The sequence below is a fragment of the Collinsella sp. CLA-ER-H3 genome, from assembly GCF_040092425.1.
Taxonomy (GTDB): Bacteria; Actinomycetota; Coriobacteriia; order Coriobacteriales; family Coriobacteriaceae; genus Collinsella.
The window spans coordinates 1-57,671 of record NZ_JBBNLP010000009.1 but is presented as its reverse complement, the minus strand read 5'-3'; the positions used below and the strand labels follow the sequence as shown (position 1 = coordinate 57,671).

The 57,671-nt window shown below is 61.6% G+C and carries 49 protein-coding genes and 4 tRNA genes (1 of these 53 running past the window's edge); 47 read left to right on the top strand and 6 right to left on the bottom strand.

The annotated features are described in order from the left end of the window. The 6 genes from AAAX32_RS08165 to AAAX32_RS08140 all read left to right on the top strand — a co-directional run. Window positions 1–100: the 3' end of a DUF3343 domain-containing protein gene (locus AAAX32_RS08165; RefSeq protein ID WP_117773607.1), read on the top strand. The gene continues 152 nt to the left of window position 1, outside the view; 100 of the gene's 252 nt are visible here — the last part of the coding sequence; the start codon falls outside the window, past its left edge; the stop codon is at window positions 98–100. Continuing rightward, window positions 97–1,236, top strand: a complete 1,140-nt coding sequence (locus AAAX32_RS08160) for an aminotransferase class V-fold PLP-dependent enzyme (RefSeq protein WP_349100483.1) — start codon at window positions 97–99, stop codon at window positions 1,234–1,236. The genes AAAX32_RS08165 and AAAX32_RS08160 overlap by 4 nt, the downstream gene beginning before the upstream one ends. Before the next feature lie 67 nt (window positions 1,237–1,303). Continuing rightward, on the top strand, window positions 1,304–2,662 hold the full coding sequence (gene brnQ, locus AAAX32_RS08155) for a branched-chain amino acid transport system II carrier protein (protein WP_349100482.1): 1,359 nt from the start codon (window positions 1,304–1,306) through the stop codon (window positions 2,660–2,662). A 91-nt stretch (window positions 2,663–2,753) separates the two neighbouring features. After that, a tRNA-Pro gene (locus tag AAAX32_RS08150) sits at window positions 2,754–2,830 on the top strand. 6 nt (window positions 2,831–2,836) lie between these two features. Then, window positions 2,837–2,910: transfer RNA gene (locus AAAX32_RS08145), tRNA-Gly, on the top strand. Window positions 2,911–3,244: 334 nt separating this feature from the next. Continuing rightward, entirely contained in the window at window positions 3,245–4,246 is a 1,002-nt protein-coding gene (locus AAAX32_RS08140; protein ID WP_349100481.1) for a hypothetical protein, read from the top strand. A 141-nt stretch (window positions 4,247–4,387) separates the two neighbouring features. Here the strand turns inward: AAAX32_RS08140 and AAAX32_RS08135 are convergent, their stop codons facing one another. Together AAAX32_RS08135 and AAAX32_RS08130 are read right to left on the bottom strand one after the other, a co-directional pair. Continuing rightward, window positions 4,388–4,885 carry a hypothetical protein gene (locus AAAX32_RS08135; protein ID WP_349100480.1) on the bottom strand — a complete coding sequence of 166 codons (498 nt, stop codon included), beginning with the start codon at window positions 4,883–4,885 and terminating at the stop codon, window positions 4,388–4,390. After that, a complete protein-coding gene (locus AAAX32_RS08130) occupies window positions 4,878–5,201 on the bottom strand; it encodes a type II toxin-antitoxin system RelB/DinJ family antitoxin (RefSeq protein WP_158554596.1) in 324 nt (107 codons plus the stop codon). The genes AAAX32_RS08135 and AAAX32_RS08130 overlap by 8 nt, the downstream gene beginning before the upstream one ends. A gap of 427 nt (window positions 5,202–5,628) precedes the next feature. On the opposite strand from AAAX32_RS08130, the gene AAAX32_RS08125 reads away from it, so the two are divergent. The 29 genes from AAAX32_RS08125 (at window position 5,629) to AAAX32_RS07985 (ending at window position 42,038) form a co-directional block, all read left to right on the top strand. After that, window positions 5,629–6,147, top strand: coding sequence for a 4Fe-4S dicluster domain-containing protein (locus AAAX32_RS08125; RefSeq protein WP_022095206.1), 519 nt, complete (start codon window positions 5,629–5,631; stop codon window positions 6,145–6,147). Window positions 6,148–6,223: 76 nt separating this feature from the next. Continuing rightward, entirely contained in the window at window positions 6,224–8,446 is a 2,223-nt protein-coding gene (fdhF, locus tag AAAX32_RS08120; protein WP_082421866.1) for a formate dehydrogenase subunit alpha, read from the top strand. Window positions 8,447–8,524: 78 nt separating this feature from the next. Beyond that, on the top strand, window positions 8,525–9,142 hold the full coding sequence (locus tag AAAX32_RS08115) for a 4Fe-4S dicluster domain-containing protein (RefSeq protein WP_022095203.1): 618 nt from the start codon (window positions 8,525–8,527) through the stop codon (window positions 9,140–9,142). Further along, complete coding sequence (hyfB, locus tag AAAX32_RS08110) at window positions 9,135–11,153, top strand: hydrogenase 4 subunit B (RefSeq protein WP_099431573.1); 2,019 nt, start codon at window positions 9,135–9,137, stop codon at window positions 11,151–11,153. The genes AAAX32_RS08115 and hyfB overlap by 8 nt, the downstream gene beginning before the upstream one ends. Before the next feature lie 17 nt (window positions 11,154–11,170). Then, window positions 11,171–12,094 carry an NADH-quinone oxidoreductase subunit H gene (locus tag AAAX32_RS08105; RefSeq protein ID WP_006234113.1) on the top strand — a complete coding sequence of 308 codons (924 nt, stop codon included), beginning with the start codon at window positions 11,171–11,173 and terminating at the stop codon, window positions 12,092–12,094. A gap of 16 nt (window positions 12,095–12,110) precedes the next feature. Further along, complete coding sequence (locus AAAX32_RS08100; RefSeq protein WP_349100479.1) at window positions 12,111–13,568, top strand: hydrogenase 4 subunit D; 1,458 nt, start codon at window positions 12,111–12,113, stop codon at window positions 13,566–13,568. A 10-nt stretch (window positions 13,569–13,578) separates the two neighbouring features. Continuing rightward, window positions 13,579–14,232 (top strand): hydrogenase 4 membrane subunit, encoded by a 654-nt coding sequence (hyfE, locus tag AAAX32_RS08095; RefSeq protein ID WP_006234111.1) that lies wholly within the window; start codon window positions 13,579–13,581, stop codon window positions 14,230–14,232. A gap of 3 nt (window positions 14,233–14,235) precedes the next feature. Then, window positions 14,236–15,801: a hydrogenase 4 subunit F gene (locus AAAX32_RS08090; RefSeq protein WP_006234110.1), complete on the top strand. Its 1,566-nt coding sequence runs from the start codon at window positions 14,236–14,238 to the stop codon at window positions 15,799–15,801. A gap of 4 nt (window positions 15,802–15,805) precedes the next feature. Further along, on the top strand, window positions 15,806–17,578 hold the full coding sequence (locus AAAX32_RS08085) for a hydrogenase large subunit (protein WP_349100478.1): 1,773 nt from the start codon (window positions 15,806–15,808) through the stop codon (window positions 17,576–17,578). Between the two features lies 1 nt (window position 17,579). Next, window positions 17,580–18,296, top strand: coding sequence for a formate hydrogenlyase complex iron-sulfur subunit (locus tag AAAX32_RS08080; protein ID WP_349100477.1), 717 nt, complete (start codon window positions 17,580–17,582; stop codon window positions 18,294–18,296). A 2-nt stretch (window positions 18,297–18,298) separates the two neighbouring features. Beyond that, a complete protein-coding gene (locus AAAX32_RS08075) occupies window positions 18,299–19,081 on the top strand; it encodes an NADH-quinone oxidoreductase subunit B family protein (protein ID WP_006234107.1) in 783 nt (260 codons plus the stop codon). Beyond that, entirely contained in the window at window positions 19,082–19,663 is a 582-nt protein-coding gene (locus AAAX32_RS08070; RefSeq protein WP_349100476.1) for a formate hydrogenlyase maturation HycH family protein, read from the top strand. Beyond that, the gene (gene hycI, locus AAAX32_RS08065; protein ID WP_349100475.1) at window positions 19,663–20,166 is read left to right on the top strand and encodes a hydrogenase maturation peptidase HycI; all 504 of its coding nucleotides are present in this window, start codon (window positions 19,663–19,665) and stop codon (window positions 20,164–20,166) included. The genes AAAX32_RS08070 and hycI overlap by 1 nt, the downstream gene beginning before the upstream one ends. Before the next feature lie 39 nt (window positions 20,167–20,205). After that, window positions 20,206–21,045 carry a formate/nitrite transporter family protein gene (locus tag AAAX32_RS08060; RefSeq protein WP_349100474.1) on the top strand — a complete coding sequence of 280 codons (840 nt, stop codon included), beginning with the start codon at window positions 20,206–20,208 and terminating at the stop codon, window positions 21,043–21,045. A 122-nt stretch (window positions 21,046–21,167) separates the two neighbouring features. After that, window positions 21,168–23,285, top strand: coding sequence for a molybdopterin-dependent oxidoreductase (locus tag AAAX32_RS08055; protein ID WP_349100473.1), 2,118 nt, complete (start codon window positions 21,168–21,170; stop codon window positions 23,283–23,285). Between the two features lie 76 nt (window positions 23,286–23,361). Then, window positions 23,362–24,819 carry an L-seryl-tRNA(Sec) selenium transferase gene (gene selA / locus AAAX32_RS08050; protein ID WP_349100472.1) on the top strand — a complete coding sequence of 486 codons (1,458 nt, stop codon included), beginning with the start codon at window positions 23,362–23,364 and terminating at the stop codon, window positions 24,817–24,819. Further along, complete coding sequence (selB, locus tag AAAX32_RS08045; RefSeq protein WP_349100471.1) at window positions 24,816–26,783, top strand: selenocysteine-specific translation elongation factor; 1,968 nt, start codon at window positions 24,816–24,818, stop codon at window positions 26,781–26,783. Before selA ends, selB begins: the two co-directional genes overlap by 4 nt. A 36-nt stretch (window positions 26,784–26,819) precedes the next feature. Next, window positions 26,820–26,916 (top strand) — tRNA-Sec (locus tag AAAX32_RS08040). A 154-nt stretch (window positions 26,917–27,070) separates the two neighbouring features. Continuing rightward, window positions 27,071–27,703 carry a molybdenum cofactor guanylyltransferase gene (locus AAAX32_RS08035; protein ID WP_349100469.1) on the top strand — a complete coding sequence of 211 codons (633 nt, stop codon included), beginning with the start codon at window positions 27,071–27,073 and terminating at the stop codon, window positions 27,701–27,703. Window positions 27,704–27,718: 15 nt separating this feature from the next. After that, on the top strand, window positions 27,719–28,114 hold the full coding sequence (locus AAAX32_RS08030) for a DUF3343 domain-containing protein (RefSeq protein WP_349100468.1): 396 nt from the start codon (window positions 27,719–27,721) through the stop codon (window positions 28,112–28,114). Between the two features lie 257 nt (window positions 28,115–28,371). Next, on the top strand, window positions 28,372–29,727 hold the full coding sequence (gene gdhA, locus AAAX32_RS08025) for an NADP-specific glutamate dehydrogenase (protein ID WP_117790751.1): 1,356 nt from the start codon (window positions 28,372–28,374) through the stop codon (window positions 29,725–29,727). Between the two features lie 167 nt (window positions 29,728–29,894). After that, complete coding sequence (locus tag AAAX32_RS08020; protein WP_204987180.1) at window positions 29,895–30,797, top strand: FAD binding domain-containing protein; 903 nt, start codon at window positions 29,895–29,897, stop codon at window positions 30,795–30,797. Then, on the top strand, window positions 30,797–33,628 hold the full coding sequence (locus AAAX32_RS08015) for a molybdopterin cofactor-binding domain-containing protein (protein ID WP_349100467.1): 2,832 nt from the start codon (window positions 30,797–30,799) through the stop codon (window positions 33,626–33,628). Before AAAX32_RS08020 ends, AAAX32_RS08015 begins: the two co-directional genes overlap by 1 nt. Window positions 33,629–33,768: 140 nt before the next feature. Next, a tRNA-Leu gene (locus tag AAAX32_RS08010) sits at window positions 33,769–33,852 on the top strand. Window positions 33,853–33,940: 88 nt separating this feature from the next. Then, the gene (gene tig / locus AAAX32_RS08005) at window positions 33,941–35,242 is read left to right on the top strand and encodes a trigger factor (RefSeq protein WP_349100466.1); all 1,302 of its coding nucleotides are present in this window, start codon (window positions 33,941–33,943) and stop codon (window positions 35,240–35,242) included. A gap of 162 nt (window positions 35,243–35,404) precedes the next feature. Further along, window positions 35,405–36,025 (top strand): ATP-dependent Clp protease proteolytic subunit, encoded by a 621-nt coding sequence (locus AAAX32_RS08000; RefSeq protein WP_022095182.1) that lies wholly within the window; start codon window positions 35,405–35,407, stop codon window positions 36,023–36,025. Between the two features lies 1 nt (window position 36,026). Continuing rightward, entirely contained in the window at window positions 36,027–37,436 is a 1,410-nt protein-coding gene (gene clpX, locus AAAX32_RS07995) for an ATP-dependent Clp protease ATP-binding subunit ClpX (protein ID WP_349100465.1), read from the top strand. Window positions 37,437–37,723: 287 nt separating this feature from the next. Further along, window positions 37,724–40,420: a valine--tRNA ligase gene (locus AAAX32_RS07990; protein WP_349100464.1), complete on the top strand. Its 2,697-nt coding sequence runs from the start codon at window positions 37,724–37,726 to the stop codon at window positions 40,418–40,420. 274 nt (window positions 40,421–40,694) lie between these two features. Beyond that, window positions 40,695–42,038, top strand: a complete 1,344-nt coding sequence (locus AAAX32_RS07985; RefSeq protein WP_349100463.1) for a Mur ligase family protein — start codon at window positions 40,695–40,697, stop codon at window positions 42,036–42,038. 350 nt (window positions 42,039–42,388) lie between these two features. On the opposite strand, the gene AAAX32_RS07980 is transcribed toward AAAX32_RS07985, so the two are convergent. From AAAX32_RS07980 to AAAX32_RS07965, 4 genes are all read right to left on the bottom strand, one after another. Then, window positions 42,389–43,477 carry an aminopeptidase P family protein gene (locus AAAX32_RS07980; protein WP_349100462.1) on the bottom strand — a complete coding sequence of 363 codons (1,089 nt, stop codon included), beginning with the start codon at window positions 43,475–43,477 and terminating at the stop codon, window positions 42,389–42,391. Window positions 43,478–43,621: 144 nt separating this feature from the next. Beyond that, window positions 43,622–44,032: a DUF1667 domain-containing protein gene (locus AAAX32_RS07975; protein WP_349100461.1), complete on the bottom strand. Its 411-nt coding sequence runs from the start codon at window positions 44,030–44,032 to the stop codon at window positions 43,622–43,624. A gap of 3 nt (window positions 44,033–44,035) precedes the next feature. After that, complete coding sequence (locus AAAX32_RS07970) at window positions 44,036–45,382, bottom strand: FAD-dependent oxidoreductase (RefSeq protein WP_349100460.1); 1,347 nt, start codon at window positions 45,380–45,382, stop codon at window positions 44,036–44,038. A 1-nt stretch (window position 45,383) separates the two neighbouring features. Next, window positions 45,384–46,838 (bottom strand): NAD(P)/FAD-dependent oxidoreductase, encoded by a 1,455-nt coding sequence (locus AAAX32_RS07965; protein WP_349100459.1) that lies wholly within the window; start codon window positions 46,836–46,838, stop codon window positions 45,384–45,386. A 646-nt stretch (window positions 46,839–47,484) separates the two neighbouring features. Between AAAX32_RS07965 and AAAX32_RS07960 the strand changes: the two genes are divergently transcribed. The 12 genes from AAAX32_RS07960 to AAAX32_RS07905 all read left to right on the top strand — a co-directional run. Beyond that, window positions 47,485–47,916 (top strand): zinc ribbon domain-containing protein, encoded by a 432-nt coding sequence (locus AAAX32_RS07960; RefSeq protein ID WP_055251579.1) that lies wholly within the window; start codon window positions 47,485–47,487, stop codon window positions 47,914–47,916. Window positions 47,917–48,140: 224 nt separating this feature from the next. Then, complete coding sequence (gene thrS, locus AAAX32_RS07955) at window positions 48,141–49,904, top strand: threonine--tRNA ligase (protein WP_349100458.1); 1,764 nt, start codon at window positions 48,141–48,143, stop codon at window positions 49,902–49,904. Between the two features lie 326 nt (window positions 49,905–50,230). After that, window positions 50,231–50,821 (top strand): hypothetical protein, encoded by a 591-nt coding sequence (locus AAAX32_RS07950; RefSeq protein WP_349100457.1) that lies wholly within the window; start codon window positions 50,231–50,233, stop codon window positions 50,819–50,821. A gap of 84 nt (window positions 50,822–50,905) precedes the next feature. Continuing rightward, window positions 50,906–51,607 carry a sugar transferase gene (locus AAAX32_RS07945; RefSeq protein ID WP_349100456.1) on the top strand — a complete coding sequence of 234 codons (702 nt, stop codon included), beginning with the start codon at window positions 50,906–50,908 and terminating at the stop codon, window positions 51,605–51,607. Continuing rightward, the gene (locus AAAX32_RS07940) at window positions 51,608–52,624 is read left to right on the top strand and encodes a hypothetical protein (protein ID WP_349100455.1); all 1,017 of its coding nucleotides are present in this window, start codon (window positions 51,608–51,610) and stop codon (window positions 52,622–52,624) included. Further along, window positions 52,621–53,457, top strand: coding sequence for an NAD(P)-dependent oxidoreductase (locus AAAX32_RS07935; protein ID WP_196032002.1), 837 nt, complete (start codon window positions 52,621–52,623; stop codon window positions 53,455–53,457). The genes AAAX32_RS07940 and AAAX32_RS07935 overlap by 4 nt, the downstream gene beginning before the upstream one ends. Then, a complete protein-coding gene (locus tag AAAX32_RS07930; RefSeq protein WP_349100454.1) occupies window positions 53,450–54,028 on the top strand; it encodes a DapH/DapD/GlmU-related protein in 579 nt (192 codons plus the stop codon). The genes AAAX32_RS07935 and AAAX32_RS07930 overlap by 8 nt, the downstream gene beginning before the upstream one ends. Before the next feature lie 2 nt (window positions 54,029–54,030). Beyond that, on the top strand, window positions 54,031–54,744 hold the full coding sequence (locus tag AAAX32_RS07925) for a glycosyltransferase (protein ID WP_196032009.1): 714 nt from the start codon (window positions 54,031–54,033) through the stop codon (window positions 54,742–54,744). Further along, window positions 54,741–55,544 carry a glycosyltransferase gene (locus tag AAAX32_RS07920; RefSeq protein WP_196032012.1) on the top strand — a complete coding sequence of 268 codons (804 nt, stop codon included), beginning with the start codon at window positions 54,741–54,743 and terminating at the stop codon, window positions 55,542–55,544. Before AAAX32_RS07925 ends, AAAX32_RS07920 begins: the two co-directional genes overlap by 4 nt. Before the next feature lie 3 nt (window positions 55,545–55,547). Continuing rightward, window positions 55,548–56,447 (top strand): glucose-1-phosphate thymidylyltransferase RfbA, encoded by a 900-nt coding sequence (rfbA, locus tag AAAX32_RS07915; RefSeq protein ID WP_349100453.1) that lies wholly within the window; start codon window positions 55,548–55,550, stop codon window positions 56,445–56,447. Window positions 56,448–56,459: 12 nt separating this feature from the next. Beyond that, window positions 56,460–57,479, top strand: a complete 1,020-nt coding sequence (gene rfbB / locus AAAX32_RS07910) for a dTDP-glucose 4,6-dehydratase (protein ID WP_349100452.1) — start codon at window positions 56,460–56,462, stop codon at window positions 57,477–57,479. A 12-nt stretch (window positions 57,480–57,491) separates the two neighbouring features. Continuing rightward, window positions 57,492–57,671: dTDP-4-dehydrorhamnose 3,5-epimerase family protein (locus tag AAAX32_RS07905; protein ID WP_349100451.1), on the top strand; the 180-nt coding region annotated here is incomplete at its 3' end.

Below are 57,671 nucleotides of genomic sequence, written 5' to 3'. Positions count from 1 at the left end.
GTTGCCTGCCGATGAGGAACTGCTGCGCAGCGAGCTTACCGCGGCGGGCGTTCCTACCGAGGGCTATACCGTGATTGATATGTGGGAGGTCGTGCGATGATCTATCTGGATAACGCGGCGACGACCATGCACAAGCCGCAGACGGTCATTGATGCCGTGACGCAGGCGATGTGCTCGCTCGGCAATGCCGGGCGCGGCGCCACGTCGGGTGCCCTCGATGCCGCTCGTACGATTCACGCTTGCCGTGCCAAGCTCGCGCGCCTTTTGGGTTGCCCGAGGGCGAACCATGTGTGCTTTACGCCCAACTCAACCGCGGCGCTCAACACCGTCATCAATGGCGTGGTTCGCCCCGGCGACCGTGTGGTCACAACAGTGCTCGAGCACAACTCCGTGCTGCGTCCGCTCAACCGCTTGGCGGTAGAGCGGGGTGTGACCGTTGAGCATGCGGGCTGCGACGCGAACGGCGCGCTCGACTACGACGAGCTCGAGCGGTTGGTCACGCCGGGCACGCGTGCTGTGGTGGTGACGCACGCCTCCAATGTGACCGGCAACGCGGTCGACATTGCGCGCGTGGCGGCCATGGCCCATGCGGCCGGTGCGCTGGTGATCGTTGACGCCTCTCAGTCTGCCGGCACGGCGCATATTGATATGCACGCCATGGGGCTCGATGTTGCGTGCTTTACCGGCCACAAAGGGCTCATGGGACCTCAAGGCACCGGCGGCCTGGCCGTGGCGGATGGCGTTGACGTGGCTCCGTGGGCCATGGGCGGCACCGGCGTGCACAGCTTTGATGCGCTGCAGCCGCTTGAGTGGCCCACGCGCCTTGAGGCGGGCACGCTCAACGGTCATGGCATAGCGGGCCTTTCCGCAGGCCTTGATTTTATTGAGGCTCAGGGTGGAGTTGAAGCGATTGCGACTCACGAACGCGCCCTGGCCGATCGCTTTCTCGCCGGTGTTCGTGAGATTCCAGAAATCAAGCTCTACGGCGCCTTTGACCAGCCGTCGCGCTCGGCGATCGTGTCGCTCAACGTAGGCGATATCGATTCGGCTGAGATCTCGGACGCGCTCACGCAAGGGTGGGGGATTGCGACGCGCCCCGGTGCCCATTGCGCTCCGCTCATGCACCGCGCGCTGGGGACCGAGCGCCAGGGCGTCGTCCGCTTCTCGTTTGGGTATTTCAACACGGACGAGGAAGTCGACACTGCGATTGACGCTTTGCGCGATTTAGCCTGCTAGAGCGTATATACTTGCGGGACGGGTCTTTTGCCCGTCCCGTTTTTGTTTCGACCCGAAAGGTGTGCCTATGGCCTCATCCGCCCCGCGCGGTCTGCGCTCCGACCATGTCGTTACCGTCGGCATTGCGCTGTTCTCGATGCTCTTTGGCGCCGGTAACCTCATCATTCCGCCGTTGCTGGCACTTCAGGCCGGCACGGCCACGCCACTTGCCATGATCGGCTTTTTGATTGCCGCCATCGGCCTGCCCGTCATAGGCTTTATCGCTGTGGCGCTTGCTGGAACGGCGCGCGAGCTTGCCGGCCGCGTGCATCCCAAGTTCGGTGAGTTCTTTGTTGCGGCGGTGTATCTGGCTATCGGCCCGTGCCTGGCCATTCCGCGTACGAGCTCCACGGCCTTCGAGATGCTGGTGCCCTTGCTGCCTCAGGGCGTCTCGCTTGGCACGGCTCGCCTGGTGTTTGCCGTCGGTTTCTTTGTCGTCGCGTTTGCACTCACGCTGCGCCCGGGCGTTATCACACGCGTGCTCGGTCGTATTACGGGCCCCGCGCTCATCGCGCTCATCGTGCTGGTCGTGGGCGCTGCCGTGATCTCGCCGCTGGGTCCCGCTGCCGTGCCGCAGGCTCCTTACAATGCCGGTGCTGCCGTGCAGGGCTTTTTGACCGGCTACCAGACCATGGACTTGCTCGCGTCGCTCGCCTTTGGCATTATCATCGCCGAGACCATCCATGAGCTGGGCGTTACCGACGATAAGCGCGTGGCCTTTGAGATCTCGCGCTCCGGTGTGATCGCCGGCGTGCTCATGGCCATCATCTACTGTGGCCTGGCGCTTGCCGGCATGCAGCTCGGCACGGTTATGCCCGATGCCACCAATGGCGCCGCCATCCTTGCCCGCTCTGCCTCCATGCACTTTGGCCTTGTCGGCACGGTCGTGGTCTTTGCGATCTTTTTCCTCGCCTGCATGAACGTGTGCATCGGTCTTATTAGCTGCTGCTCGCGGTACTTCTGCGAGACGTATGTGGTTGAAGGGGGAGCGGAGGCTTCCGAGGAGGCCATGCGCCGCCCCTTTGCGATGCTTGCCTTTGTGTTCGCGGCGTTTTCGTGCGTGCTCTCCAACGTGGGCCTCGACGTGATCCTTATGTTCTCGGTGCCTATGCTCAATGCCCTGTATCCCGTTGCCATTGTGCTGGTGCTTATGGGCCTGATGCACGGCTTTTGCGACGCGCATCCGCAGGTTTGGGTTTGGGTCGGCGGCGTGGTCGCGGTGCAGAGCGTGATCACCTCGGTCCGCGACGCGTTCTTTACTGGTGCGTGGCTGCCGTTCGATGCGTTGCCGCTGGCAGATATCGGTGCTGCGTGGGCACCGGTTGCTGTGGCGGCGTTTGTGATCGGTCTGGTTCATAGCCAGTTTGTCACACATTCGAGGAGCTAGGGTATCGTCGCTTGCACAGGCGGGAAGTCTCCCCTATAATTTCCTTCGCTTTGGGACACGCAAGGTTTATGCCTTAGCTGCTCAACACCTTCGGGACGTGGCGCAGTTTGGTAGCGCGCCTGCTTTGGGAGCAGGATGTCGCAGGTTCAAATCCTGTCGTCCCGACCATATCTTGCGGGCGTAGTTCAATGGTAGAACCCCAGCCTTCCAAGCTGATGACGCGGGTTCGATTCCCGTCGCCCGCTCCATAGGATAGTTTTAACGGCTTTGGCTCCATTTGGTGCCAGGGCCGTTTTCATATATATGCCGGGGACCCCACATCCCCACCTAAGTTGCGGTGAAATATGGACTGTTTTCCGGCTTTTATGGCCCATGTAGTCCGTATTTCACCGCAACTATTTGTAAGGTTGGATTTTGATGCCGTTGGGAGGGTCGTAGCGACCGTCTACCGAGAATGAAAATTTTTTTTGAAGCTCTGACCTGCGACGTCAAGCTTTTGGTCAGCTTTTGGCAAGGCCTGCGGACGGAAGCATGCGATAGCGTAATGGTATTTTCTCCGCCGTGATGGTTATGGGGTTGGCCATGCTCGATAAAGGCAAGCATTTTCCGCAGTCATATGCAAGGATGCTATTCTCGGCCCTTGGAATTCATCAAGATGGACAGCTGCTTATAACAATTGATCCTTGGGAAGAACGCCGTGCGCGCGAGCTTATGCAGGAAGAGCTTATGCTTCGTCTTTACAACCACGTGTATGCGGATCCGGTCTATTGGAATAATCTTGGGGTTGAAGATCGCATCTTTCAGCTGGCATCCGCTATTGCGGTCGTTGAACCGGATGCTGTGTTTTGCGGATCGACGGCAGCGCTGCTCTACGGCATCGGCTCGGCGTACACGCTTCTGGATAAAGTGCAAGTGCTGCTGCCGCGGTCTACAAGGCGTGATACGTATGAGTTCGTTGAATATAAGCGCTGGCGGGCGGGCGAAGTGTGGCGGCTCGGTCTGTTTACGCTGACGGATCCGTATCGAACGGTTGTTGATATCGCCCGAACGAGCGCCTTTCGCTATGCGCTGGGCTATGTCGATGGCTTGGCCCGCGAGTACGATGTCGAACGTGAAGAGCTGCGAGTATATGCGCAGGCAAATTGCCGAGGGTTGCATGGCATCGCGCGTGCTTTTGACGTTTTTGAGCATATGGACGGCAGGTCAGACAATGGCGGCGAGTCCGAGGCGAGAGCAGCAATGATTCTTGCTGGGGTTGCCGCGCCTGAGCTTCAAGTTGAGATAACGCGACCGGGAAACCCTGGTTATTATCTAGCAGATTATGGCTGGCAGATGCCAGACGGCTCATGGACGCTGGCAGAGCTGCATGGGCTGGGTAAGTTTGAAGACGAAGCTCAAAATGATCCGGAGCAAGCGGCGGCAAAAACCTATCGAGCGGCCCTCATGCGCGATGCGAACCTTCGCGCCATGGGCCACAACGTCATTCATTTCAAACTCTCGGACACCTACGAAGTAGAATCGTTCGGTGCAATGATGCGCGGTTACGGTATTCCGACAACAAAACCCTACGCCGACTCCCGATAGAGAAATCGTTCGCAGCCAACCTTCAATAAGTTGCGGTGAAATACGGACTATCGAGGCCTTTAAAGGCATGAAACAGTCCGTATTTCACCGCAACTTAGGAGGGGATGGGGCTGAGGGGCGGGCGATGCCGTTGCCTGTCGGTTAGTGGCGGGGTTGGCGGCGGAGCTTGTCGATGGTGGCGTCGGTGCTGTGACTGCGGGCGTCGGTGCTTCGGCTGCGGGAGTCGGTGCTGCGGTTGCGGGCTTCGGCTGCGGTTTGGCGCTTGTGACGGTAATCGATCATGCCTTGGATGATGGGCTTGCCAAAGCTCACGACATCATCGTTGTAGATGGCGGTTCGGGCTGCGAGGAGGCAGTCGGTAAAGTCCATATGGGTCTTGCCAAAGAGTTTGACGGCAAGGGTGACAACGGTGGGCTCGTCGACCATGACGTCATCGAGCAGCCTTTTCATGGCCGCAGTAATCTCAACGCGGGGAACCTTATAGACGTCGCGCAGCGTGACCACGACGCGCGTGATGATTTCGGGGTAGACACGAGCGGTGCGCGTGGCGATGACCTTGGCGGCGCGCGGTGACAGGACCTCGTCGTCGTCAAGCAGGTAGCGTAGGATGACGGTCTCGTCGATGATAGTGCTACTCATGGATATCTACTTCCTCGGGGCCCAAAATCGAATCGTCACTTTCTGTGGCAAGGTATTCAATCCAGGCATTGCGCTCCTCGGAGCGGCGATTGGGGTCACCATATGCTTTGAGCGATCCATAGGCGGCGGTGCCGTCCTTTGAGCGCACGGCGACCGGCTGAAAGGGGAGCTTGCGCATCAAAATGCTCTGCGCGACAAATAGACGGACGGCCTCGGCAAGCGATGTGCCCATGGCGTCGTAGAGATGTTCGGCATGCTGCTTGTCTTCCTCGCGAATGCGCACCTGCAGGATGGCTCGTTTTTGAGTCGATGACATCACTGCCCCCCTTAATGAGCGTGCAATATAGTCGGTCAAATGCGGCATGTGCCGATACCTAAGCATCTTATAACGATTACTTTATTTCGCTCAAGTAAATAACCATTAACTTGAATACAAGCGTAGTACATCTAAAATGAGAGCGCGTAAAAATCTCTGAGGCGTACGCATGTAATACACTCACCTTTATAGCCTCTAGAGAATAATTCCAACCTGCCAAAACCCCTGCAATACACTCGTATTGCAGGGCCTATGCTCAAGTTTGCCCCCTGCAACTGCGTATATTTAACCTGTATATCGTTGGAGGAATTCTATCGAAGTGCCTGTTTCGCCGCATGCACTCGATACGTCGATGCCGGACCACGGGCGGTCCGGGGCAACGTCGACAGGGTCTCTCCGGCATGGGATTCAGGAGGGAGTGAACAACATGGGCAATAAACGAGTCGTGGCTGATTCTTCACGCTGCATTGGGTGCCAAACCTGTATGGCGGCGTGCATCGAGGCACACGATATTCCCGGCAACATCGCCGCACCTCGCTTGCGCGTAACGCGCACCTACGAGATTTCCGCGCCGGTGGCATGTCACCACTGCGAGGACGCTCCGTGCGCCAAGGCCTGCCCCACGGGTGCCTTGTTCTTTGATCCAAAGAACCATCGCATCGGCGTCAACGAGGACAACTGCATCGGCTGCAAGAGCTGCGTCATGGCCTGCCCCTTTGGCGCCGTGAGTGTGGCGACCACGCAGGTCCCCGTCTTGATGGGCGACGTGCGCGTGGGTTCGCAGACCAAGAGCTTCGTGCTCAAGTGCGACCTGTGCGTGGACCGTCCCGGCGGTCCGGCGTGTGCCGAGGCGTGCCCGACCAAGGGCCTCACCTTGGTAGACGAGGAGCGCCTGGCAGAACTGACTGCCGAGCGTGCCCGCGCCACCATCGAAAACGAGGCGTAGCCGGGCGGCCATACAGGCCCAACGATTGTCAAATACGTACCGATTAATCGGTAGCAGAGAAAGGAAGGAGGGTGTCATGGAGAAGCATAAAGTGATCTGCCCGTACTGCGGCGCCGGTTGCCAGTTTAACCTCCTGGTCCAAAACGGCCAGGTCGTGGGCACCGAACCGCTCAACGGCATCACCAACCAGAGCGAGCTGTGCCTTAAGGGCATGAGCGGCTACGACTTCATCAACGACACCAAGATCTTGACTCCTCGCGTACTGCACCCGATGATCCGCCGCACTAAGGGCGCGGATCTTGAGCGCGTAAGCTGGGACGAGGCACTGGATTTCACCGCATCTAAGATGCAGGCCATAATTGACGAATATGGTCCTAACGCTGTCATGACCACCGGCTCTTCGCGAGGCGGCGGCAATGAGGCGAACTACGTCATGCAGAAGTTTACGCGTGCGTGCATCGGCACCCACAGCGTGGACAACTGCGCCCGTACTTGACACGGCCCTACTGTCCTCGGTCTGATGGACACGGTTGGTTCAGGTTGCATGTCATGCTCCATCCCCGGTATGGAGGATGCGGGCTGCATTTTCCTCTTCGGCTATAACCCTGCCGATTCGCACCCCATCGTCGCAAGGCGTATCGTGCGAGCCAAAGAAAAGGGTTGCAAGATCATCGTCGCCGATCCGCGCCATATCGAAACCGCGCGTATCGCCGATCTCTACCTTCCGATCAAGAACGGTTGCAACGTTGCGTTCCTCAACGCCTTTGCCAACTGCTTGGTCAACGATGGCCTCTACGACAAGGAATTCGTCGCCGAGCATACGAACGGCTTTGACGAGTGGTGGGAGACCATCAAGAACTACACTCCCGAATCCGTACAGGACATTACGGGTGTCGAGCCCGCGTTGATCCACCAAGCTGCCGAGATGTACGCCACGGCGAAGCCCTCTGCCATCATTGGCTGGGGCATGGGCGTATGCCAGCAGAAGCAGAACCTGAAGACGGTGCACACCATCGCCTCCATCGCCTGCGTTGCCGGCCAGATCGGCAAACCCAATTCCGGCCTCGCGCCCGTGCGTGGTCAGAACAACGTCCAGGGCTCCTGCGATATGGGCATGCTGCCCAACCTGTACCCTGGCTACCAGAAGGTCACCGACCCGGCTGTGCGTGCCAAGTTTGCCAAGGCTTGGGGCGTGCCCGAGGAAAAGCTCCCGCTCGAGGAGGGCTACAAGCTCACCGACCTGGGCCACCTGGTCGACGAGGGCAAGGTGCACTGCTTCTACAACTACGGCGAGGACCCGGTGCAGACCGAGCCCGATTCGGCCGGTATGCGCAAGACGCTCTCCGAGCTGGATCTGTTCATTTGCCAGGACATCTTTATGACGCAGACGACCATGCTCGCCGACGTCATCCTGCCCGCTACCTCTTGGGGCGAGCACGAGGGTGTCTTTACCGCATCCGACCGTAGCTTCCAGCACTTTGACGCGGCCGTTCCGCCCAAGGGCGAGTGCCGTCACGACTGGGAGATCTTCGCGGACCTGTCTACGCGTATGGGTTACCCCATGCACTACGACAACACCGAGCAGATCTGGAACGAGTGCATTAGCCTGTGCCCCAACTTTGTGGGCGCGACCTACGAGAAGATGGCTCCCGAGGGCGGCTACGCCCAGTGGCCCGTCAAGAGCACCGATGTGAACGACCACGGTACGCCCGACATGTTCGCTGGTGGCAAGTTCACCACCAAGGACGGCCGCGCCAACCTGATGGCGCACGACTGGGAGGCACCCTCCGAGCTTCCCGACGATGAGTACCCGCTCATCCTGTGCACCGTCCGCGAGGTCGGCCACTACAGCTGCCGCTCGATGACCGGCAACTGCAAGACGCTGGCGCTGCTTGCCGACGAGCCCGGCTTTGTCCGCATGAATCCCGCGGACGCCCAGGCGCGCGGCATCAAGAATGGCGACATCGTCTCGATTCACAGCCGCCGCGGCCAGGTATACAGCCGCGCCGATGTGAGCGACCGCATCAATAAGGGCACGGTCTATATGACCTACCAGTGGTGGATCGGCAAGTGCAACGAGCTGACCATTCACAAGGTCGACCCGGTCTCGCATACGCCCGAGGACAAGTTCTCCGCCTGCCAGGTCGACGCTATCGCCGACCAGGTCTGGGCCGAGGGCGAGGTCGAGCGTCAGTACACCGAGCTCAAGCAGGCTCTGGTGGACGCCGCCGCTCCCCAGGACGTTGAGCCTGGCGCCGCCAAGTTCGACGACGAGACGCACGTGAACCAAATCGTGTAGTCCCGTTCTCGTTGGCTTTTTGGGCCGGGCGTCCCGTACGTTCGGGAGCCCGGCCCGTTATTTTGAAAGGAAGTGGGGATGAACCGCTTCATCGACATCAACCCGGAGAGGTGCATCGGCTGCGGAACATGCCAGTCCGCCTGTGCCGACGCCCACCGGATGCAGGGTCTTCAGGATACGCCGCGCCTGGCGCTCGTGAAGACCGGCGGTATTTCGGCCGCCCTTGCCTGCCACCATTGCGAGGGTGCCCCCTGCGCCGAGGTTTGCCCGGTGAATGCCATCGAGCACGATGGCGATCGCATCCACGTCAAGGAGCAGGAGTGCATCGGGTGCAGGCTGTGCGCCATCGCGTGCCCCTTCGGAGCCATCCATCCCGATGGCACGTCTATCGCCGGTGTCGCAGGCATGTGCGACCCGACGCCTTCGTATCCTAAGTCCCTGAGCAGCCTGCTTACGTGGGCTCCCGGCCAGTACACCTGCGCTGTCAAGTGCGACCTGTGCGCCTTCGATCCGGACGGCCCGCATTGTGTGGCGGCGTGCCCCACCAAGGCGCTGACCGTCATGGGCGGCGCGGCCGATCGCGAGCTCGACGAGGCCAAGCGCCTGCGCTCGATCGAAAACGGTCCGGTCGTCGACGTTACCGCTGTGGCCCAGGGCCTCTCCGAGAAAGCAGAAGGGAGCGTAAACAATGGATAGCATGACGCTGTTTATCGCATCGCTTGCCGTCTCGTGCATCGGTGCGCTCGCCTCGGTTCTGCTGATCAAGGCCGATAACGCCGCCAAGACCGCCGGCTGCCTTATCGGCGCCGTCGCGGCCGTGCTGTCGTTCATCGCGGGCCTCGAGGCCGTGCTTGGCGACGTTTCGTCCCTCAACACGGTCTTCTTCTTCCCGTTCGCCCGTCTCGAGCTCTTGCTCAACGGCCTTGCGGGCCTGATCGTGGTCCTCATCTCGATTCTCGCCTTTGCGGGCTTCATCTACGGTCTGTCCTACTTCGACGAGTACCCGGGCAAGGTCGGGCGCGCCGGCTTCTTTATGAACACCTTCGTCGCCTCGATGATGCTCGTCATCACCGCCGACAACGTGTTCTGGTTCCTGGTCGCCTTTGAGCTCATGTCCCTTACGAGCTACTTCCTTGTCGTTATCGAGGAGAACAAGAACTCCATTAGGGGCGGTTGGCTCTACTTCGTCATCGCGCACGTGGGCTTCGTTCTCATCATGGCGAGCTTCCTGCTCATGACCAACGGCGTGGGCGGTTCCTTCAGCTTCAGTGATTTCCGTACGCATGACTTTGGACCCGCCGTCTCCTCCGCGTGCTTCGTCCTCGCGTTCTTCGGATTTGGCGCGAAGGCCGGTATCATCCCGCTGCACTCCTGGCTGCCCCAGGCGCACCCCGAGGCGCCGTCCAACGTGTCCGCCCTCATGTCCGGCGGCATGATCAAGATCGGCATCCTGGGAATCCTCAAGGTCGGTCTCGACCTGCTCGCGGGTTCGGGCGTCCAGCTCTGGTGGGGCCTCATGGTCCTGGTCTTCGGATCCATCTCGTCGGTCCTGGGCGTCGTCTACGCCCTCCACGAGCACGACATCAAGCGCCTGCTTGCCTATCACTCCGTCGAGAACATCGGCATCATCTTGCTCGGTGTCGGCGCGTCCATGACGGCGCACGCCCTGGGCAACGACGTCATCGCGACGATCGCGCTCATGGCCGCCCTCTACCACACGCTCAACCACGCCATGTTCAAGGGCGAGCTGTTCCTCGGCGCGGGCTCCCTGCTCTATGCCACGGGTACGCGCAACATGGAGAAGATGGGCGGTCTGTTCCGCCGCATGCCGGTCACGGCCGTCTGCTTCCTCATCGGTGCCCTTGCCATCTCGGCCATCCCGCCGCTCAACGGCTTCGTTTCCGAGTGGTTCACCTACCAGTCCCTGTTCAACATCTCGACGCTCTCCGACCCGGTCGTCATGGTGTTCGCCGTCGCCTCCGCGGCCGCCCTCGCCATCACCGGTGCCCTGGCCGTCACGTGCTTCGTGAAGGCCTACGGCGTCTCGTTCGCGAGCAGCCCTCGTTCCCAGGAGGCCGCGAACGCCAAGGAGTCCCCGGCTCCGATGTTGTTCTCGCAGATGCTCCTCGCGGCCATCTGCGTGGTACTGGGAATCGGCTCCCCGGTCATCGCCCCGGTTCTGGGCGACGTCGCCCAGAGCGTGCTTGCCGGCTCCGCCGTCACAGCCACCTCGGGCGTGTCTCTCGTGAACGAGATTTCCGGTGCCGCCACCTCCACCCCCGCGATCGCCATCGCGCTCGTGGTCCTCACCGGCCTCGCGTTCGCGCTGAGGTCCTGCCTCGGCGCCAAGGCCCCCGCTAAGAAGACCGACCCTTGGGCGTGCGGCTACGAGCCCAACGAGCACATGCCCGTCGTCGCCACGAGCTTCGCGTCCGACGTCGAACTCTTCATGGGCCCGCTCTACACCCTGCGCGAGGTATGCACCAAGATCTGCTGGTCCATCGCGCACGTGTTCCAGAAGCTCACCGGTGTCGCCCAGGGCGTCGAGCCCCTGCCCGACCGTTTCCTGGTCGATGCACCGAGCGAGGGTGCCGACAAGCTGGCCGGCCTCGCCTCCAAGATCGAGGGCGGCAACTACTCCGTATACATCTGCTACATCGTCGCGGCGCTCGTGGTCTTCCTCGTGCTCGCCGTGGTCATGGTCTAGAGAGGGGAGAGGATATTATGAACATCGTTCTTGCGATGGCGCAGGGCCTCGTGGTCATGCTGGTCGCGCCCTTCTTCTCCGGCCTCGCCCGTGTGATTCGCGCGAAGATGCACAATCGCCGCGGTCCGTCCATCCTTCAGGATTACCGGGACCTCGCGAAGCTCATGGCGCGTCCCGAGTCCGTGAGTTCCGACTCGAGCTTCGTGCTGCGCATCATGCCGCCGCTGTTCCTCGCGGTGTCGTTTATGCTCGCCATGGGCCTGCCCATGTTCACGCTCCAGAGCCCCATGCCCGTCTTTGGTGACGCCATCACCATCATGTACGCGCTCGCGCTGTCCCGCTTCTTCTTCGCGCTGTCCGGCGTGGATTCCTCCAACGCCTACGCGGGCTTCGGCGGTATCCGCGAGCTCCTCATGAGCGTGCTCATCGAGCCGTCCATGCTCATCGCGCTGTTCACCGTCGCCATCGTGTGCGGCTCCACGGACATTGCGACCATGGGTCAGCACATCGTTACGGGCAACGTCTCGAGCGTCGTCGCCGTTATCCTCGCCGGCGTCGCCTTCGCGGCCGCCTGTTACATGGAGCTCGGCAAGCTTCCGTTCGATCAGGCCGAAGCCGAGCAGGAGCTCCAGGAGGGCCCGCTCGCCGAGCTCTCCGGCCCGTCCCTGGCCATGATGAAGCTCGCCATGGGCATGAAGCAGGTCGTGGTCGTCGCTTGGTTCACCTCCATCTTCATCCCCTGGGGAGAGCCCGCGACCATCGGCGTCACCGCTCTCGTGGGCGCCGTCGTCTTCCTCGTCAAGTGCCTGGTCGATTTCGTCGTCTGCGGCGTGCTCGAGAACTCCGTTTCCCGTTCGCGCTTCAAGGTGCTCGGTAACCAGACCTGGGCCGTCGTCGGCATCGCGGTCCTCGCGTTCGTCTTCGTCGTCGTAGGCGTGTAGGGAGAAGGGAGAAACTATGTCAATCGAATCGAGCTTGTCCCTCTTTGCCATGGTGGCGATCGCCGTCCCCATGCTGGGCTCCCTGCTCATCGTCATGCTGCCGCGTCCCTACGCTAAATGGATCTGCGCCTTTGCCGGCGGCATCGCCACGGTCGCTTCCGTTGGCTTGGCCGCGACGTTTGCCGGAAACGGCATGAACGCGGTCGATGTAACCTGGGCGAGTATGGGCCAGACCTTGGTCATGGGCTTCATATTCGACCGGATGAGCACGCTGCTCGCACCCGCGTTCGTCGCTATCGGCCTGCTCGTCGTCATCTATTCGTTCCCGTACATGAGCGATAAGAATAAGGAGCATCCCGACGCGCCCCGTCGTCGCTTCTACGTGTACTTCTCCACGTTCATCGGCGCCATGGCCGGTCTCGCCTACAGCTCCACCATCGTCGGCCAGCTCGTTTTCTTCGAGATCACCGGTGTGTGCTCCTGGGGCCTCATCAGCTACTACATGACGCCCACGGCCAAGAAGGCCGGTATGAAGGCGCTCATCATCACCCATATCGGCGCTCTGGGACTCTACATCGGCGCGGCCTTCCTGTTCGCCGGAACCGGCACGTTCGCGCTGAGCGCGATCTCCCAGCTCGATTCCGGTATGAAGACCGTCGTGCTGCTGCTCATCCTGTTCGCCGCTTGGGCCAAGTCCGCCCAGTTCCCGCTCTACATGTGGCTGCCCTCCGCAATGGAGGCCCCCACGCCCGTTTCCGCCTACCTCCATGGCGCGTCTATGGTTAAGGTCGGCGTGTGCGTGTTCGCCCGCGCTCTTGCGAGCGCCGGCGATATCCCCGAGATCGTCGGTTGGGTCGCCATCATCGACGCCGTCGTGACCATGCTCTTCGGCTTCCTCATGTATCTGCCCCAGAAGGATATGAAGCGCCTGCTCGCCTTCTCGACGATCGCGCAGCTCGCCTACGTGTTCTTCGGCCTGGGCCTCTCCGTGTTCGGAAGCCAAATGGCGTTCAACGGCGCCGTCGAGCACATCTTCAACCACGCGTTCACCAAGACCCTGTTCTTCCTCATCGCCGGCTCCCTCAGCTTCACGCTGGGAACCCGTATGTTGCCCAAGATCCAGGGCCTCATGAAGAAGTACCCGGTCACGGGCGTGGGTTTCGCGGTCGCCGCGACCGCAATCGCCGGCGTGCCCCCCATGAGCACGTTCTTCTCCAAGTTCCAGATTATTTCCGGTGGCTTCGCGGTTGGTGCTTCCAACACGGTCATCTTCGTCCTCGTGTGCGTCATGGTCGTCGAGACCGTCGCCACCTTCGCATGGTTCCTGCGTTGGATGGGTAAGGTCCTGCCCGGTGAGCCGAACGAGACCGTGGCCGCCGGCCAGCCCCTTCCGCGCGCCATGGCGTTCGTGTTCGTCGTCCTCATGATCATGGTCGTCGTCGCCGGTCCTCTGTCCTCTAGTTGGATGGGTTAGGAGGTAGGACATGGGTTATTCGTTAGTCAATATCCTGGGCGGTCTTCTGATCGTGACCTCCACCATGGTGGTCGTCTCGAAGACCATCCCGTCCGCCATCAAGTGGTACGCGATCCAGTCGGTTGTCCTGGTGGGCGTGCTGCTCACCCTGGGCCTCACCACCGGTGCCACCGAGCTTCTCATGTGGGCCGCGTCGGCCTTCGTCACCAAGGTGATCCTCGTTCCGTTCATTCTCAACCGTGCCTACAAAAAGATGGGTTCGCCTGCCGATAGCACGCTGACCTCCTCCGTCAAGCCGGCCTGGACCATCATCCTCACCGGTCTGGAGGTGGCCATCTGCTTCGCGGTGGTCACGCGCCTGAGCCTGCCCACCGCTGAGGTGGCTACTCCGGCCCTCGCCATCAGCTTCGCGCACTTCTTCGTCGGCCTCACGTGCATCATCTCCCAGCGCAACATCCTCAAGCAAATCTTCGGGTACTGCCTTATGGAGAACGGTAGCCACGTGACGCTCGCCCTGCTCGCGCCCACGGCCCCCGAGATCATCGAGATCGGCATCGCCACCGACGCCATTTTCGCCGTCATCATCATGTCCGCCGTCGTCGTGAGGATCTGGAACGACACCAAGTCGCTCGACTCCCACGACCTGACCGAATTGAAGGGGTAGGCCATGGATGTTTCAATGCTGACGGTCGCCCTGCTCGCTTGTCCCCTCGTGTTCTCCCTGATTATGGCTGCGCTCCCCAAGACGACGTCCTACAGCGTCTTTGCGGGGCTCAACACCATCTCCGTCGCGGCGACCCTCGTCCTTTCGGTCGTCACCGCGGGAACCATGCTCTCGAGCGGGCAGAATATCGACGCTTTGGGCCTGTGGCTCCATCTCGATTCGCTCTCGTCGATCTTCGTCCTTCTGGTAGGCATCATCGGGTTCATCACCGGCGTGTACTCCATCTCCTATATCAAGATCGATATCAAGGAGAAGACCATGCCGGCCGAGCGCACCAAGCAGTACTACGCGCTGTTTAGCCTGTTCGTTTTCACGATGCTGCTCGCCTGCCTGTCCAACAACATCATCCTCACCTGGGCGGCGGTTGAGGCCACCACGCTGTCGACCGTGTTCCTCGTGGGCATCTACAAGAACAAGCAGGCGCTCGAGGCGTCTTGGAAGTACGCGATGGTCTGCACCGCCGGCGTGGCCTTCGGCCTGTTCGGTACGCTGCTCATCTACGCGAACGCCGCCGATATCATGCCCAACGCGCATGAGGCAGCCTTCCTCACCTCCATCATGCCCTACGCCGACCAGTTCGACCCGATGCTCGTGCGCCTCGCGTTCGCGTTCATCGTCATCGGCTTCGGCACCAAGGCGGGCCTGTTCCCCATGCACACTTGGCTGCCCGACGCGCACTCCCAGGCTCCGAGCCCGGTCTCCGCGCTGCTCTCGGGCGTGCTGCTCAAGTGCGCCATGCTGGTGATCATCCGCTTCTACTCCCTGTCCATCATCACGGTGGGCGACACCTATCCGCGTACGCTCCTGCTCATCCTGGGCACGCTGTCCATCCTGGTGGCCGCCCTGTGCATCTTTAAGCAGGACGATATCAAGCGCCGCTTCGCGTACTCCTCCGTCGACAACGTCGGCGTGGTCGCGCTGTGCCTGGGTATCGGTGGTCCGCTCGGTATCGCCGCCTGCCTGCTGCACTGCATCTTCCACGGTTTCACGAAGGCGCTCGCCTTCTGCATGGCCGGTAACATCCAGCACATCTACCACACCCGCGACCTGAACAAGATCAAGGGCGTCGTCGAGATCGCTCCCGTCACGGCAGCGCTCACCATCATCGCCCTGCTCGCGCTCGCCGCCTTCCCGCCGTTCGCCCTGTTCATCTCCGAGTTCCTCACCTTCGTGGCCGGCATCCAGTCCGGTCCCATCTGGGTGGTCGTGCTCGTGGCCATTGGCCTCACCGGCGTGTACTTTGCCCTTACCGGCATCGCGCTCAAGTCCATCTTCGGCAAGGCGCCCGAGGGCATGAAGCGCCACGAGGTGCCCGCCCTTATGATCATCCCCGAGATCGCCCTCGCGATCGTGGTCATGTGGTTCGGTATCGCCACCCCGGTCGCCATCACGAGCGGCGTCGAGGATGCAACGTCCGTCGTTTTGAACCAGAGCGTCGAAGAGCTCCACGAGGCTCCTCTCTACCGCATGGTGTTCAGTTCCCAGACCAAGACAAGCGAGGTGAATTAGCACCATGGCAGAACCTGAAAAGAAGGACTACGCTCGTCGTTGCGAAAGCCACGTCGAGGCCCTGCGCGCCGCAGTGCCGGGCGCTATCGAGAAGGTCGAATGGCAGTGCGAGGACCAGCTGACGATCACCGTCAAGCTGGACCGTCTGCCCGAGGCCGTCCACTACCTGTACTACGAGCGCTACGGCTGGATTCCCGTGATTGTCGGCAACGACGAGCGCAGCCTATGCGGCCGTTACGCCGTGTACTACGTCATCTCCATGGAGGGCGAGGACCCCGGCTGGGTGACCGTCCGTGCCGAGGTCGACCCCGCCAAGATGACGTTCCCGAGCGTGACCCCGTTTGTCCCCGCCTGCGTGTGGGGCGAGCGCGAGCTGCGCGATATGTTCGGCCTGATTCCCGAGGGTCTGCCCGACCGCCGTCGCCTGGTGCTTCCCGACGATTGGCCCAGCGGGCTGTACCCGTTGCGCAAGGATTCGATGGATTACCGTTTCCGCCCCGCCCCCGCGAGCGACATGGAAAACTACGAATTCCTGGCCGACACCAAGGGCAAGGAGACCACGCTCGTCCCCATGGGACCGCTGCACATCACCTCCGACGAGCCCGGCCACTTCCGCCTGTTCGTGGAGGGCGAGACGATCGTCGACGCCGACTACCGCCTGTTCTACGTGCATCGCGGTATGGAGAAGGTCGCCGAGACGCGCCTGAACTATGACGCCGTGACGTTCCTTGCCGACCGTATCTGCGGTATTTGCGGCTGCGCCCACTCGGTGGCCTACGCCGAGGCTGTCGAGCGCGCCCAGGGCATTCACGTCCCGCCGCGCGCGCAGTACATCCGCGCCATCATGCTCGAGGTCGAGCGCCTGCACTCGCACCTGCTCAACATTGGCCTCGCATCGCACTACACCGGCTTCGATTCCGGCTTCCAGCAGTTCTTCCGCGTTCGCGAGAAGTCCATGGACCTGGCCGAGAAACTCAGCGGTCACCGCAAGACCTATGGCCTCAATGTGATCGGTGGCGTGCGTCGCGACATCTTGGCCGAGCAGAAGCTCTCCACGCTCACGACCATCCACCAGCTGCGCTCCGAGGTCCAGGAGCTCGTCGACGTTTTGCTCTCCACGCCCAACTTTATTGAGCGCACGAGCGGTATCGGCATTCTCGATCGTAAGATCGCCCGCGACTTTTCGCCGGTCGGCCCGCTCATGCGTGGTTCGGGCTATGCCCGCGACGTGCGCTTCGACCATCCCTTCGACGGTTACCTCGATCCGGACGTCATGAAGATGCACGCCGCCACGGCCGACACCTGCGACGCCTTCGGCCGTACCGCCGTGCGTATCCAGGAGGTCTACGATTCGATCGACATGATCGAGACCATGCTCGAGAACTGCCCGTCGGGCCCCATCCTCACAACGGATTGGGAGTACACCCCGCACAAGTACGCCATCGGCGCCACCGAGGCGCCGCGCGGCGAGGACGTGCACTGGGCGATGCTCGGCAACAACCAGAAGTGCTACCGCTGGCGCGCCAAGGCCGCCACGTACAGCAACTGGCCGGTCCTGCGCTACATGTTCCGCGGCAACACCGTGGGCGACGCGGCGCTGATCGTCGGTTCGCTGGACCCGTGCTACTCCTGCACCGACCGCGTGACGGTGACCGACGTCGCCGCCAAGCGCGACCATGTGCTCGACAAGGAGCAGTTCGAAAACGTCTGGCGCGACAAGTCGCCGCTTGCGGGCGAGGGCACCGTGGCCGCTCCGCTCGATGAGGAGGCGCTCTAATATGCTGAAGCTTTGGAAGGTTAACGCCAAGGCCGGCGACGCGACGGTCAAGTACCCGTTTGCGCCGTTCCCCACCAACAAGGACATGCGCGGCAAGCCCGAGCACGACTCAGAGCTCTGCATTGCCTGCGGCGCCTGTGGCGTGGCGTGCCCGGCCGATGCCATTCGCATGGACACCGACCTTTCGGCCGATACCATCACCTGGTCGATCGACTACGGCCGCTGCATCTTTTGCGGCCGCTGCGAGGAAGCCTGCCCCATGGAGGCCATCAAGCTCACCGAGGAGTTTGAGCTGGCCGTCATGAGCAAGGACGACCTCACCAGCAAGAGCGTCTACACGCTCGAGCACTGCTCGCGCTGCGGCAAGCCGTTCGCCCCGCACAAGGAGATCGACTACGCCAGGCGCCTGCTGCAAAAGGCCGGCGGCATGGAGGCCGAGCAGGCCGCTCGTACCGTTGGTATGTGCCAGGAGTGCAAGCGTGAGCTCGACGCCCTGCGCGCCGCGTCGGCCGTAAAGACCGGCAATGCCGCCGGCATGGTTGCCAACGAAACGCCTACGTCCGGTGAACCTTTGGGCCCCGGCATGGAGTATCTGGGCGGTCACGGTGTGAACCCGGAGTATATCGACCGCGAGCTCAACCCCGATGCGCCCGAGATCCCCGCAGGTCCCGCGCCGGTCGAGGGCATTATCATGGATCTAGACAAGAAGGAGGAGTAACCATGGCCGAACCCACGCTTTTGCCCGAGCGGCTTCAGTACCGCCCGACCAAGATCGAGCTCGACGAGAGCATCGAGAAGGCCAAGGCGACCCTTCTTAAGAAGATCAAGCGCTCGGTGTACGTCTACCGCGTTGACTGCGGCGGCTGCAACGGCTGCGAGATCGAGATCTTCGGTTCCATCACGCCCGTCTTTGACGTCGAGCGTTTTGGCATCAAGGTCGTGCCCTCGCCCCGTCACGCCGACGTGCTGCTGTACACCGGTGCCGTGACGCGTGCCATGCGCATGCCGGCCCTGCGCGCCTTTGAGGCCGCACCCGATCCCAAGATCGTGGTGTCCTATGGCGCGTGCGGCTGCACCGGCGGCATCTTCTACGACAACTACTGCGTCTGGGGCGGCACGGACAAGATCTTGCCGGTCGATGTCTATATCCCCGGCTGCCCGCCCAGCCCCGCGCAGACCGTCTACGGCTTTGCCATGGCACTTGGCCTGCTGGACCAAAAGCTCCATGCCGAGACCACGGTGGAGGCCGCCGGCGAGCAGGCCGATATCCTGCACCCCGGCGTGCCGTACAAGCTGCGTGTGGCCATCGAGCGTGAGGCTCGCGCCATGAGCGGCTACCGCTACGGCCGTGACCTGGCCAACGAGTTTATGGATACGCTCGAGGGCGCGCCCAAGGGCGATATCCGCGGCGCCATGGCGCTGCTCATCGATAAGCAGGACGATCCGCGCCGCGTTGAGGTGTACTCGGCGTTACAGGATCTGGTGCTGGCCGGAGGTCGCTAGATGGAGCTCACGGACCGCTCTGGTTACTTTGCGGGCCCCGGCATGCTCGGCGGCTCTTTTGGCGATGCCTCGCGCGCAAGCGACGAGGCCGCCGAGGGCGTCGCCGACCCCTGCCTGGGCCATACGCCCGACCAGGTGGTCTTCTATGAGCTCACGCGTAAGTTTGTGGAGACCGAGGAAGACGTTCCCCAGGAGGCCTGCGACGTGCTGTACTACACGCTCGCCGTGGGCCACCACACCGGCGTGCTCGACTGCTTTGAGCCGCGCCTGTCGGTGCCGGTGAACGTGTTCTATTCGCTCGTCGACGCGCTGCCGGAGGGGGAGGCCAAGACCAAGTTCGAGGCCATCCGCTCCTTTGGCGAGTGCCAGCTCGACAAGGCGGAGGTGCCGTCGCTGCTCGAGGCCTGCGACACGCTGCTCGACGATCGCGGTTTTCGCGGTTCGGCCAAGGCCGGCATCTCGGTGTTCGATGACGACTTTGGCCTGCATGCCCAACAGGTCGCGTTCTTAATGAAGTTTCGCGATCTGGTTGAGCGCGTGCGCGATGTGTCGGGCGTGTACCTGACGGGAAGGTTGCAGTAATGGGTCGCGTTGTGGATGGACGTGTAAACGGCTACCCGTTTGCGGGTATCGTGCTCACGGCGGGAAGCGTGCTGCGTGCCGACGATGCCGCCGGTCCCGTGCTCTCTAAAAAGATGGAAGACGCACCCATCGCCGGTTGGTACACCATCGATGGCGGGCAAACGCCCGAGGACGACATCATCGAGGTCAAGCGCGAGCGTCCGCCGCGTTTGGTTTTGGTCGATGCCGCCGACATGGCGCTGCCCGTCGGCGCCATCCGCTTGCTCGACAAACGTGACGTGGCCCGCAAGTCGATGTTCACCACGCATTCGCTTCCCTTGTCGATTCTGATCGAAGAAATCGAGCAATCGTGCGAAGATATCGTCTTCATAGGGATTCAGCCGGGCGATACGGAGTTCTATAACCCCATGTCCCCGGAGGTCTTTGAGGCCGTCGACGCCGTGTATGACGCCGTGGCCGCCAACGACTTTTCCCACTTTGTCCGCTTGGGGCAGGAGCTGTAGCAGCGCTTGTCTCTGCTGAATAGGAAAGAAGTGATTGACATGGCAGATTCCAAGGTGGAGTACCCCGCTCCCGATTGCCTGGCACCCGCCGCGATCGAGGCCAAGACCGAGACCGCCGGCGTGACCAAGGCTAACCTGCCGGTCGCTAAGGCCTTTCTGTTGGCAATGTTCGCCGGCGCGTTTATCGCCTTCGGCGGCCTGTTCTTTACGGTGTTTTTGAGCGACAGCACGCTGGGCTGGGGTGCCCAGCGCGTCGTGGGCGGCCTGTGCTTTTGCCTGGGCCTGGTGCTGGTGCTGGTGTGCGGCGCCGAGCTGTTTACCGGCAACTCGCTTATGATCTGCGCGCTCAAGAGCAAAAAGATCACGCTGGCTCAGATGCTTAAGGCTTGGGTCGTCGTGTGGGGCGGCAATTTTGTCGGTGCCCTGTTCATCGTCTTTTTGGTGTACATGGCCGGCATCTATAAGCTTAACGGCGAGGCGGTCGCCAATTCCATGGTGAGTGTCGCCGCCGGTAAGGTGACGATCGATTGGGTGACGATCTTCTTCCGCGGCATCCTATGCAACATCTTTGTGTGCCTGGCCGTGTGGATCGGTACTGCCGGCAAGACCGTGGTCGATAAGGTCGTGGGCATTCTGCTGCCCATCGCAGCCTTTGTGGCCTGCGGTTTTGAGCACTGCGTTGCCAACATGTACTTTTTGCCCATGGGCGCCGTGATGCATGCATGCGGTTATGGTGCCGAGGTCGCCGGGGCCGATGCACTCAACGTCGCGGGCATTGCGTTTAACCTATCCGCTGCCACGCTGGGCAACATCGTGGGCGGCGCGGTTCTGATCGCGCTCGGCTACTGGTTTATCTACGCCAAGAAGTCCGAGGCGTAAGGTACCGTCTGTTTGACGTTGGGCCTCCCGCGGGGCGTTGCCGTGCGGGAGGCTTTTTGGGTCTGGAGCTCGTTGCCGGGCTGTTGGCCTGTTGTGTTTGGCTTGTGAAAGGGGTAATCGAGATGGCATCTGCTGTGGAGCGTGACGGTCGCGCTGTGGTGACCACATGCGGGGGATGCTATGCCGATTGCGCCTTTGCGGCACGCGTTGAGGACGGTCACGTGGTGGCCGAGTTGCCGGTGCCGGGACATCCGTGCGCGGCGCGTGCCCTGTGCGCCCGCGGGCGCCATCGCCTGTCTATGCCGTTTGACGAGCGCGATCGCATCGTGCACCCCATGCGCCGACGAGCTGATGGCTCGGGGTTCGATGCGATTTCGTGGGACGAGGCGTTCGCGCAGATCGCAGCGCGCCTCGGGGAGATTGTTGACGGGCATGGTCCGCGTGCGCTGGGCATGACGCTCGGCGTGCCCTCGTTCGACCGTTACTGGGGCTATCGTCTTATGCATGCGCTGGGTTCGCCCAACGTGTACGGTGCCGATGGCGCCTGCGAGGTAAGCCGTCTCACTGGTTGGGAGCATAGCTTGGGCTATAGCCCCGCCTCCGACCTGGCGCATACCGATTGCATCATGTACCTGGGGCGTTCCATCGTCGATTCGTCGACGATGGGGGCCGTTGATGTGCTCAACGATGCCCGCCGCCGTGGGGCGAAGATTATCGTGGTTGACCCCCGGCGCAGCGGCTCGGCCGCGCTTGCCGACCGTTGGCTGCGCGTGCGCCCGGGCTGCGACTTGGCGCTGCTGTTGGGTATTGCCCATGTGTTGATTGCCGAGGACCTGTACGACCACGAGTTCGTGACCCGCTATACCACGGGCTTTGACGAGCTGGCGCAGGCGTCCCGTGCTTGGACGCCCGAGTGGGCCGAGTCGATGTGTGACGTGCCGGCCGCAGAGATTGTCGCCACGGCGCGCGATCTCGCTGCCGCGGCGCCTGCTGCGGTGGTGGACGCGGGCTTTCATGGTGGCATTGGCATCGCGTATGCCAATAGCACCCAGACCGCGCGCGCTATCTGCTTGGTCGATGTGCTGCTGGGCTGTATCGGACACGCGGGCGGCGCGCTCAATCCGCCCACACCGCTTGTGTTGGGCGACCTCGATCCCGCGCGCTTTGCGACGCCGCCGGTGCCGTGTGGGCCCAAGCTGGGGTCCGAGCGCTATCCACTGGTCGATCCGGTGCGCGGCCTGTGTACGACCATCGGTCAGTCGATTCTTGCCGGCGATTTGCGCGGGCTCATCGTCTATGCCAGTAACCCCGGTGCGGGCTATGGCAATGCGCAGGCTTGGTTGGGTATTTTGCAGCAGCTCGACTTGCTCGTGACGATTGATATTCGCTGGTCCGAGACGGCTCGTGCTTCTGACTTCGTGCTGCCCGACGTGACGTATTTGGAGGCCGACCGCGGCGTGGGCACGGTCGTGGGCGCCAACGATTCGCGGGTGTTCTACCGCAACGCCGTGCTGCCTGTGCAGCATGACGACACGAGACCGGGGCGGGAGATCTTTGCCGGGTTGGCTGCGGCCTGCGGCGTTGGCGAGTGCTTCGACTTTACGTCCGACGATCTGGCGGCTGCTCAGGTGGCGCCGTTTGGGATTGATCTGGACGAGCTCAAGGAGCGCGGCTGGGCCGACACGGGCGTTGCGCAGTCCTCGCGTACGGGCGAGCCGGTGATTCCCTTGAACGGCGGCAGGATCGCGCTGGCAAGCGACGTATGGGAACGAGCCGGTCTGGGTCGCGTGCCCAACTGGATCGCGCCCATGGTGGAGCCCGGCCCGGGGATGTTTCGTCTCATTAGCGGCAACCGTCCCTTTGAGTCGCATACCTCGCGAAGGCTTGCGGCCCAAGGTGCCGCCGAGGCTGGATCGGACCTGGATGCCGTGCAGATGAATGCCGATGCTGCTGTGCACATGGGCATCGCCGACGGCGAGATCGTCGAGCTCGTGAGCGATTTGGGCCGCGACCGCGTGCGCGTGGAGACGACGCCCTATCTGCATCCGGCGTGCATCTTTACCTCGGCCGCCCCCGGCGGGCGTTCGTTTGGCGTCGATGCCGGTGGCGCTCAAGCCTTGGGCGTGGGCCCGCTCGACCACACACCGTTGCGTTGGGACCCGTTGACGGGCGCCGCACTCACTCAGGAAAATGCCGTTCGCGTGGAAAAGATCGCGGCACGCGAGGATAATAGCGATTGATTGACTCAGCCGATCGAATTGGCTGATAGTTTGACGTTCGAACGATTGATTCACCTTTGGTTTTGAAAGGTCGCACATGAGCGATAGCCAGAACATGTCCGATGAGGTACGCACCCGCCTTCGCGCTATTCCTTCCGTCAACGAGCTGCTCGCAGAGTGGCCGGTTGTGAAGGCGGCGGGGGAGACCTGCGACGCGGTGGTGCATGCCGCCGTCACGGCCGAGCTCGACGAGGAGCGCGCCGCGATTCGTGCCGGCGCCGCCCCGCGTTCCAAGCGCGACCTGGCCTCGGCCATCGAGTGGCGTGCGCATCGATCCGCACTGCCGAGCCTGCGTCCTGCCGTCAACGCCACGGGTGTGGTCATCCATACCAACTTGGGTCGCGCCCCGCTCGCGGAGTCGGCGGCAAAGGCTGTGGCCGAGGCCGCGCGTGGCTACAGCACGCTCGAGTACAGCGTGGACACCTGCTCGCGCGGGTCGCGCAAGGAGCACGCCGCGCAGCTCATCCGCTCGCTTACCGGTGCCGAGGACGCGCTGGTCGTTAACAACAACGCCGCCGCTGTGCTGCTGGTGCTGGCGACCCATGCCACAGGCAAGGAGGTCATCGTCAGCCGCGGCGAGCTTGTCGAGATCGGCGGTAGCTTTCGCATCCCCGATGTTATGGCGGCCTCGGGCGCCAAGCTCGTCGAGGTCGGAGCCACCAACCGCACGCACCTGGCAGATTATGAGCAAGCCATTACGCCCGATACGGCCATGATCCTCAAGGTCCATCCTTCCAACTATCGCATCGAGGGCTTTCACGAGGAAGTGGGCTCTCGGGAGCTTGCCGCCCTGGCCCACAAGCATGGTCTGCTGTTCTACGAGGACCAGGGTTCGGGCGCGCTTTTGCCCGATGACATCCTGGTGCGCGGCGGTGAGGAGCCCACGCCGGCTTCGGTAGCGGCAGGGCTCGATCTGGTGTCGTGCTCGGGCGATAAGCTGCTCGGTGCCGCGCAGGCAGGCATTATCATGGGCCGTCGCGATCTGGTCCAGGCCTGTGGGTCGCACCCGCTTATGCGCGCCCTGCGCCCGGGCAAGTTGGCGCTCACGGCGCTCGAGGCCACGCTGCGTATCTACATGGACGGCGCCGATGTTGCCCATCGCGATATTCCGGTGCTCAGCATGCTTACGCTGCCGCAGGCTCATTTGGAGCGACGTGCCCGCAAGCTGCGCGATCGTATGGTCGCCGGGCTCGATAAGGCTGGCTGCCCGTGTGCCGTTGAGTTGGAGATTGTCGAGGAATCGTCGACCCCCGGTGGCGGCTCGCTGCCTACCGTGGAGCTGCCCACGATGTGCGTTGCCGTGCGTCTTGTTGACGAGCGCCTGACGGTCGACGCGCTCAAGCGCTCGCTTGTCCAGGACTTCGACACTCCGGTTGTCACGCGAACCTCGCACGATCGCATTTTGTTTGATGTGCGCACACTCGTGGGCGACCGCGATATCGAGACAGCGGCGTCGACGCTTGCCGCATGCGTTGCCAAGGCGGTGCACCGATGAGTGGGGCCGAAGCGTTGGTGGAATGCCCCGTTATCGTAGGTACGGCGGGACATGTCGATCACGGTAAGTCGGCGCTCATCGAGGCGCTGACGGGTAAAAACCCCGACCGCCTGGAAGTTGAGCGCCGTCGCGGCATGACGGTTGAGCTGGGCTTTGGCGAGCTGGCGCTGCCGAGTGGCAAGATCGTTGGCCTGGTCGACGTGCCGGGCCACGCGCATTACCTGCGCGCCATGGTGCAGGGTGCCACGGGCATCGATGTGGCCGTGCTGGTGGTTTCGGCTGTCGAGGGCGTGATGCCGCAGACCCGCGAGCACGTGCATGTGCTGGAGCTGCTGGGCGTCACACACATGGTGGTGGCGCTGACGATGTGCGACCTGGCCGATGCCGAGATGACCGAGCTTGCCGAGCTTGATGTCGATGACTTTTTGTCGGGTACCGTGTTTGCGGGCGCGCCGATCGTGCCTGTGTCGTCCAAGACAGGCGAGGGGATTGACGGGCTGCTTGCGGTGCTCGACGAGCAGGTAAGTGCCTGCTGGGATGCTTGCCGCGACCGTTCCGAGCTCACCGATGCCGCGCCGCGTCTGCCCATCGACCGCTGCTTTACGATCAAGGGCGTCGGCACTGTCGTAACGGGAACGCTGCACGATGCGCCGGTTGCGGTGGGCGACGAGCTGATGGCTTTGCCGTCGCGTACGGTCTGTCGTGTGCGCGGGATTCAGGTGCATGGCGATACGCCGCGCGCGCTGCCTGGTCAGCGTGTGGCGCTCAACCTAGTTGGTGACGGTGTCCCGGCGCTTGACCGTGGCGAGATGCTGGGTGTGGCGGACCGCTTTGGTCAGACGTTGCGCTTTATGATGACGTTCACCTACCTGGGTCGCGAGGGAGCCAAGCCGCGTGTGCTCGAGTCGGGTGCGCGCGTGCACGTGATGGCGGGTACAGCCGAGGTTGTCGGTCGCATCATGTTCATGGAGGGCGAGGCCCCCATGGCGGTGGGCGAGACCCGTATTGTTCAGGTGCGCTTGGAAAACTCGCTGCCGGTGCGTGCCGGGGACCATGCCGTGGTGCTGTCCTATTCGCCCGTGATGCTTATTGGCGGCGGGCGTGTGCTGCTTTCGCGCTGCCGTCGCTCGCGCGAGCTTTCGGCGGGGGAGTGCACGCTGCTTGCAGCGCTTGAGGCCGGCGATGCCGTCGCTGGTGTGGACGCGTGGCTGGCGCTGCAGACTTTGCCGGTTACGACGGTTGATGTTGCCGAGGCTTTGGATCTTGGTGTCGGTGAGGTCGATGCCGCACTGCGCGGGTTGGTGTCGCAGGGCTCCGTTTGCAAGCTTGTCGTGGGCGATGCGGACCTCTATGCGGATACCGTGGTACTCGACGCCGCGATGGATGCACTGGCGGCGACCCTGTCAGCCATGCATACGGCGTCTCCCAAGGAGACGGGCTTTACGCCTGGCGCCGTTGCCCATGCTGCGTGGCCTGCCACTGATGAAGACGTTGCCGCGGCTCTGATTGCCGAGGGCTGCTCGCGTGGCGTGTGCGCCGCCGAGGGTGCCGAGGTATTCGATCCGCATTCGGCCGCCGCGGCGGCACGCGTGGTGCGAGAGGCCTGCGATCGGATCGTTGCCTTGCTGGACGAAGCCGGCCTCGATGCACCGACGTTGCCCGAGGTTGGCGAGCAGTTGCAGCTCGATCGCGACACCATGACGCGTGCCCTGCGCGAGCTTTCGCTCAACCGCTCGATCGTTAAGGTCGAGCGCGACGTTGCCCTGTCCGCTGCCGCCGAGGCCCATGCGCGCGAGCTTGTCGCCGCCGCTATCGAGACTGCCGGCGGCGCTGCCACCACGAGCGTGCTGCGCGAGGCGCTGGGTGTGTCACGCAAGCGTGCCATCAGCATCTTGGAGCACCTGGATGCCGTGCGCTTTACGGTGCTCGACAAGGAGGCCGGCGGCCTGAGGTCCCTGCGCTAGATCGGCTGCTCGGTTTGGTAAAATACCGCCGCACTTGGGAACGGATGGGCTCCGGTGGGCTCCGCGGTCCTCAAAACCGTTGCGAGGCGTGCAAAACGTCTTGGATGTGTTCGATTCACATACGTTCCCGCCATACGCTACCAGCGCTTTTGTGCTCGCGGTCTTGCTGCGTGCCGCAAAGGCGCTGTTTTGTTTTTGCACGAGCTTTTCGTAGCGCTGCTATTTCGGTGGCTGTATTTAGCTTCGTGCGCCGGGTTTCGAGCATGCCGATGGAGGTGTTTTGCCGTATGACTACCGTAAGACGTGCCGATCTTTCTTGTGTCGTCCAAGCGGGTGGGCTGTCCTCGCGCATGGGCTGTGATAAGGCTCGCATGGCGTTTTGCGGCGAGCCGCTCATCGAACGCGTGCTGGGTCGGCTGGCGCCAGTTGCCGGCGAGTTGGTCGTGACGACTTCGCGTCCCAGCGAGCTTGCCTACCTTGAGGAGCGCGCGTTTGGCGGCCTGGTGCCGCGAATAGTGTCGGACCTTGAGGGGCCGGCGGGCGCCATGCGCGGCATCGCGAGTTCGCTGACTGCCGCTCGGTTGCCCCTCGCGGCGATCGTCGCCTGCGATATGCCGTTCGTCTCGCCAGAACTGATCGGCGCGCTTTCTGATCGGGTCAAGGAAGGCCCGCTCGATGTGTGCGTCCCGCGCGAGGAGCGGGGGATTGAGCCGCTGTGCGCCGTGTGGCGCCGCCAGGCTTGCGCGCCGGTTGCCCGTGAGTTGCTCGATCGGGACCGCCAACGCATCCGCTGTTTGATCGACCAGGTCCATGCCGGCTATCTGGATGAGCCCCAGATTGTCGAGGTTGCCGGTTCGACGCTCTGCTTCGAGAACGTCAATACGCCCGAGGAGTTTGCGGCGGCCGAGTTACTCGCCTAGACGATTGGAGTTGCCATGTCTCACGATATTTGTCCCGACACGGGAGAGCCTTGCACTTGCGACGGGTCCGAACACTGTACCTGCGGTTGCGGTGGCTGTGGACATACCACGGAAGAGGAGGCGGCCGCCGCGGCGTATCGCGAGGCACACCGCGAAGGCCCGTCCGGTGATGCCCTCGACCACGAGCGCAAGATTATCGTGTCGTTTGACAGCACCTTCGATGTGATGGAATGCGAGCAGCTGTGCCTTGCCGCCGGTGTGCCCGGGCGCATCATGCCGCTGCCCGGCTCCATCACCGCCGGCTGCGGGCTGTGCTGGGCCATGCCGTTCTCGGGCGATGCACTCGCCGCCTTCCGCGCTGCCACCGAAGGCCGCATAACCCCCGCCGACTACCATCAGCTCGTCCTCTAACCGCCAACATCACCACAAAGGTGCCTGTCCCCAATGTGGTGGTTTGGAACACGTGGACGAAACAGGTTTGAAACACAGGTTTTGCACGTCAGGCTCTCAAAAACGCTTCTACCTGCATCGTAATCAAAACGAAACATCTGCTCGTTGGCTTATGCGAAACTTTGCTGCAACAGTGCGATATTATCCATACTCGATAAAGTTCGCGGCGCATGGGGTGCCGCGACCAACATTTTTCGTTTCCCATCATTGGAGGAAGCATGAGCTACACGCAGAAAGTTCTCGAAGAGCTCAAGGCCCGCTATCCCGAGCAGCCTGAGTTCATCCAGGCCGCGACCGAGATCCTCGGCACCATCCAGCCGGCGCTCGACGCCCACCCCGAGTACGAGGAGGCCGCCCTGCTGGAGCGCCTCGTCGAGCCCGAGCGCATCGTTATGTTCCGTGTTCCCTGGGTCGACGACCAGGGCAAGGTTCAGGTCAATCGCGGTTACCGTGTCGAGTTCAACTCTGCCATTGGACCCTACAAGGGCGGCCTGCGCTTTAACCCGACGGTCACCCTGGGCATGCTCAAGTTCCTGGGCCTGGAGCAGATCCTCAAGAACAGCCTGACCACCCTTCCCATGGGCGGCGGCAAGGGCGGTTCCGACTTTGACCCCAAGGGCAAGTCCAACAACGAGATCATGCACTTCTGCCAGTCCTTCATGACCGAGCTCTATCGCCACATTGGCCCCAACACCGACGTTCCCGCCGGCGACCTGGGCGTTGGCGGCCGCGAGGTTGCCTACCTGTTCGGTCAGTACAAGCGCCTGACCAACGAGTGGACCGGCGTCCTTACCGGCAAGGGCCTTTCCTTTGGCGGCTCGCTCGCCCGTACCGAGGCCACCGGTTACGGTCTGGTCTACTTTGTGGACGAGTACCTCAAGAGCCGCGGCGACTCCTTCGAGGGCAAGAACGTCGTCGTTCACGGCTCCGGTAACGTCGCCATCTACGCGGTCCAGAAGGTCGCCCAGCTCGGCGGCAAGGTGCTCGCCTGCTCCGACACCCATGGCTGGGTCGAGGATCCCGACGGCATCGACTACACCGTGCTCGAGCATGTCTACAACAAGAAGCGCTCCGGCCACGACAAGGGCGTCACGCTCGCTATGTATGTCGACGAGAAGCCCAACGCCGTGTGGCACGAGGGCGACGGCCGTGGCGTGTGGCAGCTTCCCTGCGACATCGCGCTGCCCTGCGCTCGCGAGAACACGCTGCTGCTCGAGGATGCCCAGGCGCTCGTCGCCAACGGCTGCAAGGTGGTCGGCGAGGGCGCGAACATGCCCACGACCATCGAGGCCACGACCTACTTCCAGGAGAACGGCGTCGCCTTTATGCCCGGTAAGGCTGCCAACGCCGGCGGCGTGCTCGTTTCCGGCCTGGAGATGAGCCAGAACGCCGAGCACCTGTCCTGGACCTTCGAGGAGGTCGACGGCAAGCTCGAGCAGCTCATGCGCGGCATGTTCCACAACGTGGACGACACCGCCAAGGAGTATGGCCAGGAGGGCAACTTCGTCATGGGCGCCAACATCGCTGGCTTCCTGAAGGTCGCCGACGCCATGCTCGCCCAGGGCGTCTGCTAAATCTTCGCTCGACATAGCATGTGATAAGGCTCCCAGCCATTCCGGCTGGGAGCCTTTTTTGATCCGTCGGGGACGGAGGAAAACGGATCATTTTGCCCCGACACGAGCTGTGCGCTCTCGTTTGGTACACTTAGAGGTACTGGACAAGTGAAGAGATGGGGGAGAACGTGCTCAAGTTCGGTACCTACGTCCGTGTTGGAAACGCGGCCGAAGCCTATGAGCTCTTACAGAAGAACCGCAACAACAAGATTGTGGGCGGCGGCATCTGGATGCGCCTGGGTTCGCGTCGCGTGGCGACGGCGATTGACCTTTCGGCCTGCGGACTCGATCAGATCGAGGAGACCGAGACCGAGTTTCGCATCGGTGCCATGTGTACCCTGCGCCAGCTCGAGCGTCATGCCGAGCTCAACGCGCTTGTCAACCATGTCTTTGAGTTCGCCGTCCGCGATATCGTGGGCGTGCAGCTGCGCAACACCGCCACGGTGGGCGGCAGCATCTACGGTCGCTTTGGTTTCTCGGACGTGCTCTCCGCCTTCCTCGCGCTCGATTCGTACGTTGAGCTGACGGGTGCCGGCCGCGTGCCGCTCGCCGAGTTCGTGGACATGGGCTACGTGCGTGACGTGATCGAGCACGTCGTGGTCGTTAAGCACGATTACCGTGCGAGCTACGAGGCCGTGCGCAAGGCCGCGACCGACTTCCCCTCCTTAAACGTCACCGCCGCCTGGTGGGACAACAGCTGGCATGTCACCGTGGGCGCCCGCCCGCTGCGTGCGACCCTGCTGCAGGGCGAGGCATGTGGCCTTATCGGCAAGCAGCCTTCCGAGGACGAGCTGCGCGCCCTTGCCGCATCCGTGCGTGCCCTGAGATACGGCACCAATATGTGGGGCTCGGCCGACTACCGCCGTCGCATCTCGGCCCCGCTTGCCGTCCAGGCCGTGCGCCGCGCCGCCGGCATCGAGCTTTCGGCCGCGCTTGCCCGCGAGCTCGAGACCGTGCAAGTGCCTAAGTTTGCCACGGACGAGTATTCCTGCCGCCGCGTGCCCGGCGTCGATTCTAGCGAGGTGCGCTAATGGCTGCCAAACTCATCGATCTTTCCTTTACGCTCAACGGCCGCAAGATCAAGGTTCAGATTGCCCCCGACACCATGCTTTTTTCGCTTTTGCGTGAGCAGGGTTGTTCATCGGTGCGCTGCGCCTGCGAGACCACCAACTGCGGCCTGTGCACGGTGTGGCTCGATGGCGACCCGGTGCTGAGCTGCTCGGTTCCCGCCGCCCGTGTTGAGGGTCATACCATCACCACGCTCGAGGGCCTCAAGGCCGAGTCCGAGGCGCTTGCCCGCGCAATGGCTGCCGAAGGCGCCGAGCAGTGCGGTTTTTGCGCCCCCGGCCTTATTATGAACGTGCTGGCGCTTGCCCGCGCCGCCAAGGAGGACCCGAGCCTCGTCGCTACGCGCGAGGAGCTCTCGCGCCAGCTTGCCGGCAACCTCTGCCGTTGCAGCGGCTACGAGAGCCAGCTGCGCGCCATCGTGCGCTTCCTCAACGAGTCCGGCGTGCAGGTGGGCTTTGAGATGCCCGAGCTTCCGGTCAACGACACCAGCTGCGACGGTGTCGCGTACAAGCAGATCACTCACAAGCAGCCCAAGAAGGACTCGAAGGCGCTGCTCGAGGGTCGTCCCGTCTATACGGGCGACCTGGTGCCCGCCGGCGCCCTGATCGTCAAGCTCAAGCGCAGCCCGTATGCCCGCGCCAAGATCCGCTCCATCGACACGTCGCGCGCCCTGAAGGTGCCCGGTGTGGTGGGCGTCTACACCTACGAGGACGTGCCCAAGCGCCGCTTTACCATCGCCGGCCAGAGCTATCCCCAGCCGAGTCCCTACGACCGCCTGATTCTCGAGAACCTCGTCCGTTACCAAAACGAGGAGGTGGCGATTGTCGCCGCCGAGACCGAGGAGGCCGCCGACAAGGCACTCAAGCTCATTAAGGTCGACTACGAGGTGCTCGAGCCGCTGCTCGACTTTACCCAGGCACTCGATAACGACATCGTGGTCCATCCCGAGGGCGACGTGACCTTTATGTTCCCGCAGGGCGGCGATGTCCCGCGCAACCTGGTGTGCAGCGGCACGAGCGACTTTGGCGACTTGGACGAGGCCTTCGCCCAGAGCGACATCGTCTTCACCCGCACCTACACCAGCCAGGCCACGCAGACCGCGCCCATGGAGACCTTCCGCGCCTTCGCGACGACCGACGCGTTCGGACGTATCTCGGTGACTACCTCCACGCAGGTGCCCTTCCACGTGCGCCGCATGGTCGCACAGTCGCTCGACATTCCGCAGTCGCAGGTGCAGGTTATTAAGCCGCGCATCGGCGGCGGCTTTGGCTCCAAGCAGACGGGCTGCTGCGAGATCTTCGTTGCGTTTGTCACCCAGCAGACCGGTCGTCCGAGCTACTGCTGCTACACGCGTGAGGAGACCATCACCGCGGGCAACTCGCGCCACCAGATGCAGATGACCGTCAAGCTGGGCGCCATGAACGACGGCACCATCACGGCCATCGATCTGCACACGCTGTCCAACGCCGGCGCGTACGGTGAGCACGCTACCACGACGATCGGCCTTTCGGGCCACAAGAGCCTGCCCATCTACAACCACGTGAAGGCGAGCCGCTTTAGCTGGGACGCCGTCTACACCAATACCAACCGCGGCGGTGCATATCGTGGCTACGGTGCCACCCAGGGCCAGTTTGCCGTGGAGAGCGCCGTCAACGAACTCGCCGACATGCTGCACATGGATCCCGCCGACCTGCGCCTTAAGAACATTGTGCGCGAGGGCGAAATCATGCCGCAGTACTACAACGAAAAGCTCAACGCCTGCGCGCTCGACCGCTGCCTGCTGCGCGCGATGGACATGATCGGTTGGCGCGACAAGCCGCTGGCCGTCGACCTGGGCGACCGCGTGCGTGCCCTGGGCTGTGCGCTCACCATGCAGGGCTCGGGCATTTCTAACGTGGATATCGCCGGCATCGACATGCGCCTGGAAGAGGACGGCTTCATTACCATCGGCACCGGCGCCACCGATAACGGCATGGGCGTCGATACGATCCTGGCGCAGATTGCCGCCGAGGAGCTGGGCGTTGAAAGCTCGCTCATTGTGGTGCGCGGCGTGGACACCGACGTGTCGCCGTTCGACGCCGGCTCGTACGCGAGCTCGGGCACGTACGTGACGGGCCTGGCAGCCAAGAACGCCGCGACGGAGCTGCGCGAGAAAATTTGCGCCAAGGCCGCCCAGATGTGGGACGTGGACGCCGCCGATGTGGTCTTTGATGGCCAGTACGTGCGTCTGTCCGACGAGCGTGCCGCGCGCGAGCAGAACCGCTACCTCACGCTGCGCGACTTTGCCAACCTGTGCGTCAAGAACATCGCGGGCGGCGACGCGCTCACCTCGCATGCCTCTGCCTGCCTGCCCGTTTCGCCTCCGCCGTTTATGGCCGGCATTGCCGAGGTCGAGGTCGACAAGGCCACCGGCAAGGTGACCGTGGTGGACTACGCGGCGGCTGTGGACTGCGGCACCGTGATCAACGAGGCGCTCGCGCGCGTCCAGGCCGAGGGCGGCATTGCCCAGGGTATCGGCCACGCGCTCTACGAGATCGTCGAGCATGACGACCGCGGTCGCCTGCGCACCGGCAACTTTATGAGCTACAAACTGCCCACGCGCCTGGATATCGGCAGCATTCGCGTGGCCTTTGAGCCGAGCTACGAGCCGACGGGCCCGTTTGGCGCCAAGTCGATCGGCGAGGTCGTCATCAACACGCCGCTCGCCGCCGTGGCCTCGGCCGTCGCGCACGCCACCGGCCACCAGGTGCGCTCGCTGCCGATCACGCCCGAGAAGGCCCTGCTGGGGGAGTAGCGGGTCAGCGAACAAGTCGTAATGGGCGGGGCGGGGCAACTCGTCCCGCCTTGCGCACTCGTGGTGAGGTCGTGAGCCTGTAAAAGGTGTGCGTGCGCTTACCGTTCGTATCTGCTATCATTCCTAGTCTGTGCGCTCATGCGGGCGTGGCGGAATTGGTAGACGCGCCAGATTTAGGTTCTGGTGGGATTCCCGTGAAGGTTCGAGTCCTTTCGCCCGCACCATCGCACCTGCGTCGGCCCCGGCCGTCGCGACACTTTGTTGCATAAAGGTACCAGCACCTCAGATAAGCTGGGCAGTATGAGGAGGAACGTGTTGAACATCACCGCTTCTGACGTCAAGGACGCCAAGCTCACCGCTACGGTCACCATCCCGGCCGCCGACGTCGACGCCGCGATCAAGAAGGCCTACAAGGACACCGCCAAGAAGTACCGCTTCCCGGGCTTCCGTGCCGGTAAGGCTCCCCGTCCGGTCATCGACTCCGCACTTGGCGCCGAGGCTACCCTCGCGCAGGCCACCAACGACCTGATCGCCGCCAACGAGCCCGCCGTCCTCAACGAGCTGGACATCGTCCCCACCAAGAACGGTGACTACAAGGAGCTCGACCTCGCCAAGGATCATGAGGACTACACCTACACCGTCGAGTTCTCCCTGCGTCCTGCTGCCGAGCTCTCCTCCTTCGACGCCGTCGAGATCGAGATGCCTCCCGCGGAGGTCACCGAGTCCGAGATCAACAACCAGGTCGAGATGCTCCTCAACTACCGTGCCACCTTCGAGGACGTCGAGGGTCGTGCCGTCGAGGCTGACGACTATGTGACCGTCGACCTCAAGGCCGTCGAGAACGCTGATAACTTCGCCGCCGAGGGCCGCATGCTCATCGCCGGTAGCGACAGCAACCCCAAGGAGTTCAACGAGGCCCTGATTGGCGCTAACGTTGACGACGTCAAGTCCGTCACCTGGACCGACGAGGTCGAGGAGGGCGAGGAGGCCGAGACCCACACCGTCGAGGTCACCGTCAAGGGCATCAAGGTCCGCAACACCCCCGAGCTCACCGACGAGCTCGTCAAGTCCGACTTTGGCTTCGACAGCATCGACGCTATGCGCGACGCCATCAAGCTCGAGATCGAGCAGGACAAGGCTTCCCGCCTCCCGGCCGAGAAGGAGAACCGTTGCGTCGCCGCTCTCGCCGAGCGCCTGCAGCTCGACGAGATGGACGCCGACTACGAGCAGTCCGTCTTTGAGGAGCTTGGCCAGAACTTCCTGTCCAACCTCGCTTCCCGCGGCATGACCCTCGACACCTGGCTGCCGGCTTCTGGCCTGACCATGGAGCAGTTCGTCGGCGACCTGCACAAGCAGGCCAACGACGTTGCCCGCGAGTCCCTGGCGCTCGACGCCCTCGCCCGTGAGCTCAAGATCGAGGTCACCGAGGACGACGTCAACGCCGAGTTCGAGAAGGCCGGCGTCAAGGACGTCGAGGCTTCCAAGGCCGAGTTTATCGCCGATGGCCGTATGCCTGCTGTCCGCGAGTCTATCCGTCGCTCCAAGGCCGTCGACCACCTGGTCGAGAACGCCAAGGTGACCGAGGTCGACGAGACCGCCAAGGACGCCGAGTAATTCTCGCCACCTTGCTCGCGAGCGCATGCATGTGCCCGTGATGGGGTAAAGTTATAAACCGGTTATCCGGTTGCTTCGTACGGTGCCAGCCAATGCATTGCATGCGGGCACCGTACGTTTATCTAGAACCACTATTGGTCCGTAAGAGAAATGGAGATGCGTATGATCGCTAAGTTCGATTCCGCCCTCGTGCCATACGTTATCGAGCAGACGCCGCGCGGCGAGCGCAGCTACGATATCTATTCGCGCCTGCTCAACGACCGCATCATCTTCTTGGGCGAGGAGATTAACTCCGTCAGCGCCAACCTGGTCGTTGCCCAGCTGCTGCATCTTGAGAGTCAGGATGCCGAGAAGGATATCTCGCTCTACATCAATTCGCCCGGCGGCGAGGTTTACTCCGGCCTGGCGATTCTGGACACCATGAACTTCATCAAGCCGCAGGTCTCCACCATCTGCGTCGGTATGGCCGCGTCCATGGCCGCCGTGCTGCTTTCGGCCGGCGCCAAGGGCAAACGCTTCTGCCTGCCGCACTCCAAGGTCATGATTCACCAGCCCAGCGGCGGTGCGCAGGGCCAGCAGACCGAGATCGAGATCGTGGCCGAGGAGATTAAGAAGACCCGTCGCGAGCTCAACCAGATTCTGTCTGACGCCTCGGGCCAGCCTATCGAGAAGGTTCAGGCCGATACCGAGCGCGACAACTACCTCACGGCTGCCGAGGCCCTCGACTACGGTCTGATTGACCGCATCGTCACCTCGCGCGACCTCGCCGCGAAGGATGCCTAGGATGGCCGGTAACATGCAGGACGGCTTCGACGAGAACGGCAACCCCATCCGCTGCTCCTTCTGCGGAAAAGAGCAGGGTCAGGTTCGCCGCCTGGTGAAGGGCCCGACCAACATCTTTATCTGCGACGAGTGCGTTGCCGCCTGCTCCGAGATTCTCGAGGAGTCGCTGGCTTCGGACTTTATGGACGCTGCCCGTAACGGCAAGCTGCCGGGCTTTCTCAGCGACCACGGCCAGGCTGCCGGTCAGCCTGCTGTAGATCCTGAGGCCGAGGGTTTTGAGCTGGAGGACGACGCCCGTCAGGTCATTACGCATGTGCCGACGCCGCACGAGATCTATGACGAGCTTTCGGCTTATGTCATGGGCCAGGAGGACGCCAAGCGCGCCATGTCGGTGGCCGTGTACAACCACTATCGCCGCGTGATTGAGGGCGGCGCTGCGGTGTCTGCCTTTGATGACGACATGGGCTCGCAGTTCGATGACGATATGGACGAGGTAGAGCTCGCCAAGTCCAACATCCTGCTGCTCGGTCCCACCGGTACTGGCAAGACCCTGTTGGCCCAGACGCTCGCGCGCATCCTCGAGGTGCCGTTTGCCATCGCCGACGCCACCGCGCTCACCGAGGCCGGCTACGTGGGCGAGGACGTGGAGAACATCCTGCTCAAGCTCATCAATGCCGCCGATGGCGATATCGAGCGCGCGCAGGTTGGCATTATCTACGTGGACGAGATCGACAAGATCGCCCGCAAGGCCGAGAACCTCTCCATTACCCGCGATGTTTCGGGCGAGGGCGTTCAGCAGGCGCTGCTTAAGATTCTTGAGGGCACGGTGGCCAGCGTTCCGCCCACCGGTGGCCGCAAGCATCCCCAGCAGGAGCTGCTGCAGATCGACACGACCAACATCCTGTTCATCTGCGGCGGTGCCTTTGTGGGGCTGGACAAGATCATCGCCGATCGCGTGGGCAACAGGGGCGTGGGCTTTAACTCCGAGATCGCCGGCCCCACCTCGGTCGACGAGAACGACCTGCTGCGTCAGGTGCTCCCGCAGGACCTCAACGCCTTTGGCATGATTCCCGAGTTTGTGGGACGTACGCCCGTCGTCACCCAGACGCAGGCGCTTGACGAGGACGACTTGGTGTCGATTCTGACCGAGCCCAAGAACGCCGTGGTGCGTCAGTACCGCAAGATGTTCCAGCTCGAGGACGTTGAGCTTGAGTTTGAGGACGCGGCCCTGCACGAGATCGCCCGCATGGCGCTCGCCCGCAAGACCGGCGCCCGCGGCCTGCGCTCCATCTGCGAGGACGTGTTGCAGCAGACAATGTTCGATCTGCCCAGCGAGGAAGGCGTCACCAAGGTCATCGTGACCGAAGCCTCCGTAAAGGGCGAAGAACAGCCCCAGCGCATCTACGGCTAAACCAGCCTAAAACGTGTTTGCAAATAGCCTCCGACCACCCGCGGTCGGAGGCTATTTTATATATACGCAATAACCCCAACTACCTGTGTTATTCTGTGTGTTTGTTTAAAGTCTCAGCAAAGTCCATTCAGACTGAAGTAATCGATACCTAAGGGGAGGAATGTAGGCCCGATTTTCGTAGATTCCGCACGAGCCGAAGACCACTTAATGTGGTCTTCGTGCGAGCCAGGACTTGACCGAGCGAAAATCGGGCCTACATTCCTCCCCGATGGGCAAGGGAGAGATATATGGAAGAAATGCCCAAGAACTACGATCCGTCGACCAACGAGCCGGCGATCCTGCAGAAGTGGCTCGACGGCGGCTACTATAAGCGCCGTGAGGGCGTGGGCGACTGCACCGTCACCATTCCGCCTCCCAACGTGACCGGCAAGCTCCACATGGGTCACGCCACCGACGACTCCATCCAGGACGCCATCGTCCGTATGGCCCGCATGCGCGGCAAGTCCACGCGCTGGGTGCTCGGCACCGACCACGCCGGTATCGCCACGCAGACCAAGGTCGACAAGAAGCTCAAGAGCGAGGGCATCAGCCGCCTGGAGATCGGTCGCGATAAGTTTGTCGACGCCTGCTGGGACTGGACCCACGAGTACGGCGGCATCATCGTCGAGCAGATCAAGCGCATGGGTTGCTCCGTCGACTTCGACAACGAGCGCTTCACCATGGACGAGGATTACGCACAGGCCGTGCGTAAGGTCTTCTGCGATTGGTACCACGACGGCCTGATCTACCGTGGCAAGCGTATCGTTAACTGGTGCCCCAACTGCACCACCGCCATCTCGGACGACGAGGCCGAGTATAAGGACGAGAAGGGCCACCTGTGGCACCTGCGCTACCCGCTGACCGAGCCGGTCAACGGCCAGGATTACATCGTCGTCGCCACCACTCGCCCCGAGACCATGCTCGGCGACACGGGCGTCGCTGTCTCCCCGAAGGACCCCGAGAAGGCCGCCTTCGTGGGCAAGACCGTCAAGCTTCCCATCGTCGACCGCGAGATCCCCATCTTTGAGGATTGGCATGTCGACGCCAACTTTGGCTCTGGCTTCGTCAAGGTCACCCCGGCCCACGACCCCAACGACTACGCCATGGGTCAGGCCCACGACCTGCCGCAGATCAACATCTTCGACGAGCACGCGGTGGTCGTCGAGGGCTACGGCGAGTTCACCGGCATGAACCGCGACGAGTGCCGCGAGGCCGTCATCAAGTGGTTCGACGAGCACGGCCTGCTCGACCACGTCGAGGAGCACGACCACTCCGTCATGCACTGCTACCGTTGCGACGCCGCGCTTGAGCCGTGGCTGTCCGAGCAGTGGTTTGTGGCCGTCGATAAGCTCAAGGGGCCGGCGCTTGACGCCGTCAAATCCGGCAAGGTCACCTTCCACCCCTCGCGCTGGACGCAGACCTACACCACCTGGATGGAGAACCTCAAGGATTGGTGCATCAGCCGCCAGCTGTGGTGGGGCCACCGCATTCCCGTGTTCTACTGCGAGGACTGCGGCTGGGAGGACGCCCTTACCGAGGACACCGACGTGTGCCCCAAGTGCGGCGGCCATCACGTGCATCAGGACGAGAACGTGCTGGACACTTGGTTCAGCTCGCAGCTGTGGACCTTCGCCACGCAGGGCTGGCCGCAAAAGCCGGAGCTGCTCGAGGGGCATCACCCCACGACGGCGCTCGTCACCGCGCGCGACATCATCGCGCTGTGGGTCGCCCGCATGGTTATGAGCTCGTTGTACTTCCTGGACGAGGTGCCGTTTAAGGACGTCGTCATCTACCCGACGATTCTGGCCAAGGACGGCAGCCGTATGTCCAAGTCCAAGGGCAACGGCGTTGACCCCATGGACCTCATTGGCATGTACGGCGCCGACGCCATGCGCTTCAACCTGCTGACGCTGTGCACCAACAACCAGGACGTCAAGTTCGACGCGAACATCGACAAGAAGACCAAGAAGCTCATCGACAGCCCGCGTACCGACCAGGCCAAGTCGTTTGTGACCAAGATCTGGAACGCAAGCCGCTTCCTGCTCATGAACATGGAGGGCTACACGCCCGGCGAGCCCGTCGTGGAGACGCCGGCCGACGCCTGGATGTTCAGCCGCCTGGCAAAGGCCGTCAAGATGGTCACCGAGGGTATTGAGAACTACACCTTTGGCGACATGGCCCGCGGCGTGCAGCAGTTCTTCTGGAACGAGGTCTGCGACTGGTACGTCGAGGTCACCAAGGCCCGCCTGAAGGGCGAGGGCCGTCTGCAGGCCCAGCGCAACCTGATCTTTGTGCTCGACACCTCCATTCGCCTGATGCACCCGCTCATGCCGTTTGTCACCGAGGAGATCTGGGACAACATGCCGGCGAGTGTGCTCGATCTGGACGCCGAGGGCAACGTGAACCGCGCCGAGGCGCTCATGATCGCCAAGTGGCCCGAGCCCGCCGACTACGCTAAGTATGTTGACGAGGACGCCGAGCGCGCGTTTGAGCTGTGCCGCGCCGTCGTTTCCGCCGCCCGCGCCACGCGTTCGCGTTACCGCTTGAGCCCCAAGGCCGAGCTCGACGTGGTCGTGCGCGCCGGTGCCGAGGACATCGAGAAGCTCGAGAGCCTGCGCTCGACCATCGAGCCGCTGGCCAACACCGCCTCGCTGGTCATGGGTACCGACGTTGAGAAGCCGGCCGCGAGCATCGCCGTGGTCGACAGCGGCGTCGAGGTCTTTGTGGTGCTCGAGGGCAAGGTTGACCTTTCGGCCGAGAAGGCGCGTCTTGAGAAGGAGATCGCCGCGGCTCAGAAGGAGCTCGCCGGTTGCGAGAAGACGCTCGCCAACGAGGGCTTTGTGGCCAAGGCCGCGCCCGCGGTGGTGCAGAAGAAGAGGGACCGTGCAGCTGAGCTCAAGGAGATCCTGGCGGCGCTGACTGCTCAGGTTGCTGACTTCTCGTAGGCGGTGCTGGGGGACGCGGTTTGGGGCATTGCTCGCTACTGCGGACAGTCCTGCTCGCACGAAGGCCACATTAAGTGGCCTTCGGCTCGTGCGGAACTTGTATCGAGCAAAGCCCCAAACCGCTCCCATGGCGGTTACGGAGGCGTTCGCTGCCTGGTGGGGCCACTTGGTTGTGGCCTTGAGGTCGCTGCAAAGCGGTGTTTGGCTGATATTTTGTTTGGGAGGGGCTCGTTGTTGATTCGGGCCTCTTTTTATGTTGAGGGGACTTTGGTTTATGCCTAAGCGTTCGGGGTCGTATTCTGTGCCGTTCTCGTTTGAGCTGCTTTCGTTTGATGAGGCTGTGGGGCTTGCTGCTGATACGGGGCGGATTTCTGGGGATGCTGGGCCTCTGCTCGAGACGGTTGTCGATATGCTTGATGAGTTGGGGCGTCCGGACGAGTATTTTGATTGCATTCAGGTCGCCGGTACCAATGGCAAGACTTCGACCACGCGTTTTTCGGCCGCCATTCTTCGTGGCGAGGGGCTCAAAACCGCGCTTTATACGTCGCCGCAGCTGGTGCGCTATCCCGAGCGCATGGAGGTTGATGGGCGCGTGGTGAGCGATGAGGCGTTTGCCCGCGCCGTTTCTGCCGCTGTTGAGGCGGGGCGTCGAGTGAATGCCCGTCGTGTGGCGGCGGGGGAGCGTGCCTACACCATCACGCCGTTTGACCTGCTGACGGCCGCTGCGCTTGTCGTGTTTGCCGAGGCCGCGGTGGATGTTGCCGTGCTCGAGGTTGGCATGGGCGGGCGTTGGGACGCCACGAGTGCGACCGATCCCGTCGCCGTTGCCATCACGGGTATCGGACTCGATCACACACGTATTTTGGGCGACACGCTCGAGGCCATTGCGGGGGAGAAGGCTGCGGTCATTAAACCCGGGCGCCTGGTTGTACTGGGTGAGGGCACGCATGAGGCGAGTGTTCAACGCGTGATGGATGCGCGTTGTCGCGAGTGCGGCATTGTGCCGCTTGTGGTGAACCATGCCACGACCAAGGTGCCGGAGCACGTGGGCGATACGGTGGAGTTTAGCTGTACTACGCCGCGTGCCATCTATACGTCGAGTATGGTCAAGCCGGCGTATCAGCCGCAAAATGCTGCGTGCGCGATAATGCTGTGCGAGGGGTATCTGGGCCGCGAGCTCGACCACGATGCGCTGGATGCGTCGCTTATGGGCTGCCCCACGCCGGGCCGATTTGATGTGCTGGGAACCGATCCGCTCAAGCTGATCGATGCCTGTCATAACCCCCAGAGCTGCGAGAACTTTGTAAGCGCGCTGGACGAGATTGACCCGTACGTTGAGAATCGCCCCACGCTGCTGTGCGCCGCGCTGGCCGATAAGGACGTGGCGGGTATCGTTGACGTTCTGGTTCCGGCGTTCCCCCGCGTGGTCGTGACCCAGACCGATTCCGATCGCGCCCTGCCGGCAGAGGAGCTCGCCGCCCTTGTGGACGCCGATAAACTCGCGGGCGTGTACGCGAGCGTGCCCGAGGCCCTCGCGGCCCTCGATGCCGCAGACGAGCCTTTCGTTGCCGCCGGCACCATCACCCTAGCCGGCGAAGTAGCCGGCCTGCTGCGTTAACCCATCCCCTCATCAGTTGCGGTGAAATACGGACTGTTTAACAAGCCAGAAGCCTCAAACAGTCCGTATATCACCGCAACTCAAAAGCAGTCAATTTGGGATGGGGCTTTTTGGCTGCCCTGTGCCCCGAGTTGACTCGCTTGACACGAAATCGGCCTATTTACTACGTTTGACCGGTTACCCTCGACCACACGGAAAATCGTGAAATCAAAACCGCAGGTAGACGGCTTGCTGGTTTTCAAAAAAGACCCGCATGGTCGACCCATGCGGGTTAAACGTAGTAGATAGCCCGCTTTCGTGGCGAAGCGTTGGCAGGATGCGGCAAAGGGGCTGCCCCTTTGCCGCATTGCCTAGTCTAGGCGGATCGGATCGTGGGGGTAAGCGTTGAGAATCTCGACGCCGTTCTCGGTCACCAGGGCCAAGTCCTCGATGCGGACACCGGTGCGGCCGGGGAGGTAGATGCCCGGCTCGATGGAGAAAGTCATGCCCGGCTCCACGACCTTCTCGTTGACCAGCGAGACGTCGCCCGGTTCGTGGTCCTGCAGGCCAATCGAGTGACCCAGGCGATGCGTAAAGTACTTGCCGTAGCCAGCGTCCTCAATCACGTCGCGCGCGACGCGGTCCAGGTCGCACATGCGCACGCCCGGTGCGATGAGCGCCTCGGCGGCCTCGTTGGCGCGGCGCACGATATCGTAGATGCGCGCCGTTTCCTCGTCCGGCTCGCCCCAAAAGAACGTGCGCGTCATGTCCGAGCAGTAGTTGCGATGACGCCCACCAATGTCGAACAGCACCACGTCGCCGCGCTTGAGCACGGTGTCGTCGGGCTCGTGGTGCGGGTCGCCGGCGTTGGCGCCAAAGCTCACGATGGGCGGAAAGCTAAAGCCCTCGCAGCCGTGCTTGCGATACAGGCCGAGCATTTGGTCGGCAATTTCGCGCTCCGTCACGCCCTCGTGGACGAGTTTGATGGCGTCGGCCATCACAGCGTCGTTGGCGGCCGAGGACACGCGCATGAGCTCCTGCTCGGCTTCGTCCTTGTGGGCGCGCGTAGCGGTGACGGCAAAGTCGCCCAGGAAGAACTCGCTCGCGGCGTGACGATCCATAAGGGGCAGCAAAAAGCCGGAGCGCATAACGGTATCGATGCCGAGGGGCTTGGCAGGATTGACCTCGCGTGCGATGGCGTCGGTTACGACGTCGGTATCGGTGTGGTAGGCCACGCGGGCATTGTCGTACTCGGGCAGCTGATGCAGGGCGTTGACCAAGATCACGGGCTCGCTGTCGCGCGCGAGCAGCACGCCACAAAAACGCTCGAACATATCGGCATAAAAGCCGGTCAGATAGTAAATCGACCACGGGTCGTTTACGAGCAGCTGTGCGCCGGGGTGTTGAGCCTCGAGCGCATCGAGCACGCGCGCCACACGCTGGTCATCGACATGTGCCATGAAACATCCTTTCGCTAGGGTGCCACCATGGTATCCCAAGCCCGGCACATAGGGACGTTCCTTTTATGCCGGCACCTTGGGACACTCCTTAGCATGACCAGCCTGGCAAGCGTGAAGGCAAAAGTAGCTAAAAGAGCCCCGTCCCTAATTAGCTACTTGGGCTCGGTCGATGTTCATGCTGGCGATAAGGTTAATGTTGGTGTCTAGGAGGTTCTCTAGCACGACGTCGCCCATGCGGATGGGGGCCTCGACGACCACGCCGCGGATGAAGTTCATGGCTTGGGCGTGGAGTGCCAGCGGGATGGCATCGGCGGTGCGTACGGGGAGCAGGGCTTCGTCGCCGCCAGATACGGCCACGGTGGTGGTGAGCACGCGCATGGGGCAGGTGAGCTCCTGACGTGCGAACTTATCGCCGCGCGGGCAGTTGTTGCCGGTTACGGAGCGCACTTCCACCACGGCGCCATTGGCGACGCGCTCCACCTCTACGGTCAGAAGGCATTCGGATGGGCAGGTCGTGCAGTTGAACTGCAGCGTTTCGGTCGCATTGGTGCTCATGAGCTATGCCTCCTCAACGGGGTCGACGGACAGGACAATCTCGCTGACGCCCAGGTCGAGTGCACGTTGAATCACCTTTGCCGGGAGTGGGAAGCTTTCCATAACGCTCGGCTTAAACGCGCGGACCTTGCCGATGAACAGTTCCTCGCCGTCGGCCAAGATCCTCACGCAGGCGGTATTGACTGGCCGGCGCACGCGGAAGTTGAGCTTGGTGAGCGCCACAGCCGTAATGCGTCCCGGCAGCGCGTAGCCCGCGATGCCGGCAGGGGAGACGGTGAGCTCGCAGTCCGGAACGGCGCTCGCGCCGGTCCCCAGAGCCCACGCCGCCGCAGCCGCACCGGCGTGCTCGGACTCGGTCGTCACGTTGTCGGCCAGGTCGTGCACGTGCAGCACGTTGCCGCAGGCAAAGATGCCCGGCACGCCTGTCTGGAGACTCTGATCCACTACGGCGCCGCGCGTGCGCGGGTCAAGCTCTACGCCCGCGGCAACCGAAAGCTCGTTCTCGGGAATCAAGCCCACCGAAAGCAGCAGCGTGTCACACGGAACAATGCGCTCGGTCCCCGGAATGGGCGCCAGACGCTCGTCGACTTGGCTCACCTCGACGGCTTCCACGCGGTCATGCCCGATCACGCGCGTGACGGTGGTGGACAGGTGCAGCGGAATGCCAAAGTCGTCCAGGCAGTTCTTGACGTTGCGGCGCAGGCCGTTGGCATACGGCATGAGCTCGTAGACGCCCTCGACGGAAATCCCCTCGAGCGCGCAGCGGCGCGCCATGATAAGCCCGATGTCGCCCGAGCCCAAAATGACGGCGCGCGAGCCGGGTTTGAGGTTCTCGATATTGATGTATCGCTGCGCCAGGCCGGCCGTAAACACGCCGGCGGGACGACTGCCGGGAATCTTGATCTCGCTGCGCGTGCGCTCGCGGCACCCCATGGCAAGGACGACCGCGCGCCCGGTGAGCTGCAGCATGCCTTCAGGACTCATGAGCGTGATGGTATGGACCGCGGTGTCTTCCGTAGACTCGCCCGAATCAATCCCAATCACCATGCTGTTCAGGAACAGCGCAATGTCGGTTGCGTGCACCTGGTCGATAAAGCGCTGCGCGTATTCGGGACCGGTGAGCTCCTGTTTAAAGTGCGACAGGCCAAAACCGGGGTGGATGCACTGGCGCAGGATGCCGCCCAAGTGCTGCTCGCGTTCCACGATGGCCACGCGTGCGCCTGCCTTATGCGCGGCCAGCGCGGCCGCCATGCCGGCAGGTCCGCCGCCGATAACGACCACGTCGAAGGCTTGCGTTTGTACGGCTTCTACGACGCTGCAATCAATCGCGTTCGATTTGAATTCTGCCATCCTAGCGCACCCCCTTCAGCGGTCCTTCAACCAGCCAAGAACCTGCGTCCTCCAACAGCACCTCGCTGGGGTCGCAGCCCAGCTCGCGGGCCAGAATCGCCACCACACGACTCTGGCAAAACCCGCTCTGGCACCGACCCATGCCGGCGCGGCAGCGGCGTTTGACACCCTCGACCGAAACCGCGCCCGGGCGGCGTCGGATCGCGGACACAATCTCGGCCTCAGGCACCGTCTCGCAGCGGCAGACGATCTGCCCCCACGCGGGGTCGGACTCAATGAGTTCTTCCTTGCGCGCAAGCGACGCGCGGTCAAAGTCGTCCGGCGCGCGGCGAATTGGGTTCCAGTCCGCCCGCTCGTGCAGCTCCACGCCCGCCTCACGCATTACAAGTTCCATGCGCTCGGCAATGGCTGGCGCGCTCGCCACGCCCGGCGACTGAATGCCTGCCGCCTGGAACAGCCCCGGCACCACGGCCGACTGCCCAATAAAGAAGTCGTTCGTCCCCTTAATGACCGGGCGTCCGCCGGCAAATGCGCGCACCACGCGACGCGTATCCAGATCGGGCACCAGCTTGCGCGCGCCGGTCAGAAGCGCGTTGACATCGCTCGCATAGGTCTGCGTGTCGCCCGGCTCGCGCACGGCGGCCGTGGCGGTGATCACGGTGTTGCCGTGCACGGTGCCCGTCACGATAACGCCCTTCGACACCGGCGTCGGCACGGGGTAGAGCGGCATGAGCGTGCGCGGCTCCTTGTCCAACACCACGATGTTGCCCTGACGCCAGACCATCTGAAACTCCTCGGCGCCCGCCATATGCGAGATTTCGGCGGCGCCGTTACCCGCGGCGTTGATCAAGTAGCGGCAGCCCACGTTGCCAGCGGGGGTCGCCAGCGTAAAGCGCGCGTCGTCGCCCGAGTCCGCGACTTCAATCGCCTCCACGGGTGCGGAGCGCATAAACGTCACCCCGTTGGCCACGGCGTTCTCCAGCGCAGCGATGGCAACTTCAAATGGGTCGACAAACCCGGTCGAGGGGCACCACAACGCGCACGTTGCATCGGCACTGGCGCGCGGCTCTAATTCGTGGATGCGGTCGGGCCCGACGATCGACAGCTCGGGCACACCGTTGACATTGCCGTTGCGCCGCAGCTGCTCCAGATGCGCACGGTCCTCGTCGTTAAAGCCCAGCACCATCGACCCGGTGCGGCAGAACAGAAAGCCCAGCTCCTGCGCCCACGTGCCATATAGCTCGCAACCACGGGCGTTGACCTGTGCCTTTACGGTTCCCGGCGCCGGATCGTAGCCGGCGTGCACCAGGCCGCCGTTGGCCTTCGACGCCCCTACCGCGATGTCCTTGGCCGCCTCGACTACGCAAATGGACAAGTCATAGCGCGCGAGCTGCCGCGCGATGGCGCATCCGGTGATGCCCGCGCCGACAATCGCGATATCAAACGTTTCTGTCACAGTGCCTCCCAGACGAGTTGACAGGCTGTCAATAAGACCATCCTACGGTCTGCGTGCCCCCAGCGCAGCGGCAATGCGGCGAACAGTCCCGCAACACCCGCCAACGGCAGACGAGGGGAGACCCGGCAACGTCGACAACTTCGTCTGCCACCTTCGGTGTCGGAGATTTGTCTCGATTTGTAACATTAAGAGGGGAAAATCGGTCCTACGTGTTACAGATTGAGATTTAAAGTCGGGGAGAGATCTTCTGTCTCGATCTGTAACATCTAGGGACCGTTTTGGGGTCTAGATGTTACAGATTTAGATGAACCTATCAGTCGGTTTCGAATGTCTAAATCTGTAACAGTTAGACCTGTTTTTGCCGAGTAACTGTTACAGATTGAGACATTCGGTGTGGACGGTATTCTTTGTCTCGATCTGTAACAGTAAGAGGGGAAATTTGGTCCCAGTTGTTACAGATCGAGACGTTAGTCTGGCGGGTCATCCGTTTGTCTCGATCTGTAACATTTAGACCCGGTTTCAGCTCCCACCTGTTACAGATTGAGATGTTTGTGTCCGCGCCAGCCCCGCCCCTAGCCGTAGTCCCATATAAACAAACCCCGTGGTAAACTTGACCGGACTGTTAATATTCCGAAAGGTACCCGTAATGTCCAAGTACATCTCCGAGCTCATGTCGCCGCAGCTTATGGGCGTCGTCTATGCCTTCGTTGGCTTTATCATCGCCCTGTATGTGCTGTCGGTCGTCTATGTGTTCATCGACGCTCGCCGCCGCGGCGCCAGCGCCTACGTGGCATGGGGCATCATCGCCCTCATCCCGTTTGTGGGCCTCATTGCCTACCTGGTCCTGCGCCCGCACTCCTACGCGTCCGACCGCGAGGAGCAGGAGCTGGACATGGCCCTGCGCGAGCGCCAGCTTGCCCAGTACGGCACCTGCCCGCAGTGCGGCGCGCCCATCGAGAAGGACTTCGTCGTCTGTCCGGTGTGCGATACCCAGGTTCGCAACGTCTGCCCCAGCTGCCATCGCCCGCTCGATGCGCACTGGAAGGTCTGCCCCTACTGCCGAACTCGCATCCAGTAACGCATCCATCGCCGGGCCGGCCGCAAGCCACGGGCACGCCGCAAGCCACGCGCGCCCCATACCCCGCCCACACGATGAAGCATGCGTAGAAAATCGCCCGCCGTGCCATTAAGGTGCGGCGGGCGCTTGTATACCAAGGCAACCTGCCTATAATGATGCAAGTCAAAAACGCCGAACGCATCGCACGCACTTGCATCAGGCATCCGAGAGGAGAAAACATACCCATGAAGGCACTCTACAATGACGGTTCGGTGGCCGAGCTCCCGCAGGACGAGGTCACGCACGTCATCCGCCACTCCGCCGCGCATATCATGGCGCAGGCCATCAAGCGTCTCTATCCCGAGGCCGACTTTGCCTACGGCCCCGCGACCGACAACGGCTTCTACTACGACGTCGATCTGCCCGAGGGCGTCAAGATCAGCGAGGACGACTTCCCCGCGATCGAGGCCGAGATGAAAAAGATCGTCAAGGAGAACCTCAAGTTCACCGTGTACGAGAAGCCCCGCGCCGAGGCCATCGCCCTTATGGAGGAGCGCGGCGAGAAGTACAAGGTCGAGCACATCGGCGACTTGGACGACGACGCCCGCATCACCTTCTACCAGCAGGGCGACTACATCGACATGTGCGTCGGCCCCCACATCTGCTACACCAAGGCGCTCAAGGCCTTTAAGCTCACCGGCGTCTCGGGCGCTTACTGGAAGGGCGATAAGGACAACAAGATGCTCACCCGCATCAACGGCGTCGCCTTTGCCACCAAGGAAGAGCTCGACGAGCACATGCACATGCTGGAGGAGGCCAAGAAGCGCGACCACCGCAAAATCGGCCGCGAGATGGACCTTTTTATGATGCGCGACGAGGCCCCCGGCTTCCCATTCTTCCTGCCCAACGGCATGATTCTTAAGAACACGCTGCTGGACTACTGGCGCGAGATCCACCACAAGGCCGGCTACGTGGAGATCTCCACGCCGCTCATCATGAACAAGCAGCTGTGGAAGACCTCGGGCCACTGGGACCACTACAAGGACAACATGTACTCCACCGTCATCGACGACGAAGAGTACTGCATTAAGCCCATGAACTGCCCGGGCGGCGTGCTGGTGTACGCCTCCAAGCCGCACTCCTACCGCGAGCTGCCCATTCGCGCCGGCGAGATTGGCCTGGTTCACCGCCACGAGCTGCGCGGCGCCCTGCACGGTCTGTTCCGCGTGCGCTGCTTTAACCAGGACGACGCCCACCTGTTTGTGCGTCCCGACCAGCTGACCGACGAGATCGTGGGCGTGGTCAACCTCATCGACTCCGTGTACCAGAAGTTTGGCTTTAAGTATCACGTTGAGCTTTCGACCCGCCCCGAGGACTCCATGGGTTCGGACGAGGATTGGGCTCGCGCCGAGGAGGGCCTGCGCACCGCTCTGGAGAAGCTGGGCATGGACTACGAGGTTAACGAGGGCGACGGCGCCTTCTACGGCCCCAAGATCGACTTCCACCTGGAGGACTCGCTCGGCCGTACCTGGCAGTGCGGCACCGTCCAGCTCGACTTCCAGATGCCGCTCAACTTTGATCTGGAGTACGTGGACGCCGACGGCACCAAGAAGCGCCCCATCATGCTGCATCGCGTGTGCTTTGGCTCCATCGAGCGCTTCATCGGTATTCTAATTGAGCATTTTGCGGGCAAGTTCCCCACCTGGCTGGCTCCCGTGCAGGTCAAGGCGCTTCCCGTCTCCGAGAAGAGCCGCGACTACGCCCACGAGGTGTGCACCAAGCTGGAGGAAGCCGGCATTCGCGTGGTTTGCGACGACCGCGACGAGAAGATCGGCTACAAGATTCGCGAGGCCCGCAGCATCGACCGCGTGCCCTACATGCTCATTCTGGGCGAGAAGGAGGTCGAGGCCGGCAACATTTCCGTCCGCGATCGCTCCAACGAGACCGTTCAGATGAGCGTTGACGAGTTTGTTGCCAAGGTTCTCGGGGAGATCAAGACCCGCGCCTAAGGCAAGCAACACAACAATTAATAAAGGCGACCGTCCACATAGGGCGGTCGCCTTTTTTCATGTCCAAATAAGAAAAGCCGCTGGTTGAGCGGCTTTTTTTGTTGCACAAAAAGGTACAGGTTTTTATAGAGGGGTATGGAGATGTACCTACTAGCAGTACATTTTGCGTAATCTGGGCAAACGCGGATTAATTGCTCGTATAATGTCGTCTGCCGAAAGATACAAAAACCTGTACTTTTGCGACTGCGCCTAGCTGCGAGCGAGAAGCCTGTTCTAAACGCCCCTGCATTTGCGTGCATCGCAAAGCCAAAAGAGGGGGCGAGAACATGGAACAGACGGCACGGCGCCAAGAACAGCTGCCGGGCGCATTTAACGGCGCCACTACCAACAGCCAGCACGGCCGCGTTCGCTGGTATCTGGTCCACACCCCCCATGGAAAAGAGCGCGAGACCTGCGAAAAGGTCCGCTGCATTATCCCGCACGAGCTGATGCAGGACGCTTTTGTGATGCAAAAGGAGTTCTGGTTTAAGCGGGACGGCGCATGGTCGCTCCAAACCAAACCCATGTACAAGGAATATTTCTTCGTCGCCACGCACGATGCCGCTGTGCTCGATAGGGCTTTGGCCCAGCTGAGCTTTGGCTGCCGCATCGCCGGCAGTAGGGAGCGGGCGTACATGCCCATGCCGGACGACGCACAGGACTGGTACCGCAGCGTTCTGGACGACGACGGCGTGGTGCGCAACAGCGTCGCGCGCATAGAAGACGGCGTGTTGCACATAGAACAGGGGCCCTTGGTGGGGCAAGAGGCCCGTGTGCACAAGATCGACCGCCGCAAGCGCTGGTGTCTGGTAGACGTAGGCGAAGGCGATTCCAGTTTTAGGGAAGTGCTTCCGCTCGACGTTCCCATCAAGACGTAAGGGAGACGTTGCACCAGCTATTCGTTGGCATTTTTGAATTTACCGATTGGGGGATCCCTGGACAACTGGGACGTAAGTTTGACTGTGGCTGCTAAAGAAGTAACAAAGAGCTGTGTATCCGCGGGGGACGCACTGGTTATTAAAGAGATTAAGCCGAGCGGTACGCTTGGCTACCGCTTTATTAAGAGGCTGTTTGACCTTGTATTCAGTCTTTTGATGAGCGTACTGCTGCTTATCCCTATCGCCATTGTGTGTGCGCTCATTAGTCTCGAATCGCCCGGCAGCCCCATGTATACGCAAGAACGAGTTGGCAAGGGCGGAAAGACCATCAAGATTTTTAAGCTCCGCAGCATGGTCTCCGACGCTGGCGATGTACAGAAGTACCTTAGCCCTGAGCAGCTACATCAGTGGGAAGTTGAGCGCAAGGTTGACGATGATCCTCGCATTACCAGGATCGGTCAGTTTATTCGCAAGTGCTCCATCGATGAGATGCCTCAGTTTATTAATGTGCTCAACGGTGATCTGTCCGTTATTGGACCTCGCCCCATTACGCGGGATGAGCTGACTCAGCATTTTACGGATGAAGAAAAGGCGGTGCTTCTTTCTGTCCAGCCTGGCATTACCGGCTTATGGCAGGCAACCGATCGTAACGAAGCGACGTTTGAGAGTGGTTTGCGTCAAAAGATTGAGCTTCGCTACGTTCAGAATCGCTGCTTCCGTATGGATTGGAAGTGCTTTACCGGCACTTTCGGCGCTATGTTCGGTAAAGAGAGGACGGGGCGATAGATGGGTTATCGCATTTTGCTTATGGCTCCGACTTTCTTCGGGTATCGTGATCGGGTGCGTGATGAGCTCTCTCGCCAAGGTCATAGCGTTGTATGTGTTGATGACCGTCCAAGCGAGTCTGTCTCCTTCAGATCCTTTGCGAAGATCAGCTATAGACTTGTCGACGGGCAGATTGCTAAGTATGCCGAATCCCTTAAGAAGAAGGTCGCGACAGGTGATTATGATTTGCTGATCTTCATGGGTGGCATGTCTTTTTGTTTCACACGCGATCAGTTTTCATCCATCAGGTCATCAAGCAATGCTCGTTTTGTTTCGTACCTTTGGGATGCTTTCAACAATTGCGAGCGTTTCGGTGCCTGCCGGGATCTATTTGACGATGTTTATTCTTTTGAGCCGTCCGACTGCGAACGTTACGGTCTGAAGTTTCGTCCTCTTTTCTTCTCTGGGGCATACGATGGCCTGCCCCTTGTTCCCGACGGTGGGTTCACGTATGACGCTTGCTTCATAGGGAGCGTGCACCAGCCGAGCAAATTTGAGGCGGTTAGCTCTATCTGCGACAACCTAGAATCGCAGGGCCTGCGGGTGTTTCGATACTTCTTTATGCCGTCGAAGTCGGCGGCCTCGTTGCGGCGTCTTACAAACCCTGCCTATCGGGGTGTTGAGTTCAGCTTTGAATCGCTCTCGACTGAAAAGATAGTTGAGATTTATGCGCGTTCCAAAGCAATTGTCGATTCTCCCCAGGCTGGACAGCGTGGTCTTACCATGCGCACGCTCGAGGCCATCGGAGCGCATAGGAAGCTGATTACTGCCAATCCTGATGCGGCTCTCTACGATTTCGCGAGTAAAGGCGATGTCGCTGTGTGGAGTGGGAAGGGCAGCGTCCCCTCTCAATTCTTTACGACGCCTTATCGGGTGCTTCCCGATGAAGTGTATCGCGGCTATTCCATTGAAACCTTCGTAAAGGCTCTGCTGGGTAGCGAGCCAGCCTATGAAGGCTACGAGAAAGGCAACTTATGAGGATTATGGTCACCGGTGCCGACGGTTACATCGGCAAGGGAGTCGTCTCTCATCTCCTGGATGCTGGACACAAGGTCATGGCCATGGGTCTATGTTCGTGTGGGCTGAAGCACGATAATCTTGAGGAGCACGTTGGCGATGTGTTCTCCTACAATTTCCAGTCCAATGAGAGCCCGGATGTACTGCTGCACCTTGCTTGGCGCAACGGCTTCTCACATAACGACATTTCGCACTTGGATGACCTCTCTAAGCACTATCTATTTATCAAGGCGGCGCTCGAGGCGGGCGTCAAGCGCATCGCTGTCATGGGCTCTATGCACGAGGTCGGTTACCATGAGGGCGTCGTTGACGAGAACACCCCCTGCAATCCCACTACGCCCTACGGTGTTGCGAAGAACGCCCTCCGTCAACTTACTGGAGAGCTTTGCCGCCAGCATGGTGCCCAGATGCAGTGGCTCCGTGGGTTTTATCTCGTTTCTAACGACGGGCGCGGGTGCTCCATCTTCTCGAAGATCGTCGCGGCTGAGCTCGAGGGTAAGGACGAGTTCCCGTTCACGAGTGGTCGATGCAAATACGATTTCCTTCCTTATGAAGATTTCTGCCGACAGGTCGTCGCCGTCGTCGAGCAGGATGAGGTTAATGGCATCATCAACATCTGCTCCGGTGTGCCAATCGGCCTTGGTGACTACATCGAGCACTTTATTAATGAGAACGGCTTCTCTATCAAGCTCGGTTACGGTAAGTATCCCGATCGTCCGTATGATTCGCCTGCCATCTGGGGCGATGCAGCGAAGATTCGCAAGATTCTTGCGGCTAGGAGTGGCCTTGATTAACCAATACTCCCTTGGAGAGTTTGTCGGTAACTGCATTTACGTTGCCTATACTAGACTTCGCTTTCCTGGGGCGAGACTTATTAGGTTGCCTTTTTACTTACGAGGTGGAAAGAAGCGCTTCTCCTATGGGCATGGCCTGACGCTCGGTTATGGCTGTCGCTTTGACCTTGGCGGAGAGGGCGTTGCCCTAAAAATCGGCAGCAACTGCAAGTTCAATGATAGAGTGCATATAGTCGCGCATGATTCCGTTTCAATCGGTGACAACGTGCTGATGGCTTCGAATATATTTATCTCTGATACTAGTCACGGTGAATTCGCCGGTACATCAGCGTGTCCTTACGTTGCGCCAGACGACAGGGAGCTTGCTACTAAACCTACCGTCATCGGTGACAATGTCTGGATTGGCGAGGGCGTATGCGTTATGCCGGGCGTTACGATTGGCGACGGGTGTACCGTTGGCGCTAATGCCGTCGTAACTAAATCGTTTCCCAGCAATACCGTACTCGCTGGGTCTCCCGCACGGGCTATCAAGAAATGGAACGAAGTCTCTCAAAGTTGGGAGAGGGTGTAACTATGCTTGAAACTGCATCGGTTGCAATGGCTGTATACAACGGGGAGCGATTCCTTGAACAGCAGATCGACTCTATCTTGGTTCAACTCTCTTCGGATGATGAGCTTGTTATTTCCTATGACGAATCACAAGATGGCACTTTGTCACTCATTTCCAGATATGCAGAGACTGACGGACGAGTTAAGATTGTTCGCAATGCGGAGCCTGGCGTAGTCGGCAACTTCAACAACGCAATTCAGAACTGCTGCAAGGACATAATTTTTATTAGCGACCAGGATGATATTTGGAAACCTGGCAAAAAGGATGCCATGCTTCGACTTCTGAACGAAACTGGTGCTGACTTAGCGATACATAATGTGGTTCATATTAATGGGGAAGGCGCTGTTATCTCGAAGCCGCTATTTGAGGAATACGGTATCAGGGGTGGTTTATTGCGAAATTTCGCTAAACCACGATACAGCGGCTGCTGCATGGCTTTTCCTGCAAGCTCAAAACGACTCATCATGCCTATGCCCTCTTGTGTCGTCAATTATGATCATTGGATCGGTATGGTCTGTGAAAAATTTGGAACGGTTGTCTTCGATAACCGTGTCTTTCTGGAGCATAGACTGCACGGCGGTAATGTAACGACATCACGAAGGAAACTCAAGATCGTTGCTGCTCAGCGAGCTAATCTCCTCTGTGAACTTGTCAAGAAGGGGAGGACTCTTAAATGAGTACTGCTTCCCTTATTGTTGTTGTCTACAACCAGACTGTGAATGATGTGCCTGTAATTAATGCAGCCTTAAACGCGTTCGTAAGACCTGAAATCATCGTCTGCGATAATAGCACTCGGGAGTATGGTAACCGAGCAATCTGCGAGACCCTTGGTGTTTGCTATGTCGATATGGCTGGGAATAAGGGCCTTCCTGCGGCATATCGAGCTGGCATCGAGAGATGCCATGGTGATCTGGTTTGTCTGTTCGATGACGACACCGAGGTTGATCAAGATTATTTCACCGCTTTGGATGGCCTTGACGTTTCTTCACCTGACTGGGATGTTGATCTTCCGCTTGTTTTGAGTGGCGATTCTGTCCTTTCACCTTGCACCTTTGACGGTTTTAGGGCCCATCCTTTTCCAGACATCGACTCTGTTTCGGATTGTTCTGAGCTGAGCGGCATCAACAGTGGAATGATTGTAAAGCGCTCCGTGTTCGAAGCTGTTTCATACGACCCTGATCTCTTCTTGGATTTGGTTGATCACAAGTTTATTGATGATGTGAAAAAGGCGGGAATGAAGGTCGTTTACTTACGCGGCCCACTTCTGAAGCAGAGCTATTCCCTTGCGTCAGATAACGTTGATAAAGCATTAATACGCTTATCGATTTTTGAACGCGATGCACGGCATTTTTATGGCAGTTCTACCCCCCGGCGCCTTTATTGCATTGGAATGCTCGCCGTAAGGAAAGCCAAGCTTTGTCTTAAATACCGAACAACTTGTTTTCTTATCCCGACTAAAGACAACGGAAAGGTGTAATTAATGAAAGGCATCATCCTCGCCGGCGGGTCCGGCACGCGCCTGTACCCGCTCACGCTCGTGACCTCCAAGCAGCTGCTGCCGGTCTACGACAAGCCCATGATCTACTACCCGCTGTCCACCCTCATGCTGGCGGGCATCCGCGACATCCTGGTCATCTCCACGCCGACCGACCTGCCCAACTTCGAGCGCCTGCTCGGGGACGGCTCGCGCTACGGCGTGAACCTCTCCTACGCCGAGCAGCCCTCGCCGGACGGCCTCGCGCAGGCGTTCACCATCGGCGAGGACTTCATCGCCGGCGAGCCGTGCGCGCTGGTGCTCGGCGACAACATCTTCTACGGCAACGGCCTCAGCCGTCACCTGACGCGCGCCGTCCAGAACGCCGAGTCGGGCCGCGCCACGGTCTTCGGCTACCACGTGGACGACCCCGAGCGCTTCGGCGTCGTGGAGTTCGACCGCGAGGGGAGGGCCGTGTCCATCGAGGAGAAGCCCGCCGAGCCCAAGAGCTCCTACGCCGTCACCGGCCTGTACTTCTACCCGGGCGACGTCGCCGCCAAGGCGCATAAGGTCGAGCCGTCGGCCCGCGGCGAGCTCGAGATCACCACGCTCAACCAGATGTACCTGGAGGAGGGGACGCTGTCCGTGGTGACCCTCGGCCGCGGGTACGCGTGGCTGGACACCGGCACCATGGAGAGCCTGCACGAGGCCGCGGAGTTCGTCCGCGCCGTGGAGCACTCCCAGGACCTGCCGGTCTCGGTACCCGAGGAGATCGCCTGGGAGAACGGCTGGATCACGACCGCCGGGCTGGAGGAGGCCGCGAAGGCCTACGGCAAGTCGGTCTACGGCCGGCACCTGAAGAAGGTCGCCGCCGGCGAGATCGTCAACAGCCCGCGCGAGTACTAGGAGAAAACCTTCATGTCTGAGTTTTTTGAACCTAAGAATATCATCGTCACGGGCGGCTGCGGCTTCATCGGCAGCAACTTCGTGCACTACGTCGTGAACAACCATCCCGGTGTGCACGTCACCGTCCTGGACAAGCTGACCTACGCCGGCAACCCCGAGAACATCGCCGGGCTGCCCTCCGACCGCGTCGAACTCGTCGTCGGTGACATCTGCGACGCGGAGCTGCTCGATAGGATCGTCCCCGGCCACGACGCCATCGTGCACTACGCCGCCGAGTCCCACAACGACAACTCCATCGCCGACCCCGAGCCCTTCCTGCGCACCAACGTCGAGGGCACCTTCCGCCTCCTGGAGGCCGTCCGCAAGTACGGCGTCCGCTACCACCACGTCTCCACCGACGAGGTCTACGGCGACCTGGCGCTCGACGACCCCGCCAAGTTCACCGAGGAGACGCCGTATCACCCGAGCAGCCCGTACTCGAGCACCAAGGCGTCCTCTGACATGCTGGTCCGCGCCTGGACCCGCACCTACGGCCTTCGCGCCACGATCTCCAACTGCTCCAACAACTACGGCCCCTACCAGCACGTGGAGAAGTTCATCCCCAGGCAGATCACGAACATCATCGACGGCGTCCGCCCCAAGCTCTACGGGAGGGGCGAGAACGTCCGCGACTGGATCCACACCGAGGACCACTCCAGCGCCGTCTGGGACATCCTCACCAAGGGCCGCACGGGGGAGACCTACCTCATCGGAGCCGACGGCGAGAGGAACAACATCACCGTGCTGCGCATGATCCTGGAGGCGATGGGACGCGACCCCGAGGACTTCGACTGGGTCGCCGACCGCCCCGGCCACGACCGCCGCTACGCCATCGACTCCACGAAGCTCCAGCGCGAGCTGGGCTGGAGGCCGGCCCACACCGACTTCGCCGAGGGGCTCAAACGGACGATCGACTGGTACGTCGCCAACGAGTCCTGGTGGCGCCCGGCCAAGGAGGCCACCGAGGCGCGCTACCGCGCCCAGGGGCAGTAGGAGGGGAGATACATGGCAGACATCGCATTCGAGAAGGAACTCTCCGTCGCCGAGACCGGCATCGGGGGCCTCAAGGTCGTCGACCTCGCCGTCCACGGCGACTCGCGCGGCTGGTTCAAGGAGAACTGGCAGCGCGCCAAGATGACCGCCCTGGGCATCCCCGACCTCAGGGTCGTCCAGAACAACATCTCC

Excerpts from the sequence above, each read along its gene's own strand:
- AAAX32_RS08160 (WP_349100483.1), top strand. The coding sequence starts at position 97 with ATGATCTATCTGGATAACGCGGCGACGACCATGCACAAGCCGCAGACG.
- brnQ (WP_349100482.1), top strand. The coding sequence starts at position 1,304 with ATGGCCTCATCCGCCCCGCGCGGTCTGCGCTCCGACCATGTCGTTACC.
- AAAX32_RS08140 (WP_349100481.1), top strand. The coding sequence starts at position 3,245 with ATGCTCGATAAAGGCAAGCATTTTCCGCAGTCATATGCAAGGATGCTA.
- AAAX32_RS08135 (WP_349100480.1), bottom strand. The coding sequence starts at position 4,885 with ATGAGTAGCACTATCATCGACGAGACCGTCATCCTACGCTACCTGCTT.
- AAAX32_RS08130 (WP_158554596.1), bottom strand. The coding sequence starts at position 5,201 with ATGTCATCGACTCAAAAACGAGCCATCCTGCAGGTGCGCATTCGCGAG.
- AAAX32_RS08125 (WP_022095206.1), top strand. The coding sequence starts at position 5,629 with ATGGGCAATAAACGAGTCGTGGCTGATTCTTCACGCTGCATTGGGTGC.
- AAAX32_RS08115 (WP_022095203.1), top strand. The coding sequence starts at position 8,525 with ATGAACCGCTTCATCGACATCAACCCGGAGAGGTGCATCGGCTGCGGA.
- hyfB (WP_099431573.1), top strand. The coding sequence starts at position 9,135 with ATGGATAGCATGACGCTGTTTATCGCATCGCTTGCCGTCTCGTGCATC.
- AAAX32_RS08105 (WP_006234113.1), top strand. The coding sequence starts at position 11,171 with ATGAACATCGTTCTTGCGATGGCGCAGGGCCTCGTGGTCATGCTGGTC.
- AAAX32_RS08100 (WP_349100479.1), top strand. The coding sequence starts at position 12,111 with ATGTCAATCGAATCGAGCTTGTCCCTCTTTGCCATGGTGGCGATCGCC.
- hyfE (WP_006234111.1), top strand. The coding sequence starts at position 13,579 with ATGGGTTATTCGTTAGTCAATATCCTGGGCGGTCTTCTGATCGTGACC.
- AAAX32_RS08090 (WP_006234110.1), top strand. The coding sequence starts at position 14,236 with ATGGATGTTTCAATGCTGACGGTCGCCCTGCTCGCTTGTCCCCTCGTG.
- AAAX32_RS08085 (WP_349100478.1), top strand. The coding sequence starts at position 15,806 with ATGGCAGAACCTGAAAAGAAGGACTACGCTCGTCGTTGCGAAAGCCAC.
- AAAX32_RS08080 (WP_349100477.1), top strand. The coding sequence starts at position 17,580 with ATGCTGAAGCTTTGGAAGGTTAACGCCAAGGCCGGCGACGCGACGGTC.
- AAAX32_RS08075 (WP_006234107.1), top strand. The coding sequence starts at position 18,299 with ATGGCCGAACCCACGCTTTTGCCCGAGCGGCTTCAGTACCGCCCGACC.
- AAAX32_RS08070 (WP_349100476.1), top strand. The coding sequence starts at position 19,082 with ATGGAGCTCACGGACCGCTCTGGTTACTTTGCGGGCCCCGGCATGCTC.
- hycI (WP_349100475.1), top strand. The coding sequence starts at position 19,663 with ATGGGTCGCGTTGTGGATGGACGTGTAAACGGCTACCCGTTTGCGGGT.
- AAAX32_RS08060 (WP_349100474.1), top strand. The coding sequence starts at position 20,206 with ATGGCAGATTCCAAGGTGGAGTACCCCGCTCCCGATTGCCTGGCACCC.
- AAAX32_RS08055 (WP_349100473.1), top strand. The coding sequence starts at position 21,168 with ATGGCATCTGCTGTGGAGCGTGACGGTCGCGCTGTGGTGACCACATGC.
- selA (WP_349100472.1), top strand. The coding sequence starts at position 23,362 with ATGAGCGATAGCCAGAACATGTCCGATGAGGTACGCACCCGCCTTCGC.
- selB (WP_349100471.1), top strand. The coding sequence starts at position 24,816 with ATGAGTGGGGCCGAAGCGTTGGTGGAATGCCCCGTTATCGTAGGTACG.
- AAAX32_RS08035 (WP_349100469.1), top strand. The coding sequence starts at position 27,071 with ATGACTACCGTAAGACGTGCCGATCTTTCTTGTGTCGTCCAAGCGGGT.
- AAAX32_RS08030 (WP_349100468.1), top strand. The coding sequence starts at position 27,719 with ATGTCTCACGATATTTGTCCCGACACGGGAGAGCCTTGCACTTGCGAC.
- gdhA (WP_117790751.1), top strand. The coding sequence starts at position 28,372 with ATGAGCTACACGCAGAAAGTTCTCGAAGAGCTCAAGGCCCGCTATCCC.
- AAAX32_RS08015 (WP_349100467.1), top strand. The coding sequence starts at position 30,797 with ATGGCTGCCAAACTCATCGATCTTTCCTTTACGCTCAACGGCCGCAAG.
- AAAX32_RS08000 (WP_022095182.1), top strand. The coding sequence starts at position 35,405 with ATGATCGCTAAGTTCGATTCCGCCCTCGTGCCATACGTTATCGAGCAG.
- clpX (WP_349100465.1), top strand. The coding sequence starts at position 36,027 with ATGGCCGGTAACATGCAGGACGGCTTCGACGAGAACGGCAACCCCATC.
- AAAX32_RS07990 (WP_349100464.1), top strand. The coding sequence starts at position 37,724 with ATGGAAGAAATGCCCAAGAACTACGATCCGTCGACCAACGAGCCGGCG.
- AAAX32_RS07985 (WP_349100463.1), top strand. The coding sequence starts at position 40,695 with ATGCCTAAGCGTTCGGGGTCGTATTCTGTGCCGTTCTCGTTTGAGCTG.
- AAAX32_RS07980 (WP_349100462.1), bottom strand. The coding sequence starts at position 43,477 with ATGGCACATGTCGATGACCAGCGTGTGGCGCGCGTGCTCGATGCGCTC.
- AAAX32_RS07975 (WP_349100461.1), bottom strand. The coding sequence starts at position 44,032 with ATGAGCACCAATGCGACCGAAACGCTGCAGTTCAACTGCACGACCTGC.
- AAAX32_RS07970 (WP_349100460.1), bottom strand. The coding sequence starts at position 45,382 with ATGGCAGAATTCAAATCGAACGCGATTGATTGCAGCGTCGTAGAAGCC.
- AAAX32_RS07960 (WP_055251579.1), top strand. The coding sequence starts at position 47,485 with ATGTCCAAGTACATCTCCGAGCTCATGTCGCCGCAGCTTATGGGCGTC.
- thrS (WP_349100458.1), top strand. The coding sequence starts at position 48,141 with ATGAAGGCACTCTACAATGACGGTTCGGTGGCCGAGCTCCCGCAGGAC.
- AAAX32_RS07950 (WP_349100457.1), top strand. The coding sequence starts at position 50,231 with ATGGAACAGACGGCACGGCGCCAAGAACAGCTGCCGGGCGCATTTAAC.
- AAAX32_RS07940 (WP_349100455.1), top strand. The coding sequence starts at position 51,608 with ATGGGTTATCGCATTTTGCTTATGGCTCCGACTTTCTTCGGGTATCGT.
- AAAX32_RS07935 (WP_196032002.1), top strand. The coding sequence starts at position 52,621 with ATGAGGATTATGGTCACCGGTGCCGACGGTTACATCGGCAAGGGAGTC.
- AAAX32_RS07925 (WP_196032009.1), top strand. The coding sequence starts at position 54,031 with ATGCTTGAAACTGCATCGGTTGCAATGGCTGTATACAACGGGGAGCGA.
- AAAX32_RS07920 (WP_196032012.1), top strand. The coding sequence starts at position 54,741 with ATGAGTACTGCTTCCCTTATTGTTGTTGTCTACAACCAGACTGTGAAT.
- rfbA (WP_349100453.1), top strand. The coding sequence starts at position 55,548 with ATGAAAGGCATCATCCTCGCCGGCGGGTCCGGCACGCGCCTGTACCCG.
- rfbB (WP_349100452.1), top strand. The coding sequence starts at position 56,460 with ATGTCTGAGTTTTTTGAACCTAAGAATATCATCGTCACGGGCGGCTGC.